Below are 54,078 nucleotides of genomic sequence, written 5' to 3' on the forward strand. Positions count from 1 at the left end.
CCCCGTCGCGGCGGTCGACGAGCACGCCCGGGTAGCCCGCGCGCCGGAGGTTGTCGCGGGCCGCCCACACGACGCGGCGCGCGATGTCGATGGCGTGGACGTGCTCCGCGCCGACGATCTCCGCGAGCACCGCCGCGGTGTAACCGACGCCGGCGCCGACTATCAGAACGTCGTCGCCGGGGTCGGGCGCGAGCGCCTGCACGAGCGCCCCGGCGGTGCTGGGCGCGAGGACGCGCGTCCCGTACGCTTCGAACGACCGGTCGTTGTACGCGCGGTGGTCCGCGTCGACGAACTCGTGGCGAGGGACGGCGCGCATCGCCGTCCCCACGGGGTCGGGGTCGACGACGCCCCGGAGTTCGTGTTCGAGGCTATCGACCATCCCGTCCCGCGCGACCGCGTACTCCATGCCCCCCCGATCGGTGCCGAGGCTCTTGAACGGTCCGACGCGTGCGCGCGTGTCCGCGGCCACCGCGTGCCAACGCGACCGACTACTGCATCCGCACGAACCGGACGCGTTCGAGGTGTTCGCGCTCCGTCCCGTCCTCGCCGACGTCGACGCGGACGAGCTGTTGGGCGAGGTCGCCGACGGGTGCGAGGACGCGGCCGCCGGCGCGCGTCTGCCCGACGAGCGCCTCGGGCACGTCGGGCGCGGCACACGTGAGGTAGACGGCGTCGTAGGGCGCGTTCGCCGACCACCCCTCGCGGCCGTCGCCCTGCCGGACGTGCACGTCGCCGTAGCCAGCGGTGGCGAGGTTCTCGCGGGCGTCCGCGGCGAGGTCGGCGACGTACTCGGCGCTGTAGACGTTCGCGCTCCCGACGAGTTCGGCGGTGACGGCGGCGTGGTAGCCACAGCCCGTCCCGATTTCGAGGACGGTCTCGCCCGGTTCAAGGGCGAGGTGGTCGGCCATCGCGGCGACCATGTGCGGGGCGCTGACCGTCTGGTCGTGGCCGATGGGGAGCGGGCGGTCGGCGTACGCGTCGTCGCGGCGTGCCTCGGGGACGAACGCGTGTCGCGGAACCGCGCGAATCGCCTCGATAACGCGTCTCTCGAAGTCGTACTGCCTGGCGAGTCCGTCGGCGAGTCTATCGCGGGCCTCCTCGTACGCCATAGTGGTGTGCGTTCGCGGTACGCGTGAAAAAGTGGGGGCCGCTCGCGAGCGTAGGGGGACCGCTCGTGGTGTCCGGACCTACCAGGCGGACCAGGCCTTCGAGGACTTGTCGACGCCGTAGACGCGCTTGACGTCCTTGGCGAGGACGGTGTCGCCCTCGTGGCCGAGTTTCTGGAAGTCGTAGCGTTCGATGGCGTCCTCGCGGACGTGGATGCCCTCGACTTCGAACTCCTCCTCGCCGAACTCGTAGGTCTCGCCGATGGTGAACTCCTCGTCGCCGGGGAGCTGGAGGTCGAGGCTCCGGGTGCCGTCGCCCTCGCCGTCGCGCGGGTGGACGGTGACGGGGACGGAGACGTTGTCGACGGCGCGGGTCCAGAAGGTCTCGACCTCGCCGGCGGTGGTGCGCGTGACGCGCTCCTCGGGGCCGACCTCGATGTCGGTGACCCGGACCTGCATGATGACCTCGTCGGTCTCGAGGATGAACTCCTCGCCGGACTCGACGCTCTCGTCGGCGGGCATCTCGACGGACGCCGTGAAGGATTCGCCCTCCTGGGAGACGACGACGGTCGGTTCGACGGTGTCCTCGCTTTCGAGGGGGGCCTTGTGGGTGTGGCCGCATTCGGTGCAGCGGACCGTCGCGGTCCCCCCGCCGGTGGTGAGGACCTCGTGGACCGTCTCCTGGTCGGGAGAACAGGAGGGGCACGCGACGGGCGCGCGCTCGGCGTGTTCGCTCATAGGCGCTCTAAGCGGTCCGAGGCGTAAAAACCCGCGGAGAGGGGTATCGGCGTGTGGTGGTGTGACTGTGTCGTACAGTCTTGTCGCGCATAAAATATTGGCGAACAAGTATATCCGTGGTGAGAGCATTGTAAAAGGGAATGCGCCGAGCTACATCGTCGGGGTCGTGGGCGACAGCGGTGGCGATGGTCGTGTTGCTCGTCGGCTCGCTCGCGGCCGTGGGTGTGGGTGGTGTCGCTGCCGCGAGCGGGAGCGGCGACGCGACGGGGGCGATACAGTTCGGATACGTGAGCGCGAGCGACGGCCACGTCACCCTCGTCACCGCGGACGGGTCACGAATCGACACCGGCGTCTCGGCCGCGGTCGTCGGGAAGGGCGGTGACCTCGACGGCGACGGATACGTCGAGATACCGTACGTCACCGGCCAGCAGACGCTCGGCGTCGTCGACCGGACCGGCGAGCGCGTCCAGTTGGCCGACGCCGCGGAGGAGACGAAGACGACGATGGCCGTCGGCGACCTCGACGGCGACGGGACACCCGCGCTCTACTACGCGCGGGACTCCTCAACGGCCGGGAGCGAACTCCGCCGGGCGTACGACAACGGAACGACGGAGGTCGTCGTCTCGAAGGACACGACCGCGAACGCCGCGCTCGGCGTCGCGGACGTCACCGGCGACGGCGTCCCGGAGGTGGTCTTCGTCGGCTCCTCGGGCGGACTGCGCTACTACAACGAGACGGCGAGTGACGTCGTCACGTTCTACACGAGCGGCATCGGCTCGAACGGCGGGCTCGGCGTCGGCGCGCCCCGCGACTTCGACGGGGACGGCGTCGCGCGCGTTCCCATCGTCGACGGGAGCAACAACGCGGTGCTCGTCGAACCCGTCGGGACCGACGCGAACGTGACGACCGTCGTCTCCGGCGGCGTCGACAAGAACCCGGTCGCGGGCGTCGACTGGACGAGCGACGACGGCATCGAGTACCTCTACGTCGACGGGGACGCCGTGAAGTGGGCGACGCTCGACGGGACGGGCGGCACCGTGACGGACGCGAACGGGAACGCCATCTCGACGACGAGCAACGCCGGCGTGGCGTGGATGGAGACGCCGCTCGACGTCTCGAACGTCACGCTGACGAGCACGAACGAGTCGGGGCCGCTCGCGTTCTCCTTCGAGGCGAGCGAGGAGCTCCGGTCCGTCGACGCGACCGTCACGGGGCCGAACGGGAGCGAGCGCGCGTTCACCCTCGACGACTTCGACGCGAACGCGAGCGGCGGAACGTGGACGTACGACGCGACGTACGCACCCGAGGCGGACGGGAACTACACCGCGACGGTGTCGTCCGCGACGGCGACCGACGGCGGCACGTGGACGGCGGGCGAGAGCGACGACGCGACCATCACCGAACCGTTCGACGTGCGCGACCTGAACGCCACGGCCGAACCCGACCAGCGTCTCGCCATCAGCTTCGACGCCACGGAAACGCTCGGGAGCGTCGCGGTGGACGTCTCCGGTCCGTCGAACGCCACGCTCGACCGCTCGAACTTCTCGACGGACGACGGCGCTGCACCCTACACGTACACGGGTGGGTACGACGCCGAGACCGGCGGGAACTACACCGTCACGCTGACGCAGGCCACCTCGACGGACGGACGGGTCGACGACGACTCGCTCGACGCGAACGCCACGCTGCCGACCTTCGAGGTGTTCAACGCCACTCTGAACGCGACCGGCGACGGCGGCCTCCGCGCGGCGTTCGACGCGACGCAACCCGTCTCGTCGGCCTCGCTTACCCTCGACGGCCCGACGACGAACGCGACGCTCGACTTCGCGGACTTCACGCGCGTCGGCGACGACCCGGCGCGCTACGCGGCGACGGTGAACGAGAGCCGGGACGGGAACTACACGTTCACCGTCTCGGCCGCGACCTCGGAGGGCAGTATCGGGTGGCGCGGCGACGCGTCCGCGAACGCCACCGTCGACGCGCGTCGGCCGCTAGTCGTCAACGCCACGCTCGCCGACGCGACGGACGCGAACGGCGTGGTGAACGCGACGGGTCGCGTGCGCGTGACGGCGAACGTCTCGGGCGACGTCGCGGGCGTCCGGGCCGACCTCGGGGCGTTCGACGCCGGCACGGTCGCGCTCGATTCGGTCGGTGACGACACGTACCGCGCGACGGCCGAGGTCGGGAACGCCACCGCGGTGGCGGACGGGAACGCGAACGCGACGGTGCACGCTCGCGACGGCCAGGGGAACACGGCGTCGACGCGGACGAACGACGTGACGGTCGACACGACGCCGCCGACGGTGGCGCTCGGGTCGGCGCGGAACGTCACCGTGAACACGACGGTCTCGTTCGCCCCGGAGACGGCGAGCGACGCGGAGACGCGAATCGTCGCGTACGCGTGGACGTTCGGTGACGGCGCGAACGCGAGCGGCGCGTCGGTCTCGCACCGTTACGACGAAACGGGGAACGAGACGGTCGTGCTCGCGGCGACGGACGCCGCCGGCAACGTCGGCACGGCGTCACTGGCCGTTACGGTGAGCGAGAACGAGACGAGTACGACGAACGAGACGAATACGACGAACGAGACGAGTACGACGAACGAGACGACCACCACTACCACTAACGAGACGACCACCACCACCGACGAGACGACCACCACCACCGACGAGACGACCACCACCACCGACGAGACGACCACCACCACCGACGAGACGACCACCACCACCGACGAGACGACCACCACCACGGCTGAGGCGACCACCACCGACGGCGGGGGTGGGGGCGGCGGTGGAGGCGATGGTGGCTACGTCGACGACGACGATGGCGGCTACGTGCCCGACTACATCACGGAGGCGGAGTCGAGCGCGGACGACGACGGGACGACTGCGCGGTCCTCCGACCCGGTCACGACGGACACGACGAGCACGTCGTCGAGGACGAGTACGACGAGCGAGCGGACCGACACGACGACTACCGAGACGAGTACGGCGGCCGAACCGGTCACCGGGACGTCCGGGCGAGCCGACACCGGTGGGTCGAGCGGGGACGCCGGGACGTCCACGCAGGACACGACGACGGGCGGGACGGCGACGACGAGCGCGAGCACGCCGGGACTGACGGTGGTCGTGGCACTCAGTGCGTCGGGCATCGCGGTCCTGCTCGGCTTCGTGGTCGTGTTACGGCGGCGACGCGAGTAACGACACATCGCGAGTCGTCCCCCGGCTCTCGGGGGGATGACGGCTCTCCGAGCCGTCCGACCTCGCCCTGCTCACGCCTCGTTCCGCCCTATTCGCTTTCTGGAAGCCTGACGGCTTCCCCTTGCTCGCGGGTCGTCCCTCCCCGCTCGCTCTCCGAGGTCTACGGCTCTCCGAGCCGTACGACCTCGCCCTGCTCACGCCTCGTTCCGCAGCGTCGGACGGGCGAGTCGCCCGTCCGGTTCGCGGAATCTGCGATTCCGCCCTATTCGCTTTCTGGAAGCCTGACGGCTTCCCCATCCGCGTACACGGTCGGCTCCCGAACGATTCCGTCGAGGTGGAGCGGCGCGTCGGTGTCACCGCCGATACCCGCGTCGTCGCCGATGGCGACGTGGACGGTGCCGGCGGCCTTCTCGTCGAGGAGGACGCTCCCCACCAGTTCGGTGACGGCGACGTTCGTCCCGATACCGAGCTCGGCGAGGTTGTACGCGGCGTCCCCGACCTCGTCGGCCGCGGCCTCGACCTCGGCGCGGACGGCGTCGTCGGAGATGTCGGTGACGTAGCCGTCCGCGACCTCGAACCGGAGGTCGGTGTCGAGGAGCCCGTGGGGCATCATCGTCCCGTCCACGACGTAGGTGCCGTCGGCGCTCTCGGGGGCGACGAACACCTCGCCGGCGGGGAGGTTCGAGAAGTCGCCGGGCTCGTGGACCATCCCGGTGTCCTGTCGCCACTCGCGCGCGCCGGGTTCGAACGTGATGTCGGTGCCGGCCTCGGTGGTCACTCTGATTTCGTCGGCGTCGCGGACCTGCGCGAGGACGTCCGCACAGTGGCGCCGGATGGTCGCGTAGTCCGCGTCAAGGCCGGTCGTGAAGACGTCCGCGGTGATTCCGGGGAGGGTCGCCCCGCGGACGCCGGCGTCGCTCGCCCGCGACCTCGCGCGCGTGTGCGAGAGGCTCTTCGTCGTTGGCGCGAGGAAGGCGTCGGCGTCGCGGAGCGCGGCGGCGACGGGTGCGGGCGGTTCGGCGCCGTGTTGCTCGCCGGGCGGATAGCGCAGAATCGTGACGTCGTCGGTGACGGCGGCGGCGGCGTCGTAGAGCGCCTCGCCGATTCGGCGTCGCTCGTCGTCGGTGACGACGACGACGGTCTCGTCGGTCTCAATCCCCAAGCACTGGACGACGGCGGTGTCGGCGGCGTCGCGGAGCGTCGGCATGGTCGAGTCCTCGCCCGCGCGGGCGTTAGGCCTTGCCCTCGCCGCTGCCCGGATTACTCGACGCGTAGTTAATTTCTCCCACTAATTCCCGAAAGAATTAATCACGCGGGCACCGGATACGGAGATGATGCTTCGAGTCGGCGTCAACGGATACGGGACCATCGGCAAGCGCGTCGCGGACGCGCTCGCGGCACAGCCCGACATGGAGGTCGCGGGGGTCGCAAAGCGGACCCCGAACTTCGAGGCCACGGCCGCACATCGAGCGGGCTACGCCGTCCACGCCGTCAGCGACGCGGCACCGTTCGCCGAGGCGGACGTCCCGGTCGCGGGCGACCTCGACGACCTCGTCGAAGCGAGCGACGTCGTCGTCGACTGCACGCCAGCCGGGGTCGGCGCACGGAACCGCGAGCTCTACGAGGCCCACGACACGCCCGCGCTCTACCAGGGCGGCGAGGACGCCGACGCGACCGACGCGAGCTTCAACGCCCGCGCGAACTACGAGGAAATCGCGCGCGGCGACGCCGAACACGTCCGCGTCGTCTCCTGCAACACGACCGGGCTCTCGCGTGTTCTCACGCCGCTCGAGGAGGCGTACGGCGTCGAGAAGACGCGCGTGACGCTCGTCCGCCGCGGCGGCGACCCGGGTCAATCCGACCGCGGCCCGATCAACGACATCCTCCCCGACCCCGTGACGGTCCCGTCCCACCACGGCCCGGACGTCAACACGGTGTTGCCGGACGTCGACATCGACACGCTGGGCGTCACCGTCCCCGCGACGCTGATGCACCTGCACAGCGTCAACGTCACCCTCGGAAGCGAGGTCGACGCCGACGCGGTGCGCGAGACGCTGGCCGACGAGTCGCGCGTCTTCATGGTCCCGGAGCACGCGCGCGTCGCCGGCCCCGGCCACCTCAAGGAGTTGGCGAAGGACGCGGGACGCCCGCGGGGCGACCTCTGGGAGAACTGCGTGTGGGAGGAGTCGGTCGCCGTGGAGGGACGCGACCTCTACTTCTTCCAGGCGATCCACCAGGAGAGCGACGTCGTCCCGGAGAACGTCGACGCCATCCGGGCGCTCGTCGGCGACGCCGACGCCGCCGAGAGCGTCGTTCGGACGAACCGCGCGCTCGGCGTCGGACGCTTCGACTCCCCGACGAACCACGTCGCGACCACCGGCGGGGCGGCCGCGAGCGCGGACGACTGACCGGACGCCCGGGCGACCCCGCTAATCGAGGTCGGTGAAGGTCACGTCGCCCGTCGCGGTGTCGACCGTGGCGACGTGGTAGCTGTCGTCCCCGGCCGGGAACGGCAGTCCACCGGGGTTCACGCGCTGCGTGTCCCCGACGACGTCGTGACGTCGCTCGTGGGTGTGTCCGCAGAGAACATAATCGTACTTCTCGCAGGCGACGAGCGCGTCCGTGAGCGTCCCGCTCGTCCCGTGATAGACGGCGAACTCCGCCCCGTCGACCGTGAGCGCCGCCGACTCGCCGTGGTACTCGCCGAACGACCGGATCGCGTTCTGGAGGTTCCACTCGCCGTCGTTGTTCCCGCGGACCGCGTGGAAGTCGAACGCGTCGCTCTCGAAGACCGCCGCGGTGAACGGCGCGACGACGTCGCCGCAGTGGATGACCGTCTCACAGCCGACGGCCTCGAAGTGCGCGACGGCCGCCCGGGCGCGTTCGAGGTCGTCGTGCGTGTCGGAGACGACGCCGACGAGCATTACGCACTGCCCCCGTCGCGTTCGTTCGCCGCCTCCACGAGCACGTCGACGGCGGGAAGCGAGTCGCCCGTGAGCGCGCGGATGTACGCCCCGCCAGCGATGGAGACGTGCGAGAAGTCGTCCTCCGAGAGGCCGTACATCTCGATGGCGCGGGAGGTGTCGCCGCCGCCGACGACGCTGAAGCAGTCCGTCTCCGCGATGGCTTCGAGGACCCCCACGGTACCCACACTGAAGCGCTCGTCCTCGAACAGCCCGAGCGCGCCCTTCACGAAGACGGCCTCGGAGTCCCGGACGACGGCGTCGTACGCCTCGACGGTGTCGCTCCCGACGTCGAGGAAACCCTGCGTCTTCTCCTCGACGTCCTCGACGTCGATTTCGGCGCGCTCGCCGTCGTCGTCCTCGTAGGCGAGGTCGAGCGCGAGCGTGATCGCGTCGCCGCGTTCGTCGAGTACGGAGCGAATCGTGTCCGCGTTGGCCTCCCACTGGTCGTCGAAGAGGTCCATCCCCGCGACATCCTCGCCGACGGGGTAGCCCGCGGCGCGGAGGAAGAGTTCGCCCGCGATGCCGCCGAGGAGGAACTGATCGACTTTCTCGTCGAGGGCCTCCATCACGCTGATGACGTCGGTGGCCTTCGTGCCGCCGACGACCATCGTCACCTGCCCGTCGAACGTCCGGGAGGCGATGGCCGTGTTCGCCTCGTACTCGGACTCCATGACGCGGCCCGCGTACGCGGGGAGGACGAGCGGGAAGCCGACGAGCGAGGCGTGCTCGCGGTGCGCCGCGGAGTAGGCGTCGTTCACGTAGGCGTCGACGTGCTCGGCGAGCGTCCGGACGAACTCGCATCTCGACTTCACCCCGGGGTCTTCCTCCGGGAGTTCGTCCTCGCACATCCGGACGTTCTCCAGCAGGAGTATCTCGCCGTCGTCGAGGGCCTCGATGGCCTCGACGGCCTCCGGGCCGTACGTGTCGGGGACGAAGCGGACGTCGCGGCCGACGTGTTCGGCGAGGATGTCCGCGTGCTGGCGCAGCGAGACGAAGTCGTCGTCGCCGGGGCGTCCCTGGTGGGCCATGCAGACGACGCGGTCGCCACGCTCCGCGAGTTCGCGCACGGTCTCGGCGTGGCGCTCGAAACGGCGGTTGTCCTGCACGGTGCCGTCCTCAACGGGGGAGTTGAGGTCGAGGCGGACCAGCACACGCTGGCCGGGGTCGAGGTCGTCGATGGTGTCGAAGCTCATGGTCGGATGAATCGAGTGGGGGGTACTTAGCGGTGGGCGAAAAGCGGCGTCGACGAGGTCGCGCCGTTCGCTCGTCCAGTCGCGCGTGGCGCGACTCGCTCGCGGCGTCACCGCTCGCGTTATCGTTGCCCTCCGGGCAACGTTGCTCACGGCATTCGCGCCGTTCGCCCGTCCAGTCGCGCGTGGCGCGACTAATACTGCGTGATGTACGCCGAAACGTCGAGCAGGCGGTTCGAGAAGCCGTACTCGTTGTCGTACCAGGTGAGAATCTTCACGAGGTCGCCGTTCTCGCCGACGACGTTCGTGGAGTTCAGGTCGACGGTGGAGCTGAAGGGGAGGCCGAGGATGTCGCTGGAGACGACCTCGTCGTCCGTGTAGCCGAGGACGCCGGCGAGCGGGCCGGAGTCGGCGGCGTCGCGGAACGCGGCGTTGATCTCCTCGGCGGTGACGTCGTCCTCGTCGAGGTCGACGACGAGTTCCGTGATGGAGCCGTCCGGGACCGGGACCCGAATGGCCATCCCGTCGAGTTTGCCCTCGAGTTGCGGGAGGATTTTCGTGGCGGCCTGGGCGGCCCCGGTGGAGGTCGGGACGATGTTCTCGGCGGCGGCGCGCCCGCGTCGGGTCTTCGACTGCGGGCCGTCGATGAGCGACTGCGAGCCCGTGTAGGCGTGGACGGTCGTGAGCGTCCCCGTCTCGATGCCGAACTCCTCGTCGAGGACCTTCGCGACGGGCGTGACGGAGTTCGTCGTACAGGAGGCGTTCGAGACGACGTCCTCGCCGTCGTACTCGTCGTGGTTGACGCCGTAGACGAGCTGTTTCACGGGTTCCTCACCCTTCGGGGGCGCGGAGATGACGACCTTCTCGGCACCGGCGTCGAGATGCTGGGCGGCCTGCCCGCGCGTGCGGAAGATTCCCGTGCATTCGAGGGCGACGTCGACGTCCTCCTCGCCCCACGGGAGGTCGGTGGGGTCCTGGACGTTGAGGATCTGGACGCTGGAGTCGCCGACGACGAGTTCGTCGCCGTCGCGCTCGACGCCGTCGAGGCGGCCCATCACGGTGTCGTACTGCGCGAGATAGGCCATGTCCTCGAAGTCCATGACGTCGTTGATGCCGACGAGGTCGATGCGCGGGTCCTCCAGGGCGGCGCGAAAGACGTTGCGCCCGATCCGGCCGAACCCGTTCAGGCCGACGCGAACGACCTCGCCCGTTTCCTCGGCGTCGAGGGAGAGTTCACTCATACGCGAGTAATAACAATCAAACAGCTTAAAACCCGCCGGAAGAAGTCGGCACAGAGCCACGAAACCATGATAGTTCGTCACACGAAAGGGGCGTCACCCGCGGGGCCCCGAAACCTTTTGGCCGGGTACGGCTTACGAGAGCGCATGCGACGCGACGACCGGGACGACCCCTTCGACGACTTCTTCAGCGAGATCGAGCGGATGATGGACGACGTGATGCACGGCGACCAGGGCGGTTACGACGACGCCGGGTTCGGCAGCGACACCCACCTCGACGTCCAGGAGACCGACGAGGAAGTCCGCATCATCGGGGACTTCCCCGGCATCGAGAAGGAGGACCTCTCGCTCAAGTGCGACGGGCGCACGCTCACGATCAGCGCGGCGACGGAGACCCGCGAGTACGACGAGCGCCTCGAACTCCCCTGCCGCGTCGACGAGCGCTCCGGGAGCGCGAGCTACAACAACGGCGTCCTCGAAGTCACCTTCGACCGCGCCGAGGAGTCCGCGAACATCGGCTTCGAGTAGTCACAGTCCCGTCACGGCCGCCGCGAGGCGGTCGTAGAACCCCTCGTCGTACTTCTCGCTGTCGTCGATGGTCGGACGAGCGTTCGTCTCGTTCACCACCGCGCCGTCCGCCGTGACGAGCACGTCCACCCCGAGGAACGGCACGTCGAGCGCCGCCGCCGTCCGCTCCGCGAGCGCCGCAACCTCGGGGTCGGGGTCGACGCCGACCGCCTCCGCGCCGCGATGAACGTTGTGCTTCCAGCGCCCCGCCGCGACGTCGGCCTCGGGAAGGCGGCGCTCGACCGCCCCGACGACTTCGCCCTCCAGCACCATCACGCGGTAGTCGCGCGCGTCCGGGAGGTACTCCTGGACGAGGTAGGAGCGATCCGCGGTCGCGCGGTAGTCGTGGACGAGGTCGAGGTAGTCACAGATACCGAGGAAGGAGTCGAGGTCCGCGGCCTTCGCCACGCCGATTCCGCGCGTCGTCGAGTTCGGCTTCACCACGACGGGCGAGGGGAGGCGCTCGTAGGCGGCGACGAGCGCGTCCGTGTCCGCGGGGTTCGAGACGAGCACCGAGTCGGGCGTCGGGACCCCCGCGTCTTCGAGCGTGGCGAGCACGCCCGCCTTGTTGCGCGACGTGAGGACGGCCTCGCGGTCGTTGAGCCACGGGACGTCGAGCCACGCGTCGAGCACCCCGCCCTCCATGATGCGTCCGGGGAAGACGAAGCCGGCGTCGAAGCGCGAGCCATCGACCGGGGGCTCCGTGAGCGAGTACGACCCGTGGGAGGCGGCGACGGCCTCGACCGCGATGCCGCGCTCCGCGAGCGGGTCGCGGACGCGCTCGAACGTCTCGGCCTCGTTGGCGAACGCGAGCCGGAACATGCCCCACCTTCGGATGGGGGCGAGTAAAAGGACTCGTTAGCCGTCCGCGTCAGTCGGCCTTCGTCAGGAGGTCCTGCCCGCGCTCGACCTCGATCTTGCACGGCGGCGTGATCTTGTTGTACGCGCGGCGGAAGGCCTCCTTCACGGCGTCGGCCTGCTCGACCGTACACCACGCGGTGAAGAGGCGCTCGTTCGGGTAGATGCGGGTCGCCGTCCCGACCGGGACGCCGAAGGCCTGGCGCATCCCGTCGGAGACGCGGTCCGCACCCGCGCCGGTCGCCTGCTTGTTCTCGCGGAGGACCTGGTGGGGGAACTTGCGGAGGATCATCTTGTAGTTACCCTCGCCGAGTTCCTTGATGAGGTGGCGGTTCGCGGAGAGGCGGGAGGCCTCGAGCGAGCCGTGGCGGAGCTGACACTCCTCCTCGGGCTTGAGGCTGATCTGGACCTCGTAGTCCTCGGGGCCGGACTGCAGGTCGCCCATCTTGAACTGGGCGATCTTCGAGCCGGGGATACCCGTGATGTACTCGCGTCGGGTGTAGGACGGCTTGTCAATCGTCCGGTACATTGAGGCGGGGTTGTCGGCCATGGTTACTACCCGATGCTGACGGCTAGGGCGGGGTTAAAGCCTTCGAACTGGTGGAGAGAAGCGCTAGCGACTCTCCGCCGAACGAGCGAGCGGTGACCGACGGGGAGCCGCGAGCGGGGCGTTCCCGGCGACGAGCGGAGGGAGGCGGCGGGAACGAGATATGCGAACGCGGAGCGGCCGGTAGGGGCGATGCGTGAGCGCTGGTGTCTCGCGCGACGCCGCGACGACGGCAATCTTCTTCCCGCCGGGCGTCGTTCTCCCCGACGACCCACATGGCTCCCGCAGACGACGGCGTCGACGAGCGCCACCTCCCCGTCGGCGAGACGGCCGACGGCGATTCGCTCCGGCTCCCGACCGAAGAGGTCCTGACCGGCCGCGCGTTCATCACCGGCAAGAGCGGGAGCGGTAAGAGCAACTCCGTCTCGGTCGTCATCGAGGAGCTCCTCGAACGCCAGTATCCCGTCCTCGTCGTCGACACGGACGGCGAGTACTACGGGCTCAAAGAGGAGTACGAACTCCTGCACGCGGGCGCGGACGACGGCTGCGACATTCAGGTGAGCCCGGAGCACGCAGAGCGCCTCGCCACCATCGCCCTAGAGGAGAACGTCCCGGTAATCCTCGACGTCTCGGGGTTCCTCGACGAGGACGCGGCGGACGAACTCGTCTTCGAGACGGCGAAACACCTCTTCGCCAAGGAGAAGAAACTGAAGAAGCCCTTCCTCCTCGTCGTCGAGGAGGTCCACGAGTACATCCCGGAGGGCGCGGGGATGGGCGAAACCGGACGAATGCTCATCAAGGTCGGCAAGCGCGGGCGCAAACACGGCCTCGGCGTCGTCGGCATCAGCCAGCGGCCCGCGGACGTGAAGAAGGACTTCATCACGCAGGCGAACTGGCTCGTCTGGCACCGCCTCACCTGGGAGAACGACACGAAGGTCGTCGGGCGAATCGTCGGCAGCGAGTACGAGACCGCGGTCCCCGAGCTCGACGCCGGCGAGGCGTTCGTGCAGGCCGACTGGACGGACGAGGCGGTGACGCGCGTCCAGTTCAAGCGCAAGCGGACGTTCGACGCGGGCGCGACCCCCGGCCTCGACGACTTCGAGCGCCCCGAGCTGAAGTCGGTGAGCGACACGCTCGTCGAGGACCTCGCGGACATCCGGGACGCCGAGGAGCAACGCCAGGACCGAATCGCCGAACTCGAACGTCGCGTGGAGAACCGCGAGGAGCGCATCGCCGAGCTGGAGACCGAGCTGGAACGCGCGCGCGACGTCTCGGCGGCCGCGCGCAAACTCGCGAACGCGGTGGCACACGGCGACCCCGAGCGGGACCGCAGCGGCGCGCGGAACGCGGCGGGAGAGACGAACGCCGCCGGGACGGCCGCACAGGCGACGCTCGACGCGGACGCGAGTTCGAACGACGAGGGCGACGCGAGTGCGACACCCGACGACGTCGCGGCCCTCCGTAACCGCGTCGCGGAGCTCGAAGCGCGGCTCGCGGCGGTCGGGGACGAGGGAGTCGCGGACGGCGATGAGGCGAGCGAGAGCGACGGGAGCGCGGTGGGCGTGACCGACGACACGAGCGGCGACGCCGTCGGTGATGCCGGGCCGAGCGCGGCCGACGGTACCGATACCGACGCCGAATCGGACGCGGTACCCGACTTCGAGGCACAGCTGGCCGAGTTGGGGAGGGACGACGGAGGTGACGCGGACGAGACGGCGACGGGGGCGGCGCGCGAGGACGACGCGGAGCGCATCGAGCCGACGGAGCGTATCGGGGACGTCCTCGACCGGCTCCAGCAGTCGTCGGAGCGCGAGCGCGCGTCGCGCGAGCACGAACGCGAGCGCGAGCGCGCCGCGGGCGTGACGGCCGGGACGAGTGCGTCCGCGAGGCCCGCGAAGGGCGAGCGCGACGAGCGCGATACCGACGACGCATCGGGTGATACAGCAGCGCTCCTCGACGCGCCCGCGGTCCGGACGCGACTCGACGCGGCGCGGCGGGCCTCGCAGTGTAACGAGCCGACTGCCGAGGCGGCCTACGAGCGGTTGGCCGACAGGCCCCGGTCGGCGCGGGCGCTCGTCGACGCGACGGGTGCGTCCATGGAGGCGGTCCACTCGCTTCTCGTCGAGCTCCGCGGACGCGACCTCGTCGTGCGTGACCGCGAGCGGCGGTACGCGTTCCACGAGCCGGCGCTCCGCGGTCTCGTCGACGACCCGCGGGCGGAACGCGGCGAACTCGGCGAGCAGTGGCGTGTCGAGTGACGACGCCGTCGCTCGCCGAGTGAAAAACCGAGCGCGACGGGTCGGGTGACGCGTCGCTCTCGTTGGAAGATAAGGGACCGGAGTCGCTCACACCGCAACCGTCAGCGCTTCCGGGAGTCGAGAACCGTTACCGCAATGCCGCCGTTACGGCGGCCTTCTTCAACGAGTTACAGACGGGTGAGGTTCGTCGCGCGGGGGCCCTTCTCGGCCTCCTCGATGTCGAACTCGACCTCCTGACCTTCTTCCAGGTCGGGGCCGCCGACGTCTTCCATGTGGAAGAAGACGTCCTCGTCCGCGTCGTCAGTCTCGATGAATCCGTAACCGCCCGTGTCGTTGAAGAAGTCAACTACGCCTTTCGCCATTGCCTTTGTACGAAGTAGCTCCCCACTGATAACCCTTGCGGGAGTGTAGTGGGAGATGGTACCGTGGGGTTCGCGGCACGCGAACGAAACGAATCGATGTCGAGGAACCGGCGACCCGGGGACCGGCCGGGGCCCGGAGTCGGTGGAAACGGCGTGGATGCAATCGCTTTTACACGGCCGGGTACGAACGGTGGGCAATGTCACCAGACGGGAGTCGTCGTTCGGCCCGGAGAGCGTTCACCACGGTCGTTGTGCGGGGGCTCGGCTGATGTTCGGAACCGGCGTGCCGCTCGGCGGCCTCCTCATGCTCGTCCTCCTCGGCTTCCTCATCGCGACGACGGTCAACACGTTCGCGATGGAAGCCGCGGTGTTGTTCGTTCCCGCGTTCCTCTTCGTCTTCCCCCTCCTCGTCCCGGGCTTCCCGGCGCTCGCGGCGAACGCCGCCGTCGGACTCGCGCTGTTCGTCGAGCTCTTCGGCTACACCTCCTCCGTCACCGCCTACTGGTACCGCCACCAGATCGATTTCAACGTCGCCAAGAAGCTGCTCGTCATCACCGTCCCCATCGCTATCGTCGCGCGCGCGGCGTCCTACTACGTCCCCTCGGACGTCCTGATGGTCGGCTTCGGCCTCCTGCTCGTCGCCCTCGCGGTCGTCCTCTACGAGGCCCACGAGCACGGCCCGTCCATCGTCGACACCGTCGCGGAGAAACCCGAACTCTCCCTCACCGCCGTCCTCGACGAGGAGTACGAACCGCGGACGCGCGTGCTCGAGGACACGCACGACGCCGCGGAGACGCCGCCGAGCGAGCACATGGGCGGTCCGGCCGAGACCGCCGCCGAGGAACCCACCGGGAACGCCGTCATGGGGAGCGGCGAGGACGAGACCGAGTTCCACCTGGAGATGCCGGACTTCCTCGTCACCGTCCTCGGCGGGACGCTCGCCGGCCTCGTCGGAATCGCCATCGGCGAGCTCACACAGTCGATGCTCGCGCTTCGACGGCGCGTCCCACTCAAGCTCTCGACGGGCACGAGCGCGCTCGTCCTCCACGTCACCATCGTCGCCGCGCTCCTCGCCAACATCGCCCTCCTCCGCTTCGCGCCGTCGATCACGGGCGAGGGGTTCACCGTTCCCTTCGGCGTCGGCATCTTCGTCGCCATCGGCTGCCTCTTCGGCGGACAGGCCGGCGCGTACCTCAACAACCGCCTCTCCGAGAGCACCGTGATGGTGATGCTCATCGCCGTCTACGCGGTCGTCGGCGTACTCGTCGTCGCCCGCACGCTCCTCCTCGGCGGCGCCGCGCACTGAGGCGCGGGGTCGAAAACCGAGGCGGCGCGGTTTTTCAGAAGTCGTAGTAGCGCGCGAGCGCGCCGAACGCCAACACGAGCGCTCCGAGAACGAACGTCCCGGGAATCGGGAGCGCGAACACCACGGCGCCGACCGCGAGGACGAGAGTGGACGTACGCATACACGGTCGTTCGCGTCTCGACGGCATAGGCGTGGTGGCGGCGACGGTGCGCCAGACCGCCTCGTGTCGGTGGGCGTCTTCACTATTCGCGTCGTTCGCAGGAAAATGCCGCCTCCCCGATTTGAACCTCCGGAAGACTCGCCACGCTCGTCTTCCGTGCCCCCGCTCGCTACGCTCGCCGGGAGGGGGACAGCTCGATCTTCAGCTAGAGCTCACGCATCGAACTCACGTCGAAAAGGTATGCCGCCTCCCCGATTTGAACGGGGGACAGCTCGATCTTCAGTCGAGTGCTCTCCCAGTCTGAGCTAAGGCGGCGTGCACGTCATCCGAGGACGAGCGCGGAAAAAAGGGTTACGAAACGCGTGGGGCGTCGCGGCGGTCGGCAAAGCGATGGACCGCTCGCGTCGCTCGTCGGACGACGCCGCCGACGTGGACGCGTGGCTCCGTCGTTCACGCGATATTCGAATCGCCCGCACGAACGCGTTCGCTCCTCGCGTTCGTTCGGCGCAGAACGCATGGGTTCGGGCGGATTCGAACCACCGACCTTCTCCTTGTAAGGGAGACGTCATAACCACTAGACCACGAACCCGCACGTCGTGAGTGGCGGAGGCGCGGCAAAACGGTTTCCCTTCGACCCCCGGTGGCGGAACGCTTAGGCGGCGTCGCGGGCTTCGTCGGGGTATGGGTCGGCGTGCTCGACGAGTGGCGACGGTGCTGGCGGTCCTGCTCGGGGTCGCGCTCGTCGCCGTCGGGGCGTGGGCGTTCGCGGGCTCGACGGACCACGACGGCGCGACGGTGACGGTGACCGACGCGAACGGCTCGACGCTCGGCGTCGTGGACGCGGCGGTGGCGGACTCGGAGGCCGAGCGCTACCGGGGGCTCTCGGGGACGGGGTCGCTGGCGAACGGGTCGGGGATGCTGTTCGTCTACGAGCGCGCGGGGTCGCGGGCGTTCGTGATGCGCGAGATGAACTATCCGCTCGACATCGTCTTCGTCGGGGTGGACGGCCGGATTACGCGGATACACCACGCGGAGCCGGAGGAGCCGCCGTATCGTCGCTACACGGGGCGGGCGAAGTGGGTGCTCGAAGTCCCCGAGGGGTGGACGACGCGCCACGGGGTCACCGTCGGGGACCGGGTGCGCATCGACTACGATGGCGGCGGGGGCGTCGGGAGTTGAAACCCTTTTTCGGGCGCGCCGCGTAGGTCGCACGAATGAGCGAGCAGGAGGCGGACGGCGCGTTCGCGGACGTGCGGGCGACCTCGGGGAACGCGATGTGGCGGCTCTTCTCGGAGTACGGCCGGGAGTTCTGGGGGCAGTTCACGCTCGGCGTCGTGGCGTCTGTCGTCGCGCGCCTCCTCGACCTCGTGCCGCCCGTGATGCTCGGGTACGCAATCGACACGATTTTGCGCGACGACGGGACGTTCCTCGCGTTCCTCCCGGCCTCGATACGCGCGGGGTGGACGACGGGCGAGGAGGTGGCGGTGGCGGCGGGAATCGTCGCGGGGTCGTTCGTCCTCGGTGCGGGGTGTCACTGGGTGCGCAACTGGGGGTGGAACGCGTACAGCCAGCACGTCCAGCACGCGGTGCGGACGGACACCTACGAGAAGATGCAGCGGCTGAACATGGCGTTCTTCGCGGAGAAGCAGACGGGCGAGATGATGTCCGTCCTCTCGAACGACGTGAATAGATTAGAGCGCTTCCTGAACGACGGGCTGAACTCGGCGCTCCGCCTCGCGGTGATGGTCGTCGGCGTCGCGGTCGTCCTCTTCTCCTACAACTGGCGGTTAGCGGCCCTGACGATGCTCCCCGTGCCGATCATCGCGCTCTTCACCTACTGGTTCGTCAGGCGCATCCAGCCGAAGTACGCGGCCGTCCGCTCCTCCGTCGGGCAGTTGAACTCCCGACTGGAGAACAACCTCGGCGGCATCCAGGTCATCAAGACGTCGAGCACCGAGGAGTACGAGGACGAGCGCGTTGAGGAGTCCTCACGGGACTACTTCGACGCGAACTGGGGGGCGGTGACGGTTCGGATCAAGTTCTTCCCGGCGCTGCGCGTCATCTCGGGGCTCGGCTTCGTCCTCACCTTCCTCGTCGGCGCGTACTGGGTGGCGGTCGGCCCGCCCTTCGGGTTCGAGGGGACGCTCTCCGTGGGCGCGTTCGTCGTCTTCATCCAGTTGAGCCAGCAGTTCATCTGGCCGATGGCCCAGTTCGGCCAGATAATCAACATGTACCAGCGGGCGCGCGCGGCGAGCGAGCGCGTCTTCGGGCTGATGGACCAGCCCTCGCGCGTCGCGGAGGACCCCGACGCCGTCGACCTCGTCGTCGACGAGGGCGCGGTCGCGTACGAGGACGTGACGTTCGGCTACGACGACGAGGCGATCATCGAGGACGTCTCCTTCGACGTCGACGGCGGCGACACGCTCGCGCTCGTCGGCCCGACGGGCGCGGGGAAGTCCACGGTCCTCAAACTCCTGATGCGGATGTACGACCCCGACACGGGGACGATTCGGGTCGACGGGCAGGACGTCGGCGACGTGACCCTATCGAGTCTCCGGGAGGCCATCGGCTACGTCTCGCAGGACACCTTCCTCTTCTACGGGACCGTCGCGGAGAACATCCGCTACGGCACCTTCGACGCGGACCACGAGGACGTCGTCGACGCCGCGAAGGCCGCCCAGGCCCACGAGTTCATCGAGAACCTCCCGGAGGGGTACGAGACGAAGGTGGGCGAGCGCGGCGTGAAGCTCTCGGGCGGCCAGCGCCAGCGGATCGACATCGCCCGCGCGGTGCTGAAGGACCCCGAAATCATGATCCTCGACGAGGCGACGAGCGACGTCGACACGGAGACGGAGATGCTCATCCAGCGCTCGCTCGACGAGTTGACGCAGGACCGGACGACGTTCACCATCGCACACCGGCTCTCGACGGTGAAGGACGCGGACACCATCCTCGTGCTGGAGGACGGGCGGGTCGCCGAGCGCGGCACCCACGAGGAGCTACTCGCCGCGGACGGACTCTACGCGAACCTCTGGGGCGTGCAGGCCGGCGAAATCGACGAGCTCCCGGAGGCGTTCGTCGAGCGCGCCCGCGAGCGCGGGGCGCAGCGGGTCGAAGAGGGGAACGCGAACGACGACTGACGAGTCAGGGCGTCCAGCCGCAAACGGTGCACTCGTCGGCCGCCGTCTCGTGGAGGCCGCCGCAGTCGGGACACTGCTTTTTGTTATAGCTTCGGTCCCATCCCTCGACGTCGTGGCCGTTGTGTTCGAGGAACTCGTCCAGAACCGAGTCGGTATCCCGTGCGGTCGACATACACGGTATCGTATGCCACACCACGCCATAATCTTTGTGGTAGTCCGTGTCACGGGAGTGTCGGGTCGCGCCGCTCGACGTGCCGGCTACTCGGTATCGCGCCGTCGTGAAGAAGGTGCGCAGAGGCGGGCTCAGGGGCTCGCGGGCGATGACCGGCCGCGGACCCGCCGTCCTACCCGCTCTCGGGACGGCCTCAGAGGTCGTAGAGCCGGCCGAACTTCGATGTCGCGTAGTCGAGGAAGTGGTCGGCCGTGTACGGTTCGCCGGTGGCTTCCTCGATCAGCTCGGGCGTCGTGTAGCGACAGCCGTGGCGGTGGACGCGCTCGCCGAGCCAGTCCGCGAGCGGGGCGAAGTCGCCGTCGGCGACCGTCGCGTCGAGGTCGTCGATGTCGTCCTCGGCGTGCGCGTAGAGCTGCGCGGCGAGGACGCTCCCGAGCGAGTACGTCGGGAAGTAGCCGAAGTTGCCGTGACTCCAGTGGATGTCCTGCAGACAGCCCTCGCTGTCCGTGTCGGGACGGACGCCGAGGTACTCCTCCATCTTCTCGTTCCACGCCGCGGGCACCTCGGAGACGTCGAGGTCCCCCGAGATGAGGTCGCGTTCGATCTCGAAGCGGAGGACGATGTGCATGTGGTAGGTGAGTTCGTCCGCCTCGACCCGGATGAGGTTGTCCGGGTAGACGCGGTTCGCGGCCTCGTAGAGGTCGCGTGGCGTCGCGTCGAGCGAGGAGAAGCGCTCGCGGAGGTCGCCCGCGAAGCGCCCCCAGAACGCCTCGGAGCGCCCGACGTGGTTCTCCCAGAGACGCGACTGGGACTCGTGGACGGTGAGGTCGCGGGCCTCGCCGAGCGGCGTCCCGTACTCCTCGCGGGGGAGGCCGAGGTTGTAGCGCGCGTGACCGAACTCGTGGACGGTGCTCATCATCGAGTCGAGCGGTTCGTCCTCACCGAAGCGCGTCGTGATGCGCGAGTCGAACTGGTTGCCGACCGTGAAGGGGTGCGTCGAGGTGTCGAGGCGGCCCCGGTCCCAGTCGTAGCCGAGCGCGTCGAGGACGTCGCGCGAGAAGGCCTCCTGCGCGTCGGGGTCGTACGTCCCGTCCGCGAACGGCGCGGCGAGGTCGGCCTCGGAGGCCTGCACGGCGTCGATGAGCGGGACGAGCTCCTCGCGGAGGCGTTCGAGGACGCGTTCGGCCGTTTCGAGGTCGATGTAGGGTTCGTACTCGTCGAAGAGGACGGCGTACGGGTCGCGCTCGTCGTCGATGTGCGCGGCGTACTCGCGCTTGAGGTCGACGAGGGTCTCCAGGTAGGGCGCGAACGTCTCGAAGTCGTCGTTCTCGCGGGCCTCCTCCCACGCCTGGAGGGCCTCGCTCGACGTCTGCGATATCTCCTCGACGAGGTCGCGCGGAACGCGCTCGGCGCGGACGTACTGGCGTTCGACCTCGCGGACGACCGCGCGCTGGTCGTCGGTGAGGTCGGCGTCGGCGAGCGCGTCGAGCGAGTCACCGACGACGTCGTCGGTGAGCAGGTCGTGGCTCAGCCCGGACGCCACGGAGAGCTGTTTCGAGCGCGCGGGATTGCCCCCCTCCGGCATCATCACCTGTTGGTCCCAGGAGAGCGTCCCCTGCACGCCGCCGAGCGCGGTGACGCGTTCGTACTGGTCGAGCAGGTCGAGATACGCCTCGGGGGCGTCCTCGCGGTGGTCCGTCATGGCAAAAGGAGGGACGCGCGGTCACAAGAAGCCACCCGTCGCGGCGGACGGTGTCGCGGTCAGCGACCGAGCGCCGACACCCGAGGCCGCCTCGACGCCGCGCTACGGCCAGCGCGCGGCGATTTCGAGGTAGGCGTCCCGACAGGTGCGGAGCGCGTCGAGGGAGACGCTCTCCGCGTCGGTGTGGGCCTCGCCGGGTTCGGCGGGCCCGCAGACGACGCAGGTCGTCCCGGCGTCCGCGAGCCACCCGGCGTCGGTCGCGTGCGGCTTCACCACCTGCTCGGGGGTCGCGTCCTGCGCGCCCGCGACGGCGTCCAGCGCGGCGTCCGCGAAAGCCGCGTCGTCGCACGCCATCGGGGGGAGGTCCTGCTCGACGTCCCACGAGACGCCCTCGACCTCGGTCGCACGGTCGAGGGCCGCGCGGTCGCCCGGCACGGTCCGCTCGTCTATCGTCACCTCGCAGGCGTCGGGGACGACGTTCCACGCGTCGCCGCCGTCGATTTCGGTGACGACGAGGCTGCCGACGAGGCGGTGGCCGAGCACCTCGGTCGCGGGCGTATCGAGGTCGCGGACGACGTCGACGGCGTCACAGGCCCGATAGACGGCGTTCTCTCCCGTCTCGGGTTCGCTCGCGTGCGCGGCCGTCCCCGACGCGCGGAGCGTGCTCGCGCGCCGGCCCTTGTGCGCGACGGCGACGTCGACGGTACTGGGACCGGAGTAGCCCGTCGACCCCTCGCCGACGACCGCGTAGTCGGGCGCGACGTCGCGCTCGATGGCGTGGCGCGCGCCGACGCCGCCGTCCTCTTCGCCGACGAACGACGCGAAGACCAGTTCACCCGCGGGGTCCGTCTCGCGGAACGCGAGGAGCATCGCGGCGAGCGCGCCCGTCATGTCCGCGGTGCCGCGGCCGTGGAGGCGGCCGTCGCGCTCCTCGATTCGGTAGGTGCCGTCGTCGGCGACCTGCGACTGGGCGGGCGCGACGACATCGTGGTGGCCGACGAGGGCGAGCGATTCGTCGCCGTCTCCGCGTCGGGCGATCACGTTGCCGCCGTTCGGGGCGTCGTCGCGCGTCACCGTGGCGTCGGTGTGCTCGCGGAGCCACGACTCGATGCGGTCGCCGACCGCCGCCTCGTCGTCGTGCGCGGGGGTCGCGACGAGGTCGCGGGTCAGCGATTCGAGTTCGTCCATGCGTCGAGTGACGGGGGCGGGCGGGAAAACTCGGGCGGCGAGCGTCCGGGCGAGGACGGCCGAGGGAGGCGTCCGGTGGGTGCGGGAGAGCGGCGTTCGCACGCCCGTCTGGGACTCTTGAACACCCTTATCCGACGCCGGCGAGTAGACGCGGCCATATGAAGATCGTCCCGGACACGAGCGTGGTCATCGACGGCCGCATCTCCCGACGCGTGGAGAGCGGCGAGTACGCCGGGGCCACCGTCTACGTGCCCGAGGCCGTCATCGGCGAGATCGAAGCCCAGGCGAACAACGGGCGCGAGATCGGATGGGACGGCCTCTCGGAACTCCAGCGACTGGCGGAGCTCGCCGACGCCGGCGACATCGACGTCGAGTACGTCGGCGAGCGCGCGAGCGAAGCGGAGATTCAGCGGGCGTCCGCGGGAGCTATCGACGCGAAGATACGCGACCTCGCCGTCGCACACGACGCGACGTTCGTCACGAGCGACATCGTGCAGGCCGAGGTGGCGAAGGCGAAGGGGCTTGCCGTCGAGTACCTCGAACCGGAGGCCCGCGAGGTCGAGGCGCTCGCCATCGAGAACTACTTCGACGAGTCGACGATGTCCGTTCACCTGAAGGACGGCGTCGTCCCGATGGCGAAACGCGGCGACGTCGGAAACATCACCTACCAGGAGATCGGCGAAACCGAACTCGACACGGAGACCCTGAAGGAGTACGCGAGCGAAATCCGCGACACCGCGAAGCGAAGCGACGACGCCTTCATCGAACTCTCCGAGGAGGGCATGACCATCGCGCAGGTCCGCGACATGCGCATCGCCATCGCGACGCCGCCGTTCTCGGACGGCTTCGAGATCACCGCGGTTCGCCCCATCGTCAAGACGACGATGGCGGACTACGAGCACGAGGAGGACCTCAAGGAACGCCTCCTCGAACGCGACCGCGGCGTCCTCATCGCGGGCGCACCCGGTGCCGGGAAGTCCACGTTCGCGCAGGCCGTCGCCGAGTTCCTCGACGACAACGGCTACGTCGTGAAGACGATGGAGAAGCCACGCGACCTTCAGGTCGAGGAGGAGATCACGCAGTACACCGAACTCGGCGGGTCGATGGAGAAGACCGCGGACTCCCTCCTGATGGTCCGGCCGGACTACACGATATACGACGAGGTCCGCAAGACGGACGACTTCGAGGTCTTCAGCGACATGCGCCTCGCGGGCGTCGGCATGGTCGGCGTCGTCCACGCGACGCGGCCCATCGACGCCCTCCAGCGCCTCGTCGGGCGCGTCGAACTCGGGATGATTCCGCAGATCGTCGACACGGTCGTCTTCATCGAGGACGGGGACGTCGACACCGTCTACAACGTCACGACCGAGGTGAAGGTCCCCGAGGGCCTCATGGAGGAGGACCTCGCGCGGCCCGTCATCCAGGTCACGGACTTCGAGACGGGGACCCCCGCCTACGAGATTTACACGTTCAACCGCCAGGTCGTCACGGTGCCCCTCGACGGCGAGAACGGGGCGAGCGAGTCCGGCGTCGACAAGCTGGCGAAGAACGAGATCGAGCGCGAGATTCGCTCGGCGACGCGCGGGCCCGTCGAGGTCGAACTCCGCAGCGGCAACGAGGCCGTCGCCTACGTTACCGAGGACGACATCAGCCACGTCATCGGGAAGGGCGGCGGGCGCATCCAGGACATCGAGAACCGCCTCGGCGTCACCATCGACGTGCGGACGTTTGAGGACAAACCCGACCACGCGGACGCGCCGAGCGACGGCGGGAGCGAACGCGGCGGTGCGGGCGGCGCGGACGCCAGCGAGGTCGGCGGCGAGGTCGTCACGCCCGAGATTACCGGCCAGCACATCATCATCCCCGTCACGGAGGCGAGCCCGGGCGAGACCGTCGAGGTCCGCGCGGACGGCGAGTACCTCTGCACGGCGACGGTCGGGCGCGGCGGCGAAATCCAGATATCGCGCGGGTCGGCCATCGCCGAGGAGCTAGAGCGCGCCATCGACCGGGAACTGCTGGTCACGGTCGTGCGGGAGTAACGCGGCGCTTCGCGCCGCGAGACGACGAGCGGAGAGCGATAGCGACCCGTGAGTAACGCGGCGCTTCGCGCCGCGGGGAAGCGAACGGCGAAGCCGTGAGTAGCGCGGAACCTCCGGGTCCGCGAGACGGCGAGCGGACCGGGACGTACGGCGCGGCTTCGGCAAGCGAACTCCTTTTGCACCTCGCCCGCGGAGGGCGTGTATGACCGAGACACTCGATAAGCAGGCCGCACACCGGCGCGGCGTCACCGTGACGACGGTGGCGTGTCTCACCGGCGTGGCGGCCGGCCTCGGGGCGCACGTCGTCGCGTCCGGGGCGACCGACCGGCTCGGGGTCGTCCTGTTGGTCGCGGCGGTGGCGCTCAACCTCGGGGTCGTCCGCATCCTCGGCGTGGACGTCGAGGGCTTCTCCGCGAAGGACCACCTCTACACCGCGTTCATGACCTTCTCCCTCTGGTTCGTCACCTGGGGCGTCCTCCTCTCCGCGTAACGATGGCTGAGGACAGTATCGCGGTCGTCGACCTCGATCGGTGTCAGCCCGACCGCTGTAACTACGAGTGCTCGAACTTCTGCCCGCCGAACCGCACGGGCAAGGAGTGCATCACGCAACGCGGGGCGGACGCGGACGTCGGTGGGCCCGACCAGATACAGATTTCCGAGGAAATCTGCCTCGGCGAGACCTGCGGTATCTGCGTCGAGAAGTGTCCCTTCGACGCCATCGAGATAATCAACCTCCCCCAGGAGCTCGGGGACGAACCGACGCACCGCTACGGGGAGAACTCCTTCGCGCTCTACGGTCTCCCGATTCCCGAGAAGGGGAAGGTGACCGGCATCCTCGGGCCGAACGGCATCGGGAAGTCGACGGCCATCAAGGCGCTCGCGGGCGAGATAACGCCGAACCTCGGCAACTTCGACGAGCCGCCGGAGTGGGACGCGGTCATCGACGAGTTCGGCGGCACCGAACTCCAGCCGTTCCTGAAGGGCGTCCGCGACGGCGAAATCGACGTCGCGCGAAAGCCCCAGTACGTCGACCAGATTCCCGACTCCTTCGACGGGAACACGCGCGCGCTCCTCGAATCCGCGGACGAGCGCGGCGTCGTGGACGAACTCGCCGAGCGGCTCTCCATCGAACCCGTCCTCGACAGCGACATCGACACGCTCTCCGGGGGCGAGCTCCAGCGCGTCGCGCTCGCCGCGACGCTCGCCCGCGACGCGGACTTCTACTTCCTCGACGAACTCACGCCCTACCTCGACATCGACCAGCGCGTCACGGCGGCGCGCCTCGTGCGCGAGCTCGCGGACGACGACCGCGCGATGCTCGTCGTCGAGCACGACCTCGCGGTCCTCGACCTGCTCGCGGACAGCGTCCACGTCGCGTACGGTGAGCCCTCCGCGTACGGGGTCATCACGTCCCCGAAATCCACGCGAAACGGCATCAACGAGTACCTGAAGGGGTATCTCGACAACGAGAACATGCGAATCCGCCCGGAGACAATCGAGTTCGAGGAGCACGCCCCGCGCGTCGCCTCGCGCTCCGAGACGCTCGTCGAGTATCCCGCGATGTCGAAGACGTACGGCGACGGCGCGTTCAGCCTCGACGTCGAGGCCGGCGAGATAAATCGCAACGAAGTGCTGGGAATCGTCGGGCCGAACGGCATCGGGAAGTCGACGTTCGCGAAGCTCCTCGCGGGGCGGCTCGAACCCGATGGGGGCGACCTCGACTTGGACCTGGACATCGCGTACAAACCACAGTACGTCGAGGTCGACCAGCACATGCGCGTCGATGCGTTCCTCTCCTCGATCACGGACGACTTCGGCTCCTCGTACTGGGAGACGGAAATCGCGGACCCCCTCCAGCTCGGCCGAATCATGGAGCAGAACCTCACGGACCTCTCCGGTGGGGAGCGCCAGCGCGTCGCCATCGCCGCGACGCTCTCGCGCGACGCCGACCTCTACCTCCTCGACGAGCCGAGCGCGCACCTCGACGTCGAGCAGCGCGTCCTCGCGGCGCGCGCCATCCGGCGCTACGCGGAGAACCACGAGACGAGCGTGATGGTCATCGACCACGACATCTACACCATCGACCTCCTCTCGGACCGGCTCCTCGTCTTCGACGGCGAGCCCGCCGCGCACGGGCACGCGAGCACGCCCCTCGGGATGCGCGACGGCATGAACGAGTTCCTCGCCAACCTCGACATCACGTTCCGCCGCGACGAGAACGTCGGTCGCCCGCGCATCAACAAGCCCGGGAGTCAGAAGGACAAACAACAGAAGCGCGACGGGGAGTACTACTACACGCAGTAGAGTCGCCGAGCGCAGCGAGGAGTTTTTTCGGTGCAGCTTTTCGCCGCGAGCGGTCGCCGACGGCGACCCGAGCAGGAAAAACGTCCGGGGGAACGGCCACTTTGTGACCGGGCGTGGGGCGCGCGGCCCGTCCGCTTTTCGGGACCACGGGAGAACGGCGGGCCATGGAGAGTGCGGATCGCGCGGCACGCATCGAGGCCGTCGCTGACGCGTCGGCGGACGACGACCGATTGGTGACGGTGGCGGTGGCGCACGACGAGTCGCTGGGGTCGATGCTCGAACGCGTCGAGGAGGCCCACGCGAAGGCGGAGTATCTCGACGGACGGGCGAGCGAGCCGCTGCGCGAGGCCTACGAGGCGGCGGCACGGGCACTCCGTGACGTCGGTGAGACCCCCGCGGACGGCCTCGTCGTGTATGCGGGCGTGTTCGACGGTGATTCGGAGACGTTCGTCTTCGCGGACCCGCCGGGGCGCGTCGAGGAGTCGCGCTTCGAGCACGGGAACGCGTTCGTCACGGAGCCCCTGGAGGGGGGAGGAACCGGGACGGCGACGGTCGCGCTCGTCGTCGTGGAGCGCGGCGGGGCGGCGCTCGGTCGACTCGACGAATCGGGCGTGACGGCGCTGGAGACGCTCGACAGCGACGTCCCGGGGAAGACGCGCGCGGGCGGGCAGTCGGCGGACCGATTCCGGCGGCGGCGCGAGGAGCGCAAACGCGAGTTCTTCGCGTCGGTCGGCGAGGCGGCCGGTCGGGTGTTCGACGACCCGGACGCGGTGGCGCTCGGCGGGACGGACGTGACGGTCGCGGCGTTCCGCGAGGGCGAACATCTCCCGGGGCGACTCGCGTCGCGCCTCGCGGGGACGTACGCGGTGTCGCACGCGGACCCGAGCGGTCTCGACGAGCTCGCGTCGAAGGCCCGTGGGGACGTGACGTCACTCGACGCGGAGGTACGGGAGGCCCTCGCGGAGTTCTTCGAGCGCCTGCCGGACGGCGAGGTGGCGTACGGCCGCGAGACGGTGGACGACGCGCTGACGTACGGGGCCGTCGAGCGCCTGCTGGTCGCGGAGACGGTGCCGGCGAGCGAGCGCGAGACGTACGCGAAGCGCGTCGAGGATGAGGGCGGTAAGCTCGTCGTGGTGCCGCGAGACGTGGCGGGCGGCGACCGGTTCGTCGAGGGGTTCGACGGCGTCGGGGCGCTGTTGCGCTTCCCGGTGGAGTGAGCGGACACGACGACTATCGGGGAACGGACGCGCGCGTCGCCGGGTTTCGCGGGGCGCGTCGAGGTGGGCGAGTCAGAACACGTGCCCGGGTGAGGCGCGTTCGGTGATGAACGCGCGGGCCGAGAGGGCGGTCTAAAGGACGAGTCGCTGACAGCTCCCGCAGAGGGTCTCCTCCTTTCGGTCGACCTGAGTGACCTGGGGGGAGAAGCTCATCGCACAGCGGTTGTTGTCGCAGTGTTCGAGGCCGAGCGTGTGGCCGATCTCGTGGACGACCTCCTTGCGGACGCGGTCGGCGAATATGTCGCCCGCGGAGCGCTGGCTGAAGCCGCCGTCGGAGGAGGTCTGGAGGCGGTGGGTGGAGACGACGCAGCCCCGGCCGTCGAGGTAGGCGAGGCCGAAGACGTAGTTGCGCTGGCGGTAGAAGAGGTCGACGGGGGTGACGGCGACGTTCTTCTCGCCACCGCCGGCGCGGCGCGCGACCTCGATGAACGGCTCCGCCCGGTACTGCCGGCGTCCCGAGTCGTAGGCGTCCTCCGGGACGTCCTGCTCCGCGGCGACGGAGACCTCGCAGTCGTAGACCCGGCGGAGACCCGACGACGCCTCCCGTTTCACCGTCGCGGGGACGTCGCCGATGGGGACGATATCGACGCGCATACGAAGGGCTATGCCGCCTCGACGCATAAACATCCCGCCGTGGAACCGACACGCGCGGGCGCGCTCGCGGACGGACTGCTCACCCTCGTAGAGCGCGAGCGCCCCCGGGTCGTCGAGGTCGGAATCGGCCGCGAGACCGCGGTCGCGGCGGCGCTCGCGGAACGCGGGTGTCCCGTCGTCGCCACCGACGTGTACGAGCGCGAGACGCCCGACGGCGTGCGCTTCGCCCGCGACGACGTGACGACCCCGGCTCTCGACGTGTACGCCGAGGCGGCCGTCGTCTACGCCCTGAACTGCCCGCCGGAACTCCACCGGCCGCTCCGGGCGGTCGCGCGCGACGTCGACGCGGCCTGCGCGTTCACGACGCTGGGTGGCGACCCGCCCGCGGTACCCGTCGAGCGCCGAACGGTCGGCCCGGAGACGCTGTACGTCGCGCGCCCGAGGTAGAAACCCCTTTGCCGGGCCGCGACGGAGGACGAGCCATGCAGGTCGACACCGTCGTGCTCGACGTCGACGGGGTGCTCGTGGACGTCGCGGACTCCTATCGGCGCGCCATCGTGGAGTCCGTCGAGCGCGTCCACGGCGACACCATCGCCAAGGCCGACGTGCAGGCCTTCAAGGACGCCGGCGGATTCAACAACGACTGGACGCTCAGCGACGCCGCCGCGCTCTACGTGCTGGCCTCGCGCGAGGGGGTGGCGATGGACGTCGCGGCGTTCACGGACGAGATCGGAAAGCGCGGCGGCGGCCTCGACGCCGCGGAAGCCGTCGTCGAGAGCGCGCTCGGCGACGACGCCCGCGAGCGCGTCTACGACGCGTGGGACCCAGACTATCTGCGAGAAGTCTTTCAGGCACTCTACCTCGGGAGCGAGCGCTACGCGGAGATCGAGGGCGGGACGCCGCCCGTGGAGGCCCCGGGCTTCATCGCGGACGAACCCGTCATCGTCACGCCCGAGACGGTCGAGCGTCTCACGGCGGAGTACTGCGTCTGCGTGCTCACCGGGCGGCCGGAAGCGGAGGCCGAAATCGCCCTGGAGCGCGTCGGCCTCGACGTCCCGGACGAGCGGCGCTTCACGATGGACGACTGGGAGGAGGGCAAACCCCACCCGCGCGCGCTCGTCGCGCTCGCCGACCGATGCGACGCGGACGCGGTCGCGTTCGCGGGCGACACCCTCGACGACGTCGAGACGGCGACGAACGCCGCGGCGGCGGACCCCGAACGCACCTACTACGGTGTCGGCGTCCTCACGGGCGGCCTCACGGGTGCATCCGGTCGCCGGAAGTACGAGGACGCGGGCGCGTCGGTCGTGGTCGACTCCGTGAACGACCTCCCCGACCTCCTGGAGGGGTAGGATGGCACGACCACGCGGTACCGTCACCGGCGGCCTCGTCGTCTCGTTTTGCCTCGCCGCCGCGCTCCTCCCGTCCCCGCCGCTGTTCGTCCTCTACGGCTTCGGGGCGACGATACTGACCGTCCCCGCCGTCCACCTGCTCCGCGAGGAGGCCGCAGACCGGGGCGACGTCCGGCGGCGCTGTCTCGCGGGCCTCGCCGGCGCGTTCGCCACCACGTTCGTCCTCGGTCGCCTCGTCGCCGTCCTCCTGCCGACGGCCGGCGACCCCGCACACCTCCTCCTCGACTGCGGTGCGGTCTTCTGCGGCCTCCTCGCGGGCGGCCTGCTCGTCGCCGGCGGATACGACCGCGTCATCGACTGAGGCAACGCTCACGCAACGCAGAACCCTTATTCGCGCGGCCGTCAACCGTCGAGTATGCGTATCGCGCTACTCGGCGGCACGGGAGACATCGGCGAAGGCCTCGCGCTCCGCTGGGCCTACGACACCGACCACGAGGTCCTCATCGGCTCGCGCGACCCCGAGAAGGCCCGCGCGAAGGCCGAGGAGTACGAGACCGAGCTCGACAGCCGCGGGCTCGAACGCGACGTCAAGGGCTTCGACAACGAGATGGCGGCCGACCGCGCGGACGTCGTCGTCCTCGCCGTCCCCGCCTACCACATCGGCGACGTCGTCGAGGGCGTCGCGGACGTCATCGACGAGGACACCGTCCTCGTCAGCCCCGCCGTCGGGATGAGCCGCGACGACGACGGCATGCACTACAACCCGCCGAGCATCGGGAGCGTCACCGAGCTCGTCCAGCGCCGCGCCCCCGACGACGTGCCGGTCGTCGGCGCGTTCCACAACCTCGCCGCGGACCGCCTCGCCAACCTCGACGTCGAGTTCGACCTCGACACGCTCGCCGTCGGCGACGACGAGGACGCCCGCGACCTCGTCGCGAACCTCGGCGCGGAGATCGAGGGGCTACGCGTCCTCGACGCCGGCCCCGCCGCCAACGCCGCCGAGGCCGAGTCCGTCACGCCCCTCGTCATCAACATCGCCATGAACAACGCCGACATGCACGACGTCGGCGTTCGCTACCTCTAGGCGGTCGCTCGCGGCACGCGGGCCGCTCGCCGGACGCCCACCCAGTCGACGTCACCCGTCGGTCGTTCACGATACCCGTCGCTCCGCAGTTCGCGTCGAAAGAAGCGGAGTGGTCGGGTGCGGACACCGACGCCGGCGACCGGACTACGCGCCGGCTTCCTCGAAGGCGTCTTCGAGCTTCTCGGACTGCGTGACGCCGACGAATCGCTCGACGACGCCGTCGTCGTTCTCGACGACGATGGTGGGAATCGAACGCACCTGATACTCGTTGGCGACGTCCTGGTTCTCGTCGACGTCGACCTTCTCGAAGGTGACGCGGTCGCCCCACTCCTCCTCAAGCTCTTCGAGGATCGGGTCCTGGGTCTTGCACGGGCCACACCAGTCGGCGTAGAAGTCCTTCAGGGTGACAGTCATCGTTCTACCCCGAACTAGACCGGGCCACGCCGATAAGGATTACTCACGGAACGGCGATTGCCGTTACCGGCGTTCGTCCGCAAGGATTAGGGTGGTGGACGCCGAACCGGCCTGTATGAGCAGCGGCCAGAACTCCGGCGGACTGATGTCGAGCGCCGGACTCGTCCGGTACTTCGACTCCGAGGGGCGCAACGCGATCCGAATCAATCCCAAGAGCGTGATGGCGTTCGGGGCCCTCTTCGGCGTCCTCGTCATCATGCTGAACGCGCTGACGGTCTGAGCCGGGAGCCTTTTTCTCTCCGCGACCCAAGCGGTGGTATGACACTCGAAGTCGGCGTCGTCGCCGTGCAGGGCGACGTCTCCGAACACGGCGACGCCGCCCGTCGCGCGGCGGCGAACCACGGCGAGGAGGCGGTCGTCCACGAGGTGCGAAGTGCGGGCGTCGTCCCCGACTGCGACCTGCTGTTGCTCCCCGGCGGCGAGTCGACCGCCATCTCCCGGCTCCTCGAACGCGAGGGCATCGACGAGGAGATCGTCGCCCACGTCGCAGCGGAGAAACCCGTGTTGGCGACCTGCGCGGGGCTGATCGTCGCCTCGCGCGACGCCCGCGACGAGCGCGTGGAGACGCTCGGGCTCGTGGACGCGACGGTCGACCGGAACGCGTTCGGCCGGCAGGTGGACAGCTTCGAGGCCCCGCTGGACGTCACGGGTCTCGACGAACCGTTCCCCGCGGTGTTCATCCGCGCGCCCCTCATCGACGAGGTCGGCGACGGCGTGGACGTGCTGGCGTCGTGGGACGGGAAGCCCGTGGCGGTCCGTGACGGTCCGGTCGTCGGAACGTCGTTCCACCCGGAATTGACGGCGGACGCGCGCATCCACGACCTGGCGTTCTTCGAGAACGCGGAGGCGGCGCTGTGAGCGCCGACGCCGACCCGGGGTCGGACGCGGGCGACGAGCGCCTTGACGCGAGCATCGCGGGCGTGAAGGTCGCGGGGACGGCGGACGGCCCCGCACCGGTCGTGCTCGTCGACGCCGCGGACGAGGCGGACGTCCTCCCCATCTTCATCGCGTTCGAGGAGGCCATGAGCATCGCGCACGGCGTCGACGCCGCGGACGTGGGCCGGCCGCTCACGCACGACCTGCTCCTCGACGTGATCGAGGAGCTCGGCGGGCGGCTCCTCGACGTCGTGATACGCGCGGAGTCCCACGGCACGTACTACGCGGACGTCAACCTGCGGACGCCGCGCGGGGAGACGACGGTGGACGCGCGTCCGAGCGACGCGCTCGCGCTCGCGGCGCGGACGGACGCGCCGATACGGGTCGACGCCGGGGTCTTCGAGGCGGGGCGACGCGAGCGCTCGGCGTTCGACGACCTCCAGGACATCCGGGAGGTGGCGGCGGAATGAGCGACGACCACGACGGGAACGACGGGCACGCCGCGGACGACGCACCCGACGGCGAGGTGCTCGAAGGCCTCTTCGACGTCATCGAGGACCGAAAGGAGACGCTCCCGGAGGGCTCCTACACGGCGTCGCTGTTCACCCACGAGAAGGGCGAGAACCGCGTGCTGGAGAAGGTGGGCGAGGAGTCCACGGAGTTCGTCCTCGCGGCGAAGGACGACGACGGCGCGGAGATGGCGGCGGAGGGCGCGGACCTCGTCTACCACCTGCTCGTCGCGCTCTCGATGCACGACGTCGACGTCGAGGAACTGCTCGACGTCCTCCGCGAGCGCCAGGGGTAGGCGATGGCGGACGGGACGGCCGAAGCGAACGACCGAGCGGAAGCGAAGAGCGCTGACGACGGCGGGGTGGATGGCGGCGACGGCGGGGTGGATGGCGGCGACGGCGGGGTGGATGGCGGCGACGGCGGGGTGGATGACGGCGACGGCGACGGTGGGATGGACGCCGAGACGAACGCCCGGGACGACGGGCCGCCCCCGCACGTTCGGGACGACGCGGCGGACGACGTCGACTACCGCGCGCACCCGGCGGCGTACGAGGTCGGGCGCGGCGAGGAGGGCGTCTTTCGCGTCCAGCCGTACAAGTCCGAGCTCCTGCCGCTGTGGGGGTACGCGGACCGCGAGACGGCGGACCGGGCGGGGGAGGGAATCTACGAGCGCTTCGAGGCGTACCGCGCGGCCGGCGACGTCGTCGGGATGGACATGGCCCGGAAGTACCTCCAGATGGGGTACACGCGGGCGATGCGCTACGCGCGCTACCCCGGCGGACGGAAGTACGTGGACGGGGAGGAGCGCGACCCCGAGCACTGGTCGGACCACGACAAACGCGAGGCCGCGCTGGTCTTCTCGGTCTGGCTCGAATCGGTGCGCAACGACGAGGCCTATCGACGGCTGAAGGCGCGCCACCGCGCGCACGCCTGAGGGTCAGGACGAGGGTGGTCCGTGCGCCTCGGTGACGCCCTGAGGCGGCGATACGTGCGTTTTTACGGCTCGCCCCGCTAGAGCGCCTATGATCTTCGAGGACCTTCCGACGACGCCCACGTCGGAGGAGCTGCTCGACAAGGCGTTCTCGCGAGCGGCGCGGGCGGGCCGGGCGAAGTCGGGCGTCGAGGCCCAAGAGTCGATGTTGCAGACGGCGTCGAACGTGCTGAGCGACAACCTCGGGAACGTCGTGACGGCGTGGCCGGACTTCGACGAGGTCGACCCGTTCTACCGCGAGCTCGCGGACGCCGTCGTCGGCGTGGACGAGGCGCGCACGCACCTCTCCGAGGTGACGTGGGCGTCGCGAAAGACGAAGTCGCTCGGTCGAGAGTACATCGGCCGACTGCCGCGCGAGGACGCTGACGCGGCGAAGAAGCTCCGCAAGCAGGCGTTCGCGCGGATGGGCTCCGTCCTCCGCGAGATCGAGGACGACCTCCAGTTCCTCAACGAGGCCCGCGACGACCTCAAGACGTTCCCGGACATCCGGCCGGACGAACCCGCCATCGTCGTCGCCGGCTACCCGAACGTCGGGAAGTCCTCGTTCGTGAACGCGGTGACGAGCGCGCGCAACGAGACCGCACGATACCCCTTCACGACGAAGGGCGTCCGCGTCGGGCACATCGCTCGCGACCACATCCGCTATCAGCTCGTCGACACGCCGGGCCTGCTCGACCGGCCGGCGGACGAGCGCAACGACATCGAGGAGCAGGCCGTCTCAGCGCTGACGCACCTCGCGGACGCCGTGCTCTTCGTCGTGGACGCCTCCGCGACCTGCGGCTACCCCCTGGACGACCAGCTCGCCCTCCAGTCGGACGTCCGCGCGACGTTCGTCGAGGGGACGGAGAGCGACATCGGCTTCCTCACCGTCTGCAACAAGAGCGACCTCTCGACGGACGTCGAGGCGGACGCCTACATGAGCGTCGAGACCGGAGAAGGCGTCGACGACGTCCTCACCGCGGCCATCGACGCGACGGGCTACGAGCCCGAACTGCCGACGCGGGACTAAACACACCCGCGAAGCGCTTCACCGTCCGGCGGCCGGCGAACACCCACGCACGGACGGCGAGCGGGGAGCGTTACCCGGCGGCGTTCGGGCCGCGGGTCGGCCGCACGAGAGCGGCGTTCGGGCCAGGTTCGGGCGCGGTCGTCGCGTCCACGCCGCCCGCGGCACCGCTCGCGCTCTGTATCTCCACGAACCGGACTTGGACGGCGACGTCGTAGCCGGTCGCGTCGTGTATCTCCTCTCTGAGCGTCGCCGCGAGGGTCGGATACGTCGACCCGTCCGGCCGGCCGACGGTGAGCACCACGCGGTCCGGCACGGTGATCGGCGACGGTGTCCGCGCGTACGTCACCTGCACGTCGACGAGCGAGAGCGCGGCGTACTCGCCGCTCTCGAAGGTGTCCTGCACCTCCATGCGCGTCGTCTCCTCGAACTGCCCGTGCTGGTAGGAGGAGTAGGTGACGCCGCCGAGGAACAGCGAGAGGACGGCGATGGCGACGGCGAGCGCGGCGATGCGCTTGAGGGTGGCGCTGCGGGCCTCGCTGAGCCGGAACCAGTGTTCGGGGCGATAGCCCTGGTACCAGAGGACGGCGAGCGCGGCGAGGTTGATCGAGAGGAAGTTCACGAGGACGAGGACGGTGGAGCCGACGACGGTCGTCGGGAGCCCCCACGCGAGGCCGATGCCGATGACGGCGGTCGGCGGGACGAGCGCCGCGGCGATCATGACGCCGACGAGCGCGGTCGAGACGCCGGAGGAGAGACTGAACGCGCCCGCGACGCCCGCCGCGAGCGCGACGGCGAGCGAGAGGAAGTCGGGGGTGAGGCGTTCGCGTATCTGCCCGATCGAGAGCAGTTCCTGGGGGGAGAGCGGCGGGACGAGGTGAACGGTGCGCGCGAGGAACGCGAAGCCCGCGGCGGCGGCGACGGCGGCGACGAAGCCGACCGCTTGGAGCTTGACGCCGCGGAGGAACATCTCGCGGTCGTCGACGACCGTCCCGACGCTCGTCGCCATCGCGGGGCCGATCAGCGGCGCGATGACCATCGAGCCGACGACGACCGCCGGCGAGTCGAGGAGGAGGCCCGCGGCCGCGACGACCGCCGAGACGACCGTCATCACGAGGAACGGGCCGAGCTTCGGCGCGAGGTCGGTCGCCTTCGCCGTGATCTCCTCGCGGGCGATGCGGTCCTCCGACTCCTCCTCCTCGTAGCGCTCCTGGAGCTCCTCGAACTTCTTCGAGACGACCGTCTCGGCGTCCACGACGACCGTGTAGGCGTCGCGTTCGAGGCCGGCGTCGCGGAGCGCGGAGAGGACGTCCTCGACGGCTTTCGTCGGGAGCGGGAAGTAGACGACACCGGTGTACCCCTGACTCCCCGTCTCGTCCGTGACGACGTAGTCGATCCCGCGCTCCTCTAGCTCCGCGAGGATGGTCTCGCGTTTCCCGGCGGGGACGACGACTTGGACCAGACGCACGCACGGACGTGCACCCGGCCCGAAGAAAAGCGTGTGGGAACCGTTACGCCGCGGTGTAGGTCGCCTGCACCGAGACGGAGACCGAGACCGGCGCGTCGTCGATCACGGTGCGGTCGGCGCTCGCGCCGCCGCTCGCCGCCGTCTCGTACGCGATGGGGCCGTAGCCGCCCCCGACGGAGACGGTCTTCAGACCGGTCACGGACAGGTCGGCGGCGTCCGCGGCCGCGTCGGCCTGCGAGCGCGCGTCACCCATCGCCGCGTGGATGGCCTCCTCGCGGAGGTCCGCGCGCGTCCCCTCGGAGAGCGTGAAGCGCACGCCGTCGACGCGGTTCGCCCCGCCCGCCACCGCGGCGTCGAGGACGTCACCCGCCCGCTCGGGGTCCTGCACGGTAATCGCGAAGGCGTGGACGGCCTCGTAGCCGTTCGTCGTCGTCTCCCCGTCTGGGCCGCGCTCCGTGCGCTCGTGGACGCGGTACGCGGTCGTCTCGACGTCGTCGCTCGCCACGCCCGCGTCGGTCAGCGCCTCGCGGAGCGCGGACGCGTTCTGTGCGACGGCGGCGCGCGCGTCGTCGGCAGAGGCCGCGCTCGCGGTCACCGCGACGGAGACGACGGCCTGGTCGGGGTCGGCGGACGCCGAGCCGGACGCGGAGACGTCGATGGTCGTCGCGTTCGACGCCGCATCGGTCGGTGCGGCCGTCTGGGCGGGCGTAGGTGCGGTCCCGCCGCCCGTCCCGGCGGCGGCGACGCCGGCGGTGACGACGCCGACGGCGGTGAGTAGTGCGAGCAGTGCGAACGTTGCGTTGCGACGCATGAAAGGGGATAGGCGCGCTGGGAACGTCAACACGTCGGAGGGTCAAACGGCGGTTTGTCCCACGCGACGAAAGACACAACCGCCCCGCGCGGCTACGTCACCCATGTTCGAGAACCGACCGGACCGCGATGCGGAGATCGTCCTCCTCGGCCGGTCGAACGTCGGGAAGTCCACGCTGATGCGCGAGATCACCGGTCACGACTTCACCACCGGCGGGAAGCCGGGCGTCACGCGCCAACCCAACCACTACGACTGGGCCCCCGAGTCGTTCGTCGTCACCGACCTCCCCGGCTTCGGCTTCATGTCCGGCGTCGAGGAGGAGCGCCAGGAGTCGATCAAGACCGACATCGTCCGATACGTCGAGGAGCACGCCGACGCCATCCTCGCCGGCGTCATCGTCCTCGACGGGAAGGCCGCCATCGACATCATCGACCGCCACACCACCGAGGAGGAAATCCCGCACACCGTCGAGCTCTATGGTTTCCTCCGCGAGCTCGGCATCCCGCCCGTCCTCGCCGTCAACAAGATGGACAAGGTCGACGACCGCGACGAGCGACTGAACGACATCGCCGACCGCTTCGGCCTCGTCCCGCCCTGGGAGCAGTGGCAGGACACCATCGCGCCCGTCACCGCGAAGAAGGGCGACATCGACGCGCTGAACGACGCGGTCCGCGTCCACCTCGAAGCCGCCAAACGCGACGACCTCAAGAAGTTCTTCTAAACGACCTTTTTGCCGTGCTACGAGAGGCCCGAGGCCTCTCGGCATGACGAAAGACGGCTTCGCCGTCTTTCGGACCACTCGGGTCGCCGCAGACGAGCCGCTCGCGGCAAAAATCTCGGCCTCTGCGAGAGGTCGTAGACCTCTCGCTGCCCCCGCAGAACGCCGCGCGTTCTGCGGACAAAAACTCCCGCGCGCCGCAGGCGCGCGGACCGCGATAGCGGTACTGCACCGCGACGGCCGCCGTACCCGCTCCGCATCGGCCGCCGCGCCCGCTCCGCGGCGGTCATTACTCCGTATCGGCTCCCCCGACGTTCGACGGTCATCACCGCCCCGCGTCGGCCGGTTCCCACCCGGAGTCGCTTCGCGTCGCGCTCCGTCGCGCGCTCGTGTACGTGCGAGGCCCGCGGTGAATCCGCGACACCGTGCCGAACCTACACCGCGTCGTCGAGATGGTCGATGACGAACTCGATGAAGGAGTCCTGGCGGGCGAAGTAGGCGGCGTCGACGGCGACGGAGAGGCCGGTCGTGGCCGAGACGGGGAAGTGCAACTCGACGGCGTCGGCAAAGTACGTGACCGTGCACCGATGGTCGCCGTGGCGTTCGCGGAAGACGTCCTCGATGTAGTCGGCCTCGAGCGACTTGAAGCGCATCTCCTCGACGGCGCGCTCGATGGCGTGCTCGTCGTAGTCGGCGGCGACGTCGTCCCGGACGTACTGGAGGTCGTAGTCGGACGCCGTGTAGACGACGACGGAGCGGAGGTCGTCGCCGACGCGCTCGCACAGGTCGTCGAGGATACCCCGTCCCCTCATACGGGATGCGTGCCAGTCGTACCCACAAAAGCGTTCCGTCGGGCGATTTCGTGTCACACGAGCACCAGGACGGCGAGCGCGGAGGTGAGAAGGCAGGGGAGTGCCACGTCAGGCGACGCGGTTGACGAGAGCTCCGTCGGCGGCGGCGTGCCGGAGGTTCGTCCGGACGAGCCGGGCGACGTCGGTAGGGTACTCCCGGTCGAGGGGCGCGGCGTGGGGCGTGACGAGCACGTCGTCGAGGTCCCAGAGCGGCGAGGACTCCGGGAGGGGTTCGGTCTCGAAGACGTCGAGCGCCGCGCCGGCGAGGGCGTCGGTCTCCAGCGCCGTGACGAGGGCGTCCTCCTCGACGACCGCGCCGCGGGCGACGTTCACGAGGTAGGCGTCGTCGCGCATCGCGGCGAGCGCGTCCGCGTCTATCAGCCCGCGCGTCGACGCCGTGAGCGGGACGGCGACAGCGACGAACCGGGCGTCCGCGACGGCCTCGTGGAGGCGGTCCGGCGTGTAGACGGTGCGTACGTGCGGCGTCCGCGCCGGGGTGCGACGCACGCCGTCGACGTGCATCCCGATGGCGTCCCCGCGCGTGGCGATGCCGCGGCCGAGCGTCCCGAGGCCGACGACCGTGAGGCGCTCGTCCCGGAGCGTGAACGGTGCGTCCCACGCCGGCGTCGTCCACGTCCGCTCGGTCTGGGCGTCGCGGTACTCGTGGAGGCGGCGGGCGAGCGAGAGCATCAGCCCGAGCGTCGTCTCGCCGACGGACGCGCCGTGGATGCCCGTCGAATTCGTCAGGGCCGTGCCGGCGTCGCGGTACGCCTCGACCGGGAAGTCGTCGTAGCCCGCGCGGATGCAGTGTACCCAATCGAGGCCGACGAACGCGTCCGCGTGGCCGAAGGTCACGACGGCGTCGACGGCCGAGACGTCCTCGTCCACCACGGAGACGGCCGCGTCGACGTCTTGGAGCTGTTCCACGAACGCGGCGGGCGGGCAGACCGCCCCGACGGACTCGTGCACGCCGAGACGAGCGATGTCCATGCGACTAGCTACCGAGAAATCGACGTTCAATCTTGCGGAAGGGCGACTCGGGAGAAAGGCCTCGTCACAAGGGGCTCGGAGGGGGTAACTCCTCGTCACCGTCGCCCGCGTGGACCGTGGGCCCGCGCGTCTAAACGCCTTTCGAGGCGCGCGGCCGCTGTCGGACCGAAAGCGCACGCGAGTTCATCCGCGATGGCGGGCGAAGGGCTCGCCGTGCGCCACACATAGGCCGGGCGGGGTGCGCGAAACCCGACGGACGACCCGCCCGGACGGCCGCGTCCGTCGTGCCCGCCACCGGCCACGCTACTGCCAGTCGCGGAGCGCCGCGAGGTCGGCCGCAGCGCTCTCGACACCCGCCTCGTCGAGGACGCCGTCCTCCGTGACGACGCCCGTGACGAGCGACGCGGGTGTGACGTCGAAGAGGGGGTTCACGACGTCGAGGGACGCGTCGCCGTCGTAAAGCTCGGCCGACGGTGCGTCCTCGACGTCGGGATCGTCGGGGTCCGTCTCGGGGGCAATCTTGTCCGTCGCGCAGACCGCGTAGACGGGGACGTCCGCCTCTGCGGCGGCGAGCGCCGCGGCGCGCGTCCCGACCTTGTTCACGACGCTCCCGTCGCGCAACACGGTGTCCGCGCCCACGAGCACCGCGTCGACGGCCGCGACGAGCGACGCGACCGCGGCGTCCGTCGTGAGCGCCACGTCGAGGCCCGCGTCGGCGAGCCGTTCGGCCGTATCGACGCCCTCGCGGCCGGTCCGTGACTCCGCGACGACGACGCGCTCGGGGGTCGCGCCGACGACCGCGTCGAAGGCCGTACCGGAGCGCGAGAGCGTCAGGAGCGACGCGCCCGCGAACTCGGCGGCGGCGGCCGCGGCGGCCTCGTCGTCGGCGGCGAGCGCCGCGTCGAGCACCGCGGTCGCGCTCGCCAGAATCCCGTCGGCGTCGGCCGTGTCCGCCTCGGCGACGACGCGGTGCACGCGGTTGGCGACGGCCGCCATGCTCTCCCTCGCGGCGAGCAGGTCGCGCGCCGTCCCGAGAAGGGCGTCGTAGTCGGCTCCGGCCGCGGCGTCGTCCCGCAGGACCTCACAGGCCCGGAGCGAGATGTACGCGGAGCCGTGGGTCCCGTCGTCGCGCACGCTCTCGACGGTCGGCCGGACGCGGTCGTAGGACGTCCAGAGCCGTGGCACCGTCTCGCGCTCGCGGATCGCCGTCGGCGACACCCACTCGTAGGTGGTCGTCTCGTAGTTCGGCGTCACGTCGCGCGTGTCGCAGTCGAAGAGATAGGGGTGGACGACCCAGCGGGTCCCGCGCTCGTCGTCGGTGACGGGGAACGGGTCGCCCGCGCGGGCGAGCGTCGTGTCCGTCTCGGGGTCGATGCCGGTCTCCTCCCGGACCTCGACGCGCGCCTGCGCGTCCGGGTCGCCCTCGGCGTGGCCGGCGACGGCGCCCCACCGGCCCGCGTAGGAGCCGACGTCGTCGCTCCGCCGAAAGAGCAGGACGTCGGTGCCGTTGCGCAGGAAGACGGTGACGACGTGTGTCTCCTCCATGCGTGCCGGTCGGGTCGGCTCCCCGTTAGCTTCGGGGGCCGCGGCGGCGTCGGTATCGGTGTCCGTGTCGGGGGATCGGCGGCCCTTTAGCGACGCCGACGGAACTGCGGATATGGAAGCGTTCGCAGTTCCGGGACTCCCCGAGTTCGAGGCGGGCGACGACGTCGCGGCGGCAATCGAGTCCGCGTCCGACCTCCGCGACGGCGACGTCGTCTGCGTCGCCAGCACGATCATCTCCAAGGTCGAGGGGCGAACGGCCACCCTCGACGACTACCCGGCGGGGCCCCGAGCACGCGAGATTGCGGCGCGCTTCGAGGAGCAGACCGGCGAGGAGCGCGACCCGCGTTTCGCCCAAGCAGTACTTGAGGAGTCGACGGACCTCGTGATGGACGAACCGTTCCTCCTGACGGAGACGCGCTTCGGACACGTGGGCGTGAACGCCGGAATCGACCGCTCGAACACGGGCGGGGCCGAACTCCTCCTCCTCCCGGAACACCCGAGCGAGTCGGCACGCCGCATCCACGAGAGCCTCGCGGCCGACGTCGCGGTGGTCGTCACGGACACCTCGGGGCGGCCGTTCCGCCACGGCCAGACCGGCGTCGCCATCGGCTGGGCGGGGATACCGGCGTCGCGCGACTGGCGCGGCGAGACCGACCGCGACGGCCACGAACTCGAAGTGACGGTCGAGTCGGTCGTGGACGAACTCGCGGCGACGGCGAACCTCGTCTCCGGCGAGGGCGACGACGGGACGCCGGTGGTCGTCGTCCGCGACTGGGCGTTCGGCGACCACGAGGGGAGCGAGAACCTCTATCGGGACGTCGAGAGCGACTTCGTCCGGCAGGCGCTCCGCGAGTGGCATTACGACGGGTAGAACGGAGGGGCGGACGTGAGTTAGCGCGGCTGACCGTCGACGTATCCGGTGTCCGCGCCACCGACGAGGTCGGCGAGCGCACCGCCACCCAAGTAGACGGAGACGACGCCGAGGACGACGAAGAGCGCGACGCTGCACAAGACGAGGAGCGCGGGGACGATGCCGAACGCGCCGAGCAGGATGTCGACGAAGACGATGGGGTTCGCCATACGCGCGTCGACGGCGGCCGGCCCCTTAGCTCCCGGTGGTTCCGCGCGCCCGCCGCGAGCGACGCCGGGTCGGCCGGGCCGAAGGCGATGCCCGAGCCCCATACGGGTGGGTCGGGGTTCGGGGTGAGGGATTATCCGCTCGCTTCCCGTACGGGGTGGTGTGAGCGAACCAGACGTCGGCGTCGTCTGTCGGGTGGCACTCGACACGGGAGTGTGCGAGGCGTGTGGGGCGGGCGCGAACGTGCGCTGGCGAACCGAACGGGGGTGGTACTGTGCGGACTGCACGGACTGGTGAGGGCGCGACGGCGCGGCGCGCGGGACCCGACGACGCACGAGTGAGCCGCGGCGCGGCGAGTGGCGTCGGTGGTGGTCGGCCGTGACGGAGGGGTCGACGCGGGCGGCGGACGCGGAGCGCGGCGTCGAGCCGCTCCCGGTGGCGGAGGCGCGTGCGCTCGTCGAGCGCGTCACGGAGAACGTCGGGGAGGTCGTCGTCGGAAAGGCGGACGTCGTCGAGGACGCGCTCGTCGCGCTCCTCGCGCGCGGTCACCTCCTCTTAGAGGACGTCCCGGGCGTCGGCAAGACGGTGCTCGCGCGGTCGCTCGCCGGCTCCATCGACGGGACGTTCTCCCGCCTCCAGTTCACGCCCGACCTACTCCCGAGCGACGTCACCGGGACGAACGTCTTCGACGAGGCGGCGGGCGGGTTCGACTTCCATCCGGGTCCGGTGTTCGGGAACGTCGTCCTTGGCGACGAGATCAACCGCGCGCCGCCGAAGACCCAGAGCGCGCTCCTGGAGGCGATGGCGGAGGGACAGGTGACGGTGGACGGCGAGACGCACGCGCTCCCCGACCCCTTCTTCGTCGTCGCGACGCAGAACGCCGTGGAACGCGACCGCGTCTACGACCTCCCCGCGGCCGAGGTGGACCGCTTCACGAAGAAGTGCACGCTCGGCTACCCGGACGTCGAGGAGGAGGTCGAAGTGCTCGGACGCGTCGTCGGCCATCACCCCGTGGCGGACGTCGAACCCGTCACGGACGTCGCGGCGCTCCGGCGGGCGCGCGAGACGACGGCACGCGTCGAGACCGCGGAGCCGGTGCGTCGCTACGTCGCACGCCTCGTCGCGGAGACGCGAGAGCGCGCCGCGCTCGGCGTCAGCCCGCGCGGCGGCGTCGCGCTCCTCCGGTGTGCGCAGGCACGCGCCGTGCTCGACGGGCGCGACTACGTCGTCCCGGACGACGTGAAGCGAGAGGCGCGAAGCGTCCTCGCGCACCGGGTGCGCGCCGACGCGGGGGGCGACCTCGGCGGAGAGGACGCGACGCGCGTCGTCTCGCGCGCGCTCGACGCCGTCGACCCCGAAGCGCCGTGATGCGACCGACCGGCCGCGGCGTCGCCGTCGTCGCGGTCGCCCTCGCGGGGTTCGTCAGCGCGCGGGCGTTCGGGACGCGCTCGCTGAACGCCGTCGTCGTCCCCGCTGTCTGCGTGTTCCTGCTCGCCGCGCTCGTCGTCGCACGCGCCGACGCACCGCGCGTCGTCCGCGACCCGCCCGCGGACGGCTTCCCCGGCGACGACCGGCGCGTCTCGCTCGCCGTGAGGGGCGACGGTGCGCTCGTCACCGTCCGGGACGCGCTCGGGACGGGGCTCGACGGCGACGGCGTGGTCAGGAGCGTCGCGGACGGCCGCGAGGGAGGCTACGACGTCACGCTCCGCGAGCGCGGCCGCCACGCCGTCGGTCCCGCGACGGTCGTCGTGAGCGACCCGTTCGGCCTGTGGCGGCGGTCGTTCGCGGCGGAGGGCCGGGACGAGGTCGTCGTCTACCCGAGCGTCGTCCCGCTCGGTACCCCGCCGCGCGCGCTCGCCGGGGCGGTCGGGACCGCCGGCGGGCGCAGCGAGTTCGCCGGCGTCCGCGAGTACGTCCGCGGCGACCCGCTGCGCGACGTGAACTGGAAGGCGTCGGCGAAGCGCCCGGACGAGTACCTCGTCACGACCTACGCGGGCGACGGCTCGGACGCACGCGTCGTCGTCGCCGTCGACGTCCGCGAGGGCGGGGACCCCGACCGGGCCGCGGTCGCCGCGGCAAGCGTCGTCGTCGCCTGTCTCGACGCCGGCGTCGCCGTCGGCCTCCGCACGCCGAACGGCACGCTCGCACCCGCGAGCGACGCGGGGACGCGACGGCGCGCTCTCGAACTGCTCGCCGACCTCGGGCGGGCGGAGTCGGGGAGTGACGCCGAAGGCGCGCGCGTCGTCGTCTGCGCCGGGGCGGATGGCGTGACGGTCAGCGTCGACGGCGAGACGCGCCCGGCGGCCGAACTCCTCGGGGAGGGGAGGGCGTGACGCGACGCGTACCCGTGCTCGGGCGGGTGACCCCCGCCCGGCTCGCCGCGCTCGCTTGCGTCGCCGTCCTCTCGGCGTCGTCGCTCGCCGTGCTCTACCACGTCGTCGACGTCGTCGGCGACCTGACCCTGTTCTGGGCGGTGTTCCTCGGCTCGCTGGCCCTCGCCGCGCTCGCGCAGGCCGTCCGACCGCGGTACGCGCTCGCCGTCGGCGTCGTCCTCCTCGGCGCGGGTCTGTCGGCGTACGTCGCCACCGCACCCGAGAGCTACGCGCGCTCGCTCAGCGTCGCGCGGGTCGCCGACGACGCCGTCACGCTCCTCACCGGCTACTCCGTGCTCCGGATGGTGAACGTGCTCGTCTGGGCGCTGGCGATGATTCCCGCGCCCGCGTTCCTCACGTGGTACTTCGCGCTCCGGGACCGCTACGCGCCCGCGGTCGGCGTCGCCGGCCTCGCGCTCGGGTTCTTCGTGCTCACGGGCGACAGCACGGGCACCGCGACGCTCGTCGGCGCACTCGCCGCCGCGGGCGCGGTCGGCCTCGGGACCCTCGATTCCCACGGCGCGACCCGCCGACAGCTCGAAACGGTCGGTCTCGTCCTCGCGCTCGTCGCCGTCGCGCCGGTCGCCGTGTCGGTCGCGCCGGGCGGCAGCGGGGCGACGTTTAGCGGCGTGGACACCGCGCCGACGACGAGCCTGACGAGCGCCGAGGAGCGAATCGGTCTCGGTGGGGCGCTCGACCTCTCGCCGGCCGTCCAGTTCGTCGTCCGCGCCGACCGGCCGGGCTACTGGCGCGTCGGCACGTACGACCGCTATACGGGGAACGGCTGGGTCCGCACCGGCGACGGCGGGTCGCTCGCACGACCCGAGGGGGCGAGCGAGCGCGTCACCCAGCGCGTCACCGCGAAACGGCCGCTCTCGGCGATGCCGGCGGTCGCCGAGCCCGTCGCCGTGGATGACGTCGACTACCGCGTGACGAGCGGCGGGACGCCGGTCCCCGAGAACGCGTTGACCGCGAACGAGAGCTACCGCGTCGTCAGCGAGCGATTGCGCGGCGGCCAGCGCGCGCTCTACGCCGCCGGGACGGACTACCCGGACGGAATCGAGCGCCGATACCTCCAAGTGCCGGACACGACCGGCGACGAGGTGGACGCGCTCGCCGCGAACGTGACGGCGAACGCCTCAACGCCCTACGGGACGGCCCGCGCCATCGAGCGCTGGCTGGAGCGCACCAAGACCTACTCGCTCGACGCGCCCGCGGCGAACGACCACCTCGTCCGGACGTTCCTCCTCGATACGGGGACCGGCTACTGCGTCCACTACGCGAGCGCGATGGTCGTCATGCTCCGCGCGGAGGGCGTCCCGGCGCGCTTCGTCACCGGCTACACGCCGGGCGAGCGGACCGGCCTCGGGACGTGGACCGTCCGCGGCGTCGACTCGCACGCCTGGGTCGAGGTCTACGCCCCCGACACCGGTTGGGTCCGCTTCGACCCGACGCCCACGGGCGCGCGCATCGACGCCGAGCAGGCCGCACTCGAAGACGCAACCGGGGGCGACGGCGGGGCGGACGACACGAACGAGGCGGCGACCACCTCGACCTCGACGTCGACGACGCCGACCACCACGACACCCACGGAGACGACGACCACCACGTCGACCACCGCGAACGCGACGTCGTCGGCGACGGGAACGAGGATGGACGGGGCGAGCGGGCCGACGCTCCCCGACCCCCGGACCCTCCTGCTCTGGGTCGCCGTCGCGCTCGGGGTCGGTGCCGTCGCCCGCCGGCTCGGGCTCCTCGAACGCGGCTATCGGGCGCTCTGGGTCCGCTGGCTCCCCGAGGGCGACCCCGAGGCGGTCGTCGCGGGCGCGCACGAGCGGATGCTGTACGTGCTCGCCCGCCGCCACCGGCCGCGCGAGACGGGCGAGACCGTCCGCGAGTATCTCGACGCGGTCGACGCGCCGACGCCCGCACGACGCCTCGCGTCCCTCCACGAACGCGCGCGCTACCGAGGCGACGTCGGGAGCGACGACGCCGCCGACGCCCGCCGGGCGCTCCGCGAACTACGCGGCGGAAACGCCCGCCCGTAGCCCGTTCGTGGCGTCTGGCGACAGTATTTTGTAGCCCGACACCCAACCGCTAACCGTAATGTCGGACGTATGCTCGACGTGCGGATTGCCCGATGAACTCTGCGTCTGCGAGGACGTCGCCAAGGAGTCCCAGCAGATCACAATCCGCATCGACGAGCGCCGCTACGGGAAGGAAGTCACCGTCGTCGAGGGACTCGACCCGAAGGACGTCGACCTCGACAGTCTCTCCTCGGACCTCAAGTCCAAGTTCGCGTGCGGTGGCACGGTCGAGGACGGCGAAATCGAACTCCAGGGGAACCACTCGGGCCGCATCGAGGACTTCCTCCGCAACAAGGGCTTCAACGTCGCCTGACGACCGTTTGCTGCGGGCGGCGAGCCGCCCCGGCAAAATCTCGGCTAAAAGCGCGGCGCACTCCCGTCGCGGCCTTCGGGGCCGCGATGGTCGCGCTCGCGCCTCGCGCCCGACGATGCGAGCGGGTATCGGGGCCGTGTTAGCTCCGCCCCGCGTTCATCCCGTCCTCAGGTTTTCACGCGTGTAGCGGTGACTCCGAAGAGGGCGGGCGAAGACGACGTGATCGCTCAGAAGGGCGCTTCGGGGCCTTCGTCGGGCCCTCGACGTCCGGCGTCGGCCGTTTCGAGGTCGCCGTCCCACGCGACGAGGCCGCCCGCCATGCTCTGCACGGTGGCGTCGGCGTCGACGCCCTCGTAGGAGGCGATGAGGTTCGCGGCCTGCACGCTCGACTGGCCGTGCGGGCAGACGGTGACGACGTGCTCCGCGCCCGCGAAGCGCTCGACGTCGCGGGTGAGCGCCGCGAACGGGACGTTCTCGCTTCCGGGGATGTGGCCCTGCGCGTACGCGCCTTCCGGGCGGATGTCGACGATGCGGACGTCCGCGTCGTCCTCCACGAGCGCTTCGACCTCCTCGGGCGGTATCTCGCCGTCCATACGTCCGAGGGTGGCCGCCCGCGCGCATAAGCGCCGCGGTCAGCGCGGGTCAGTCCAGATAGCCGTCCGCCCGCGCGAGGAGAATCCCCTCTATCGTGGCGTCGTTCGACGGGTGCTCGCGGGCGCGAGCGAGCGCGTCGGCCGCGGGGACGCGCGTCACCGTGAGGAACTCGTTGTCGTCGAGGTCGCGTTCGGTCTCCGTGAGCCCCTCCGCGACGGCGATTCCCCGCTCGTGTCGGAGGATGCCCGTGCTGCACGCGAACGATTCGAGGAGGGTCATCTCGTCGGCGACGTATCCCGTCTCCTCGCGGAGTTCGCGGCGCGCGGCGGCCTCGTAGCTCTCGCCGTCCTCGACGATGCCCGCGACGAGTTCGAGGCAGTGCTCGCTGATGACCGGGCGATACTGCTCGACGAAGACGACGTCGTCGCCGTCGATAGCGAGGACGACGACGGCGTCCGGGAGGTCCGCCCAGTAGTAGTCCTTCTCGGTGCCGTCGGGTTGCGCGACGCGGTCGTAGCCGCCGGTGTACCAGCCGGTCTCGTACTCGCTCGCGCGCTCGACGACGGGCCACGGGTCGGCCGTCCAGTCCATACCCCCGCGAGGGCGGGACGGTACAAAGCCATGCGGCATCCGGGGGTACGTTTATGCGCGCGGCCATCGACCTCCGCGTATGGACGCCGACGTCACGGCGAGCACGGGGCGCTACCTCAGCGCGGTGTTGCTCGTGAGCGCGCGCGGTGACGGTCCCGCTCGCACCGGCGAGGTCGCCGAGACACTCGACGTGAGTCCGGCCAGCGTCACCGAACGCCTCGACGCCCTCGCGGAGCGCGACCTCGTCGCGCGCGAGAAGTACGCGGGCGCGACGCTCACCGACGCCGGGGAGGCGGTGACGCGCGAGTGGATGTGGCGGCACTGTCTCGCCGAGAACCTCGTCGGGAGCGACGCGGAGGGCACGGACGCCGACACGGCCGGCTTCGGGAACGCCCTCAGCGAGGAGGCCGCGACCGCCCTCGAGGCCTTCATCGACCACCCGTGTAGCGAGTCGTGTCGCGCGCCCGACGCCGAGTTCGACGCCTGCAGTACCGACGTCAAACAGGCCTAGACGACGTCGCTGTAGAAGCGGCCGTGGACGATCCGCCGGAGCGTGGCGACGGCCGCGTCCGGCTCGTTCTGGTACGTCGCCGCGACGACCGTGTCCGCGAACGGGACGACGTGCCAGACGGCGTGCTCGACGTTGTCGCTCCCGTTCAGCCGGACGTCGAGGTCGGGGTGCTCATCGCGGAACGCCTCGAACTCCGCTTTCGTACCCACGGAGACGACGAGGAGCGACGCGAACAGCGCGTCGCGCGCCGTCTCGACGACGTCGCTCGTGACGCGCTCGCGGTACTCCTCACGGTCGAACTCCATCGCCTTCGCCGTCTCGCGGCTCACCGTCTGGGCCGCGGTCCCGAGTTCGCGGTACTGCTCGCTCGCCTCCGCCTCGGTCTCCGGCGCCAGAAATCCGCGTTCCTCCATACGCGTGAGAGGGCGTACGGCCCCTACTCGGTTTCGTCTTCGGACGTCGTCGCCCCGCTGTCGTCCTCCGCCCCGTCACCGTCGCGTTGCATCTCCCGCGTCATCTCCGCGGCCTCCTCGAGGATTCGCTGCGCCTCGGCGTCGAGTGCGCCGGCGCCCGAACCCGCACCCGCGCCGCCACCGCGAGCGCCGCTGCCCCCGCCGTGGTCGTGCCCGTGCTCGCCGGCAGGGTGCGTGTCGACCTCGAACTCGACCGTCTCGGCGTGCTCGGTGACGCGCGGTGCGAGCTCCTCGGTGCCGCCCGTCTCCCACCCGGGCGCGTGCTCGTCGAGCCACGACTCGTGGGCGTCGTCGCCCGTCACCGCGGCGAACGCGAGGTGGTCGGCGAGGTGCTCGGCGTTGGGGACGTGCTCGTCGCAGACTGGACAGGCGTAGCCCATGCTGGGGGGAAGGGGACGCGCGGCAAAAGTCGTGGCGTCCTCAGAGGCGCGCGACCATCACGAACGCGTCCTCGCCATCGGAGTAGTAGCGCGGGAGCGTGCGGAGGTACTCGAAGTCGAAGTCCCGGTAGAGCGAAATCGCGGCGTCGTTCGACCGCCGGACTTCGAGCTTGGCGCTCTGGACGCCCTGGGTTCGGAGCACGGACAACCCGCGGGAGACGAGGGTGTGGCCGAGTCCCGACCCCCGCGCATCCGGGTGGACCGCGATGTCCTTCACGTGGCCGAGCGGACGACCGTGGTTCGGAATCGTGTCCGCGACGACGTAGCCCGCGACGCCGTCGAGTGAGTCCTCGGCGACGAGGAATCCCGGGTTCCCGAGGTGGCGCTCGAACGCCGAGAACGGCCACGGCTGCTCGAAGGACGCCTTCTCGATTCGGAAGACGTCGAGGAGGTCCTCCCGGCGCGCCTGGCGGACACCGTCGTGCTCGACGCGATTGGCGGCCGTCGTCACACCACGAACTACCGGACGAGAGAATATGTAACCTGTGGCCCGACGGTCGCGTCGCTCGGCGGTGTTGAACGCTGGCGGTACCGGACGCTGGCGGCGCTCGGGGGCCGCGAAAAGAACGGAGAAGGTGGGTGACGTGCGTTCGTCTTAGTCGTCCGCGGGCGTCGCACCGCTGTCGCCCTCACCGTACTGCTGCTTCGTGAGGGAGAGTTTGCCGCCGGCGGCGAGGATACGGCGCTCGCGCTCGGAGGCGTCGAGTTGCGCCTCGGCCTCCCAGTCGTCGTTCACGCGGACCGTGAACGTCTCCTGGCCGGACTTGACGCCTTCCTCGACGTCGTCGACGATTTCGACGTCGTCGCCCTGCTCGATTTTCGCGTAGGTGTCCTCGTCGATGGTGAGCGGGACGAGGCCGAAGTTGAACAGGTTCGCCTTGTGGATGCGGGCGAAGGACTGCGCGAGGACGCCCTCGATGCCGAGGTACATCGGGCAGAGGGCGGCGTGCTCACGCGAGGAGCCCTGACCGTAGTTCTCGCCGGCGACCAGGAAGCCACCATCGGACTGCTTCGCGCGCTCCGCGAACGTGTCGTCGACGCGCGAGAGCGTGAACTCGGAGAGCTTCGGGACGTTGGAGCGGAACTTCAGGATGTCCGACGTCGCCGGGATGATGTGGTCCGTGGTGATGTTGTCCTCCATCTTCAGGAGGGCTTCACCCTCGAGGTGCGCGTCGAGCGGGTCCTTCAGCGGGACGTCGCCGATGTTCGGGCCCTTGATGAGCTCGTCGTCGATGGCCTCGTCGGGGCTGATGATGTCCGGGTCGTCCTGGCCCATGCCGGGGCTGTAGGAGTCGCCCATCTCGAGGCCGGGCGCTTCGAGGTCGCCGAGCTCGTCGGCGAGGTCGCGCGGGTCGACGATTTCGCCCTTGATCGCCGCGGCCGCGGCGACCTCCGGCGAGCAGAGGTAGACGGAGTCGTCCTCGATACCGGAGCGACCCTCGAAGTTGCGGTTGAACGTCCGCAGGCTGACGGAGTCGCTCGCGGGCACGTGACCGATGCCGATACAGGCACCGCAGGTCGCCTCGCTGAAGTTGACACCGGCGGCCATCATCTCGGCCGTCCAGCCCTCGCGGGCGAGCATCTCGGAGGCCTGCTTGGAGCCGGGCGCGACGATGAGCTCGGTGTGTTTTGCGACCTCGCGGCCCTCGACCATCTTCGCGGCCGGGAGGATGTCCTCGTAGGCACCGTTCGTACAGGAGCCGACCATGACCTGCTCGACGTCCTCGCCCGCGACCTCGCGGACCGGAACGACGTTGTCGGGCATGGAGGGCTGCGCGATGAGCGGCTCAAGGTCGGAGAGGTCGATGGTGACCGTGTCCGCGTACTCCGCGTCCTCGTCGGCCGAAAGCTCGACGTACTCGTCCTCGCGGCCGATGCGGCTGAGCCAGTCCTTCGTCTTCTCGTCCGTCTCGAAGATGGAGGACGTCGCACCCAGCTCGGTGCCGAGGTTCGTGATCGTCGTGCGCTCGGGGATGGTGAGCGACTCGGCGCCCTCGCCCGTGTACTCGAAGATTTTGCCGACGCCGCCCTTCACGGAGAGCCGGCGCAGCATTTCGAGCGCGATGTCCTTCGCGGTCGCCCACTCGGGGAGCTCGCCCTCGAGCTGGACGTTGACGACTTCCGGCACCTCGACGTAGTACGCGCCACCGCCCATGGCGACGGCGATGTCGAGGCCACCCGCACCGATGGCGAGTTCGCCGAGGCCGCCGGGCGTCGGCGTGTGGCTGTCGGACCCGAGGAGGGTCTTGCCGGGCGCGGCGAAGTTCTCCTTGTGGACCTGGTGGCAGATGCCGTTCCCGGGCCGGGAGAAGTACGCCCCATAGGTGCCCGCGGCCGACCGGAGGAAGCGGTGGTCGTCCGTGTTCTTGAAGTCGAACTGGTAGGTCTGGTGGTCACAGTACTGCGCGGCGAGCTCGGTCTGGACTTCGTCGAGTTCGAGCGCCTCGAACTGGAGCCAGACCATCGTCCCCGTGGTGTCCTGCGTGAGGACCTGGTCGATCTCGATCCCGATCTCCTCGCCGGTCTCGAGTTCCCCTTCGACGAGGTGGTCGTCGAGGATTTTCTCCGTCAGCGTTTGTCCCATAGCACCGGGAAGTCGGGAGCCGACGACTATAAATCCCGCGTGTTTACCCATCCCGCGAACGCCCGCGAAAACCGCCGCTCGCCGGCGATTCGACCGCGTACGACGAACTCGGAGAACACCGACTATCGGTTGCGAGACGCGTTCTTCGTGGTATTTCGTGACAGAGGGCGAACGTCGAAATCGACAGACAGTTACCCCGCCTCTCGACAGAGAACGACATGTTCGAGAGTGGCGCGTACGTCGCCGACGCACTCGGCGGCGTCGCGGACGAACAGGTCCAACCGAACGGCGTCGACCTCACCCTCGCGCGCGTCAAGCGACAGCGCGAACCCGGACGCATCACGACCGACGGCAAGACCGTCGGCGCACGCGAGGCCGTCGAGACGGTCGAGCGTGACGGCCGCGAGCTCTACGCCCTCGACCCCGGCTACTACGTCGCCGGCTACGCCGAGACCGTCCGCGTCCCCGAGGGACACGTCGGCTACGTCTACCCCCGCTCCAGCCTGATGCGCAACTCCTGCATGCTCCACACCGCCGTCTGGGACGCCGGCTACGAGGGGAAGGGCGAAGGCCTCCTCGAAGTCGGCCACCCCATCGAGCTCGAACGCGGCGCGCGCTTCGCCCAGTTCGTCCTCGCCGACGCCGACCACGAGGGAGAGTACGACGGCAGCTATCAGGGCGAAGGCGTCGAGTGACGGTGAGAACGGAACGAACGACGCGAACGTGAGAACGGGCGCGAAGGGATTTGAACCCTCGGCATCTTGGTCCGGAACCAAGTGCTCTGTCCACTGAGCTACGCGCCCTCACCACCCGATAGTCGGAGCGAGGGTAAAACGGTTGTGAAGCAGGTGGGTGCGGCGACGCGGACGTTCAAACGGGAGGACGCGCCGATCCCGAGACGTGACGTAACACCGAGCACGGACCGGAAAGCGAAACCGGCGGCGAACCGGTCCGTGTGCGCCCGCGCCGCCTGCACGCCACACGCGTAGCGGCCGCACGATCACTCCGTTCGAGCGATGGCGTGCCTCGCGGGTCGTTCCTCCCCGCTCGGCTACTGTCGCTCTCACTCCCTCGCTAGCGCTCAGTCGTTCCGAGCGACTTCGTGCCGCCCGAAGCCGTACCGGAGCCGGTTGGCGAGTCGCCGCGAGAACTTCGCGTCGGTCCGCGAGTCGAAGCGCTCGCCGAGCGCCGCGTAGATGAGCGGAATCGCCACCTCCTGTTCGAGCGACTCCTGCACCGTCCACGTCCCCGTCGAGCCGCCCGCGACGTGGTCGGCGACGGTGCCGAGGTCGCTCCCCTCCTCGCGGAAGGCCTCCTCGCAGAGTTCGAGGAGCCACGAGCGGATGACCGCGCCGTTGTTCCACGTGCGCGCGACGGCTTCGAGGTCGAGGTCGTAGCGCCCCTCGTGGAGGAGCTCGAAGCCCTCGCCGTACGCCTGCATGAGCGC

59 protein-coding genes and 3 tRNA genes (2 of these 62 cut by a window edge) are annotated in these 54,078 nt (G+C 70.2%); 30 read left to right on the forward strand and 32 right to left on the reverse strand.

What is annotated here, in order from left to right:
• The 3 genes from IEX84_RS10210 to IEX84_RS10220 form a co-directional block, all read right to left on the reverse strand.
• Positions 1–406, reverse strand: the 5' portion of a protein-coding gene (locus IEX84_RS10210) for a protein-L-isoaspartate O-methyltransferase family protein (RefSeq protein WP_188872468.1). Its footprint begins 326 nt before the window's first position; 406 of the gene's 732 nt are visible here — the first part of the coding sequence; it begins with the start codon at positions 404–406; its stop codon lies beyond the left edge, outside the window.
• An 82-nt stretch (positions 407–488) separates the two neighbouring features.
• Positions 489–1,109 carry a protein-L-isoaspartate(D-aspartate) O-methyltransferase gene (locus IEX84_RS10215; RefSeq protein WP_188872469.1) on the reverse strand — a complete coding sequence of 207 codons (621 nt, stop codon included), beginning with the start codon at positions 1,107–1,109 and terminating at the stop codon, positions 489–491.
• 78 nt (positions 1,110–1,187) lie between these two features.
• Positions 1,188–1,844 (reverse strand): HVO_0476 family zinc finger protein, encoded by a 657-nt coding sequence (locus IEX84_RS10220; protein WP_188872470.1) that lies wholly within the window; start codon positions 1,842–1,844, stop codon positions 1,188–1,190.
• A 140-nt stretch (positions 1,845–1,984) separates the two neighbouring features.
• Between IEX84_RS10220 and IEX84_RS10225 the strand changes: the two genes are divergently transcribed.
• Positions 1,985–5,044 carry a PKD domain-containing protein gene (locus IEX84_RS10225; protein WP_188872471.1) on the forward strand — a complete coding sequence of 1,020 codons (3,060 nt, stop codon included), beginning with the start codon at positions 1,985–1,987 and terminating at the stop codon, positions 5,042–5,044.
• A gap of 262 nt (positions 5,045–5,306) precedes the next feature.
• Here the strand turns inward: IEX84_RS10225 and IEX84_RS10230 are convergent, their stop codons facing one another.
• Positions 5,307–6,251 (reverse strand): aminopeptidase, encoded by a 945-nt coding sequence (locus IEX84_RS10230; protein ID WP_188872472.1) that lies wholly within the window; start codon positions 6,249–6,251, stop codon positions 5,307–5,309.
• A 127-nt stretch (positions 6,252–6,378) separates the two neighbouring features.
• On the opposite strand from IEX84_RS10230, the gene IEX84_RS10235 reads away from it, so the two are divergent.
• On the forward strand, positions 6,379–7,452 hold the full coding sequence (locus IEX84_RS10235; protein WP_188872579.1) for a type II glyceraldehyde-3-phosphate dehydrogenase: 1,074 nt from the start codon (positions 6,379–6,381) through the stop codon (positions 7,450–7,452).
• A 21-nt stretch (positions 7,453–7,473) separates the two neighbouring features.
• Here IEX84_RS10235 and IEX84_RS10240 read toward each other — a convergent pair whose 3' ends face one another.
• The 3 genes from IEX84_RS10240 to gap all read right to left on the reverse strand — a co-directional run bounded on the left by IEX84_RS10240 (position 7,474) and on the right by gap (position 10,441).
• Positions 7,474–7,968, reverse strand: a complete 495-nt coding sequence (locus IEX84_RS10240) for a metallophosphoesterase (RefSeq protein ID WP_188872473.1) — start codon at positions 7,966–7,968, stop codon at positions 7,474–7,476.
• Positions 7,968–9,203, reverse strand: coding sequence for a phosphoglycerate kinase (locus IEX84_RS10245; protein WP_188872474.1), 1,236 nt, complete (start codon positions 9,201–9,203; stop codon positions 7,968–7,970). The genes IEX84_RS10240 and IEX84_RS10245 overlap by 1 nt, the downstream gene beginning before the upstream one ends.
• Before the next feature lie 191 nt (positions 9,204–9,394).
• Positions 9,395–10,441, reverse strand: coding sequence for a type I glyceraldehyde-3-phosphate dehydrogenase (gene gap / locus IEX84_RS10250; RefSeq protein WP_188872475.1), 1,047 nt, complete (start codon positions 10,439–10,441; stop codon positions 9,395–9,397).
• A gap of 144 nt (positions 10,442–10,585) precedes the next feature.
• Between gap and IEX84_RS10255 the strand changes: the two genes are divergently transcribed.
• Positions 10,586–10,966, forward strand: coding sequence for an Hsp20/alpha crystallin family protein (locus IEX84_RS10255; protein ID WP_188872476.1), 381 nt, complete (start codon positions 10,586–10,588; stop codon positions 10,964–10,966).
• Here the strand turns inward: IEX84_RS10255 and IEX84_RS10260 are convergent, their stop codons facing one another.
• A complete protein-coding gene (locus IEX84_RS10260) occupies positions 10,967–11,827 on the reverse strand; it encodes an ATP-grasp domain-containing protein (protein WP_188872477.1) in 861 nt (286 codons plus the stop codon). It lies immediately after the preceding gene.
• A 49-nt stretch (positions 11,828–11,876) separates the two neighbouring features.
• The gene (locus IEX84_RS10265) at positions 11,877–12,413 is read right to left on the reverse strand and encodes a 50S ribosomal protein L16 (RefSeq protein WP_188872478.1); all 537 of its coding nucleotides are present in this window, start codon (positions 12,411–12,413) and stop codon (positions 11,877–11,879) included.
• 272 nt (positions 12,414–12,685) lie between these two features.
• On the opposite strand from IEX84_RS10265, the gene IEX84_RS10270 reads away from it, so the two are divergent.
• Positions 12,686–14,668, forward strand: coding sequence for an ATP-binding protein (locus IEX84_RS10270; RefSeq protein WP_188872479.1), 1,983 nt, complete (start codon positions 12,686–12,688; stop codon positions 14,666–14,668).
• A 167-nt stretch (positions 14,669–14,835) separates the two neighbouring features.
• Here the strand turns inward: IEX84_RS10270 and IEX84_RS10275 are convergent, their stop codons facing one another.
• Complete coding sequence (locus IEX84_RS10275) at positions 14,836–15,030, reverse strand: cold-shock protein (RefSeq protein WP_021780643.1); 195 nt, start codon at positions 15,028–15,030, stop codon at positions 14,836–14,838.
• Between the two features lie 268 nt (positions 15,031–15,298).
• Here IEX84_RS10275 and IEX84_RS10280 point away from each other — a divergent pair, with 268 nt between their 5' ends.
• On the forward strand, positions 15,299–16,336 hold the full coding sequence (locus IEX84_RS10280) for a sulfite exporter TauE/SafE family protein (RefSeq protein WP_188872480.1): 1,038 nt from the start codon (positions 15,299–15,301) through the stop codon (positions 16,334–16,336).
• A gap of 34 nt (positions 16,337–16,370) precedes the next feature.
• Here IEX84_RS10280 and IEX84_RS14735 read toward each other — a convergent pair whose 3' ends face one another.
• The 3 genes from IEX84_RS14735 to IEX84_RS10290 form a co-directional block, all read right to left on the reverse strand.
• A complete protein-coding gene (locus IEX84_RS14735) occupies positions 16,371–16,496 on the reverse strand; it encodes a hypothetical protein (RefSeq protein ID WP_268237651.1) in 126 nt (41 codons plus the stop codon).
• A gap of 241 nt (positions 16,497–16,737) precedes the next feature.
• Positions 16,738–16,811: transfer RNA gene (locus tag IEX84_RS10285), tRNA-Phe, on the reverse strand.
• 201 nt (positions 16,812–17,012) lie between these two features.
• Positions 17,013–17,085: transfer RNA gene (locus tag IEX84_RS10290), tRNA-Val, on the reverse strand.
• Between the two features lie 92 nt (positions 17,086–17,177).
• Between IEX84_RS10290 and IEX84_RS10295 the strand changes: the two genes are divergently transcribed.
• Both IEX84_RS10295 and IEX84_RS10300 read left to right on the forward strand, forming a co-directional pair.
• Entirely contained in the window at positions 17,178–17,675 is a 498-nt protein-coding gene (locus IEX84_RS10295; protein ID WP_188872481.1) for a DUF192 domain-containing protein, read from the forward strand.
• 35 nt (positions 17,676–17,710) lie between these two features.
• Positions 17,711–19,636 carry an ABC transporter ATP-binding protein gene (locus IEX84_RS10300; protein WP_188872482.1) on the forward strand — a complete coding sequence of 642 codons (1,926 nt, stop codon included), beginning with the start codon at positions 17,711–17,713 and terminating at the stop codon, positions 19,634–19,636.
• A gap of 4 nt (positions 19,637–19,640) precedes the next feature.
• On the opposite strand, the gene IEX84_RS10305 is transcribed toward IEX84_RS10300, so the two are convergent.
• From IEX84_RS10305 to IEX84_RS10315, 3 genes are all read right to left on the reverse strand, one after another.
• Positions 19,641–19,808 (reverse strand): HVO_0416 family zinc finger protein, encoded by a 168-nt coding sequence (locus tag IEX84_RS10305; RefSeq protein ID WP_188872483.1) that lies wholly within the window; start codon positions 19,806–19,808, stop codon positions 19,641–19,643.
• Positions 19,809–20,001: 193 nt separating this feature from the next.
• Positions 20,002–21,510 (reverse strand): carboxypeptidase M32, encoded by a 1,509-nt coding sequence (locus tag IEX84_RS10310; protein WP_188872484.1) that lies wholly within the window; start codon positions 21,508–21,510, stop codon positions 20,002–20,004.
• 102 nt (positions 21,511–21,612) lie between these two features.
• Positions 21,613–22,698, reverse strand: a complete 1,086-nt coding sequence (locus tag IEX84_RS10315) for a M20 family metallopeptidase (RefSeq protein ID WP_188872485.1) — start codon at positions 22,696–22,698, stop codon at positions 21,613–21,615.
• Between the two features lie 158 nt (positions 22,699–22,856).
• On the opposite strand from IEX84_RS10315, the gene IEX84_RS10320 reads away from it, so the two are divergent.
• From IEX84_RS10320 to IEX84_RS10335, 4 genes are all read left to right on the forward strand, one after another.
• Positions 22,857–24,737 carry a PINc/VapC family ATPase gene (locus IEX84_RS10320; protein ID WP_188872486.1) on the forward strand — a complete coding sequence of 627 codons (1,881 nt, stop codon included), beginning with the start codon at positions 22,857–22,859 and terminating at the stop codon, positions 24,735–24,737.
• Positions 24,738–24,939: 202 nt separating this feature from the next.
• Positions 24,940–25,227, forward strand: coding sequence for an EMC6-like membrane protein (locus tag IEX84_RS10325; RefSeq protein ID WP_188872487.1), 288 nt, complete (start codon positions 24,940–24,942; stop codon positions 25,225–25,227).
• 2 nt (positions 25,228–25,229) lie between these two features.
• On the forward strand, positions 25,230–27,041 hold the full coding sequence (locus tag IEX84_RS10330) for a ribosome biogenesis/translation initiation ATPase RLI (RefSeq protein WP_188872488.1): 1,812 nt from the start codon (positions 25,230–25,232) through the stop codon (positions 27,039–27,041).
• A gap of 164 nt (positions 27,042–27,205) precedes the next feature.
• Positions 27,206–28,258, forward strand: a complete 1,053-nt coding sequence (locus tag IEX84_RS10335) for a Vms1/Ankzf1 family peptidyl-tRNA hydrolase (RefSeq protein ID WP_188872489.1) — start codon at positions 27,206–27,208, stop codon at positions 28,256–28,258.
• 132 nt (positions 28,259–28,390) lie between these two features.
• On the opposite strand, the gene IEX84_RS10340 is transcribed toward IEX84_RS10335, so the two are convergent.
• Positions 28,391–28,912 carry an archaemetzincin family Zn-dependent metalloprotease gene (locus IEX84_RS10340; protein WP_188872490.1) on the reverse strand — a complete coding sequence of 174 codons (522 nt, stop codon included), beginning with the start codon at positions 28,910–28,912 and terminating at the stop codon, positions 28,391–28,393.
• 39 nt (positions 28,913–28,951) lie between these two features.
• Here IEX84_RS10340 and IEX84_RS10345 point away from each other — a divergent pair, with 39 nt between their 5' ends.
• The 4 genes from IEX84_RS10345 to npdG are packed head-to-tail and all read left to right on the forward strand — an operon-like array spanning position 28,952 to position 31,348.
• Positions 28,952–29,359: a UPF0146 family protein gene (locus IEX84_RS10345; RefSeq protein WP_407647606.1), complete on the forward strand. Its 408-nt coding sequence runs from the start codon at positions 28,952–28,954 to the stop codon at positions 29,357–29,359.
• Between the two features lie 35 nt (positions 29,360–29,394).
• Positions 29,395–30,264 (forward strand): TIGR01548 family HAD-type hydrolase, encoded by an 870-nt coding sequence (locus IEX84_RS10350; protein ID WP_188872491.1) that lies wholly within the window; start codon positions 29,395–29,397, stop codon positions 30,262–30,264.
• 1 nt (position 30,265) lies between these two features.
• On the forward strand, positions 30,266–30,625 hold the full coding sequence (locus IEX84_RS10355; RefSeq protein WP_188872492.1) for a hypothetical protein: 360 nt from the start codon (positions 30,266–30,268) through the stop codon (positions 30,623–30,625).
• Positions 30,626–30,679: 54 nt separating this feature from the next.
• Entirely contained in the window at positions 30,680–31,348 is a 669-nt protein-coding gene (gene npdG / locus IEX84_RS10360; protein WP_188872493.1) for an NADPH-dependent F420 reductase, read from the forward strand.
• Positions 31,349–31,492: 144 nt separating this feature from the next.
• On the opposite strand, the gene trxA is transcribed toward npdG, so the two are convergent.
• Positions 31,493–31,762, reverse strand: coding sequence for a thioredoxin (gene trxA / locus IEX84_RS10365; RefSeq protein ID WP_188872494.1), 270 nt, complete (start codon positions 31,760–31,762; stop codon positions 31,493–31,495).
• A gap of 115 nt (positions 31,763–31,877) precedes the next feature.
• Here trxA and IEX84_RS10370 point away from each other — a divergent pair, with 115 nt between their 5' ends.
• From IEX84_RS10370 to IEX84_RS10395, 6 genes are all read left to right on the forward strand, one after another.
• Complete coding sequence (locus IEX84_RS10370) at positions 31,878–32,042, forward strand: preprotein translocase subunit Sec61beta (protein ID WP_188872495.1); 165 nt, start codon at positions 31,878–31,880, stop codon at positions 32,040–32,042.
• Between the two features lie 38 nt (positions 32,043–32,080).
• A complete protein-coding gene (pdxT, locus tag IEX84_RS10375; RefSeq protein WP_188872496.1) occupies positions 32,081–32,680 on the forward strand; it encodes a pyridoxal 5'-phosphate synthase glutaminase subunit PdxT in 600 nt (199 codons plus the stop codon).
• On the forward strand, positions 32,677–33,168 hold the full coding sequence (locus IEX84_RS10380) for a bifunctional nuclease family protein (protein WP_188872497.1): 492 nt from the start codon (positions 32,677–32,679) through the stop codon (positions 33,166–33,168). Before pdxT ends, IEX84_RS10380 begins: the two co-directional genes overlap by 4 nt.
• Entirely contained in the window at positions 33,165–33,503 is a 339-nt protein-coding gene (hisE, locus tag IEX84_RS10385; RefSeq protein ID WP_188872498.1) for a phosphoribosyl-ATP diphosphatase, read from the forward strand. Before IEX84_RS10380 ends, hisE begins: the two co-directional genes overlap by 4 nt.
• Before the next feature lie 156 nt (positions 33,504–33,659).
• The gene (locus tag IEX84_RS10390; protein ID WP_188872581.1) at positions 33,660–34,142 is read left to right on the forward strand and encodes a DUF4385 family protein; all 483 of its coding nucleotides are present in this window, start codon (positions 33,660–33,662) and stop codon (positions 34,140–34,142) included.
• Between the two features lie 88 nt (positions 34,143–34,230).
• Positions 34,231–35,208, forward strand: a complete 978-nt coding sequence (locus tag IEX84_RS10395; RefSeq protein WP_188872499.1) for an NOG1 family protein — start codon at positions 34,231–34,233, stop codon at positions 35,206–35,208.
• A gap of 70 nt (positions 35,209–35,278) precedes the next feature.
• Here the strand turns inward: IEX84_RS10395 and IEX84_RS10400 are convergent, their stop codons facing one another.
• On the reverse strand, positions 35,279–36,673 hold the full coding sequence (locus tag IEX84_RS10400; RefSeq protein ID WP_188872500.1) for a TIGR00341 family protein: 1,395 nt from the start codon (positions 36,671–36,673) through the stop codon (positions 35,279–35,281).
• A 43-nt stretch (positions 36,674–36,716) separates the two neighbouring features.
• Positions 36,717–37,484, reverse strand: coding sequence for an SIMPL domain-containing protein (locus IEX84_RS10405; protein ID WP_188872501.1), 768 nt, complete (start codon positions 37,482–37,484; stop codon positions 36,717–36,719).
• Positions 37,485–37,587: 103 nt separating this feature from the next.
• Here IEX84_RS10405 and engB point away from each other — a divergent pair, with 103 nt between their 5' ends.
• Complete coding sequence (gene engB, locus IEX84_RS10410) at positions 37,588–38,205, forward strand: GTP-binding protein EngB (protein WP_188872502.1); 618 nt, start codon at positions 37,588–37,590, stop codon at positions 38,203–38,205.
• 431 nt (positions 38,206–38,636) lie between these two features.
• Here the strand turns inward: engB and IEX84_RS10415 are convergent, their stop codons facing one another.
• The 3 genes from IEX84_RS10415 to IEX84_RS10425 all read right to left on the reverse strand — a co-directional run bounded on the left by IEX84_RS10415 (position 38,637) and on the right by IEX84_RS10425 (position 41,588).
• Positions 38,637–39,014 (reverse strand): hypothetical protein, encoded by a 378-nt coding sequence (locus tag IEX84_RS10415; protein ID WP_188872503.1) that lies wholly within the window; start codon positions 39,012–39,014, stop codon positions 38,637–38,639.
• 108 nt (positions 39,015–39,122) lie between these two features.
• Entirely contained in the window at positions 39,123–40,043 is a 921-nt protein-coding gene (gene ddh, locus IEX84_RS10420) for a D-2-hydroxyacid dehydrogenase (protein ID WP_188872504.1), read from the reverse strand.
• A 303-nt stretch (positions 40,044–40,346) separates the two neighbouring features.
• Entirely contained in the window at positions 40,347–41,588 is a 1,242-nt protein-coding gene (locus tag IEX84_RS10425) for an NUDIX domain-containing protein (RefSeq protein WP_188872505.1), read from the reverse strand.
• A gap of 112 nt (positions 41,589–41,700) precedes the next feature.
• Here IEX84_RS10425 and IEX84_RS10430 point away from each other — a divergent pair, with 112 nt between their 5' ends.
• Complete coding sequence (locus tag IEX84_RS10430; protein ID WP_188872506.1) at positions 41,701–42,459, forward strand: coenzyme F420-0:L-glutamate ligase; 759 nt, start codon at positions 41,701–41,703, stop codon at positions 42,457–42,459.
• Positions 42,460–42,479: 20 nt separating this feature from the next.
• On the opposite strand, the gene IEX84_RS10435 is transcribed toward IEX84_RS10430, so the two are convergent.
• Positions 42,480–42,668, reverse strand: coding sequence for a hypothetical protein (locus IEX84_RS10435; protein WP_188872507.1), 189 nt, complete (start codon positions 42,666–42,668; stop codon positions 42,480–42,482).
• Between the two features lie 160 nt (positions 42,669–42,828).
• Here IEX84_RS10435 and IEX84_RS14740 point away from each other — a divergent pair, with 160 nt between their 5' ends.
• The 5 genes from IEX84_RS14740 to yciH all read left to right on the forward strand — a co-directional run bounded on the left by IEX84_RS14740 (position 42,829) and on the right by yciH (position 47,438).
• A complete protein-coding gene (locus tag IEX84_RS14740) occupies positions 42,829–42,963 on the forward strand; it encodes a hypothetical protein (RefSeq protein ID WP_268237652.1) in 135 nt (44 codons plus the stop codon).
• An 81-nt stretch (positions 42,964–43,044) separates the two neighbouring features.
• Positions 43,045–44,034, forward strand: a complete 990-nt coding sequence (locus IEX84_RS10440; protein WP_188872508.1) for an AAA family ATPase — start codon at positions 43,045–43,047, stop codon at positions 44,032–44,034.
• Positions 44,034–44,999: a DUF58 domain-containing protein gene (locus IEX84_RS10445; protein WP_188872509.1), complete on the forward strand. Its 966-nt coding sequence runs from the start codon at positions 44,034–44,036 to the stop codon at positions 44,997–44,999. Before IEX84_RS10440 ends, IEX84_RS10445 begins: the two co-directional genes overlap by 1 nt.
• A complete protein-coding gene (locus tag IEX84_RS10450) occupies positions 44,996–47,086 on the forward strand; it encodes a transglutaminase domain-containing protein (protein WP_188872510.1) in 2,091 nt (696 codons plus the stop codon). The genes IEX84_RS10445 and IEX84_RS10450 overlap by 4 nt, the downstream gene beginning before the upstream one ends.
• A gap of 58 nt (positions 47,087–47,144) precedes the next feature.
• Positions 47,145–47,438 (forward strand): stress response translation initiation inhibitor YciH, encoded by a 294-nt coding sequence (gene yciH, locus IEX84_RS10455; protein WP_188872511.1) that lies wholly within the window; start codon positions 47,145–47,147, stop codon positions 47,436–47,438.
• Positions 47,439–47,665: 227 nt separating this feature from the next.
• Here the strand turns inward: yciH and IEX84_RS10460 are convergent, their stop codons facing one another.
• Both IEX84_RS10460 and IEX84_RS10465 read right to left on the reverse strand, forming a co-directional pair.
• The gene (locus IEX84_RS10460) at positions 47,666–48,031 is read right to left on the reverse strand and encodes a rhodanese-like domain-containing protein (protein ID WP_188872512.1); all 366 of its coding nucleotides are present in this window, start codon (positions 48,029–48,031) and stop codon (positions 47,666–47,668) included.
• Positions 48,032–48,080: 49 nt separating this feature from the next.
• On the reverse strand, positions 48,081–48,623 hold the full coding sequence (locus IEX84_RS10465; RefSeq protein WP_188872513.1) for an NUDIX hydrolase: 543 nt from the start codon (positions 48,621–48,623) through the stop codon (positions 48,081–48,083).
• A gap of 79 nt (positions 48,624–48,702) precedes the next feature.
• Between IEX84_RS10465 and IEX84_RS10470 the strand changes: the two genes are divergently transcribed.
• Positions 48,703–49,134 (forward strand): metal-dependent transcriptional regulator, encoded by a 432-nt coding sequence (locus IEX84_RS10470; protein WP_188872514.1) that lies wholly within the window; start codon positions 48,703–48,705, stop codon positions 49,132–49,134.
• Here IEX84_RS10470 and IEX84_RS10475 read toward each other — a convergent pair.
• From IEX84_RS10475 to IEX84_RS10490, 4 genes are all read right to left on the reverse strand, one after another.
• Positions 49,131–49,547 carry a DUF5809 family protein gene (locus IEX84_RS10475; protein ID WP_188872515.1) on the reverse strand — a complete coding sequence of 139 codons (417 nt, stop codon included), beginning with the start codon at positions 49,545–49,547 and terminating at the stop codon, positions 49,131–49,133. The genes IEX84_RS10470 and IEX84_RS10475 overlap by 4 nt on opposite strands.
• Positions 49,548–49,570: 23 nt before the next feature.
• Entirely contained in the window at positions 49,571–49,987 is a 417-nt protein-coding gene (locus tag IEX84_RS10480) for a DUF5810 domain-containing protein (RefSeq protein ID WP_188872516.1), read from the reverse strand.
• A gap of 40 nt (positions 49,988–50,027) precedes the next feature.
• Positions 50,028–50,498 carry a ribosomal protein S18-alanine N-acetyltransferase gene (gene rimI / locus IEX84_RS10485; protein ID WP_188872517.1) on the reverse strand — a complete coding sequence of 157 codons (471 nt, stop codon included), beginning with the start codon at positions 50,496–50,498 and terminating at the stop codon, positions 50,028–50,030.
• A gap of 144 nt (positions 50,499–50,642) precedes the next feature.
• Complete coding sequence (locus IEX84_RS10490; protein WP_188872518.1) at positions 50,643–52,631, reverse strand: aconitate hydratase; 1,989 nt, start codon at positions 52,629–52,631, stop codon at positions 50,643–50,645.
• A gap of 179 nt (positions 52,632–52,810) precedes the next feature.
• Here IEX84_RS10490 and IEX84_RS10495 point away from each other — a divergent pair, with 179 nt between their 5' ends.
• On the forward strand, positions 52,811–53,326 hold the full coding sequence (locus IEX84_RS10495; RefSeq protein ID WP_268237655.1) for a deoxyuridine 5'-triphosphate nucleotidohydrolase: 516 nt from the start codon (positions 52,811–52,813) through the stop codon (positions 53,324–53,326).
• A 35-nt stretch (positions 53,327–53,361) separates the two neighbouring features.
• On the opposite strand, the gene IEX84_RS10500 is transcribed toward IEX84_RS10495, so the two are convergent.
• Both IEX84_RS10500 and gnd read right to left on the reverse strand, forming a co-directional pair.
• A tRNA-Arg gene (locus IEX84_RS10500) sits at positions 53,362–53,434 on the reverse strand.
• Between the two features lie 278 nt (positions 53,435–53,712).
• Positions 53,713–54,078 carry the 3' end of a phosphogluconate dehydrogenase (NAD(+)-dependent, decarboxylating) gene (gene gnd / locus IEX84_RS10505; RefSeq protein WP_188872520.1) on the reverse strand. It continues 531 nt past the right edge of the window, so the window shows 366 of its 897 coding nt (coding positions 532–897); its start codon lies beyond the right edge, outside the window; its stop codon occupies positions 53,713–53,715.

This window comes from Halarchaeum rubridurum, assembly GCF_014647115.1.
In the GTDB taxonomy this organism is placed as follows: Archaea; Halobacteriota; Halobacteria; order Halobacteriales; family Halobacteriaceae; genus Halarchaeum; species Halarchaeum rubridurum.

Coding starts and splice junctions, on each gene's coding strand:
- IEX84_RS10215 (WP_188872469.1), bottom strand. CDS start 1,109: ATGGCGTACGAGGAGGCCCGCGATAGACTCGCCGACGGACTCGCCAGG.
- IEX84_RS10220 (WP_188872470.1), bottom strand. CDS start 1,844: ATGAGCGAACACGCCGAGCGCGCGCCCGTCGCGTGCCCCTCCTGTTCT.
- IEX84_RS10225 (WP_188872471.1), top strand. CDS start 1,985: ATGCGCCGAGCTACATCGTCGGGGTCGTGGGCGACAGCGGTGGCGATG.
- IEX84_RS10230 (WP_188872472.1), bottom strand. CDS start 6,251: ATGCCGACGCTCCGCGACGCCGCCGACACCGCCGTCGTCCAGTGCTTG.
- IEX84_RS10235 (WP_188872579.1), top strand. CDS start 6,379: ATGCTTCGAGTCGGCGTCAACGGATACGGGACCATCGGCAAGCGCGTC.
- IEX84_RS10240 (WP_188872473.1), bottom strand. CDS start 7,968: ATGCTCGTCGGCGTCGTCTCCGACACGCACGACGACCTCGAACGCGCC.
- IEX84_RS10245 (WP_188872474.1), bottom strand. CDS start 9,203: ATGAGCTTCGACACCATCGACGACCTCGACCCCGGCCAGCGTGTGCTG.
- gap (WP_188872475.1), bottom strand. CDS start 10,441: ATGAGTGAACTCTCCCTCGACGCCGAGGAAACGGGCGAGGTCGTTCGC.
- IEX84_RS10255 (WP_188872476.1), top strand. CDS start 10,586: ATGCGACGCGACGACCGGGACGACCCCTTCGACGACTTCTTCAGCGAG.
- IEX84_RS10260 (WP_188872477.1), bottom strand. CDS start 11,827: ATGTTCCGGCTCGCGTTCGCCAACGAGGCCGAGACGTTCGAGCGCGTC.
- IEX84_RS10265 (WP_188872478.1), bottom strand. CDS start 12,413: ATGGCCGACAACCCCGCCTCAATGTACCGGACGATTGACAAGCCGTCC.
- IEX84_RS10270 (WP_188872479.1), top strand. CDS start 12,686: ATGGCTCCCGCAGACGACGGCGTCGACGAGCGCCACCTCCCCGTCGGC.
- IEX84_RS10275 (WP_021780643.1), bottom strand. CDS start 15,030: ATGGCGAAAGGCGTAGTTGACTTCTTCAACGACACGGGCGGTTACGGA.
- IEX84_RS10280 (WP_188872480.1), top strand. CDS start 15,299: ATGTTCGGAACCGGCGTGCCGCTCGGCGGCCTCCTCATGCTCGTCCTC.
- IEX84_RS14735 (WP_268237651.1), bottom strand. CDS start 16,496: ATGCGTACGTCCACTCTCGTCCTCGCGGTCGGCGCCGTGGTGTTCGCG.
- IEX84_RS10295 (WP_188872481.1), top strand. CDS start 17,178: ATGGGTCGGCGTGCTCGACGAGTGGCGACGGTGCTGGCGGTCCTGCTC.
- IEX84_RS10300 (WP_188872482.1), top strand. CDS start 17,711: ATGAGCGAGCAGGAGGCGGACGGCGCGTTCGCGGACGTGCGGGCGACC.
- IEX84_RS10305 (WP_188872483.1), bottom strand. CDS start 19,808: ATGTCGACCGCACGGGATACCGACTCGGTTCTGGACGAGTTCCTCGAA.
- IEX84_RS10310 (WP_188872484.1), bottom strand. CDS start 21,510: ATGACGGACCACCGCGAGGACGCCCCCGAGGCGTATCTCGACCTGCTC.
- IEX84_RS10315 (WP_188872485.1), bottom strand. CDS start 22,698: ATGGACGAACTCGAATCGCTGACCCGCGACCTCGTCGCGACCCCCGCG.
- IEX84_RS10320 (WP_188872486.1), top strand. CDS start 22,857: ATGAAGATCGTCCCGGACACGAGCGTGGTCATCGACGGCCGCATCTCC.
- IEX84_RS10325 (WP_188872487.1), top strand. CDS start 24,940: ATGACCGAGACACTCGATAAGCAGGCCGCACACCGGCGCGGCGTCACC.
- IEX84_RS10330 (WP_188872488.1), top strand. CDS start 25,230: ATGGCTGAGGACAGTATCGCGGTCGTCGACCTCGATCGGTGTCAGCCC.
- IEX84_RS10335 (WP_188872489.1), top strand. CDS start 27,206: ATGGAGAGTGCGGATCGCGCGGCACGCATCGAGGCCGTCGCTGACGCG.
- IEX84_RS10340 (WP_188872490.1), bottom strand. CDS start 28,912: ATGCGCGTCGATATCGTCCCCATCGGCGACGTCCCCGCGACGGTGAAA.
- IEX84_RS10350 (WP_188872491.1), top strand. CDS start 29,395: ATGCAGGTCGACACCGTCGTGCTCGACGTCGACGGGGTGCTCGTGGAC.
- IEX84_RS10355 (WP_188872492.1), top strand. CDS start 30,266: ATGGCACGACCACGCGGTACCGTCACCGGCGGCCTCGTCGTCTCGTTT.
- npdG (WP_188872493.1), top strand. CDS start 30,680: ATGCGTATCGCGCTACTCGGCGGCACGGGAGACATCGGCGAAGGCCTC.
- trxA (WP_188872494.1), bottom strand. CDS start 31,762: ATGACTGTCACCCTGAAGGACTTCTACGCCGACTGGTGTGGCCCGTGC.
- IEX84_RS10370 (WP_188872495.1), top strand. CDS start 31,878: ATGAGCAGCGGCCAGAACTCCGGCGGACTGATGTCGAGCGCCGGACTC.
- pdxT (WP_188872496.1), top strand. CDS start 32,081: ATGACACTCGAAGTCGGCGTCGTCGCCGTGCAGGGCGACGTCTCCGAA.
- hisE (WP_188872498.1), top strand. CDS start 33,165: ATGAGCGACGACCACGACGGGAACGACGGGCACGCCGCGGACGACGCA.
- IEX84_RS10390 (WP_188872581.1), top strand. CDS start 33,660: ATGGACGCCGAGACGAACGCCCGGGACGACGGGCCGCCCCCGCACGTT.
- IEX84_RS10395 (WP_188872499.1), top strand. CDS start 34,231: ATGATCTTCGAGGACCTTCCGACGACGCCCACGTCGGAGGAGCTGCTC.
- IEX84_RS10405 (WP_188872501.1), bottom strand. CDS start 37,484: ATGCGTCGCAACGCAACGTTCGCACTGCTCGCACTACTCACCGCCGTC.
- engB (WP_188872502.1), top strand. CDS start 37,588: ATGTTCGAGAACCGACCGGACCGCGATGCGGAGATCGTCCTCCTCGGC.
- IEX84_RS10415 (WP_188872503.1), bottom strand. CDS start 39,014: ATGAGGGGACGGGGTATCCTCGACGACCTGTGCGAGCGCGTCGGCGAC.
- ddh (WP_188872504.1), bottom strand. CDS start 40,043: ATGGACATCGCTCGTCTCGGCGTGCACGAGTCCGTCGGGGCGGTCTGC.
- IEX84_RS10425 (WP_188872505.1), bottom strand. CDS start 41,588: ATGGAGGAGACACACGTCGTCACCGTCTTCCTGCGCAACGGCACCGAC.
- IEX84_RS10430 (WP_188872506.1), top strand. CDS start 41,701: ATGGAAGCGTTCGCAGTTCCGGGACTCCCCGAGTTCGAGGCGGGCGAC.
- IEX84_RS10435 (WP_188872507.1), bottom strand. CDS start 42,668: ATGGCGAACCCCATCGTCTTCGTCGACATCCTGCTCGGCGCGTTCGGC.
- IEX84_RS10445 (WP_188872509.1), top strand. CDS start 44,034: ATGCGACCGACCGGCCGCGGCGTCGCCGTCGTCGCGGTCGCCCTCGCG.
- yciH (WP_188872511.1), top strand. CDS start 47,145: ATGTCGGACGTATGCTCGACGTGCGGATTGCCCGATGAACTCTGCGTC.
- IEX84_RS10460 (WP_188872512.1), bottom strand. CDS start 48,031: ATGGACGGCGAGATACCGCCCGAGGAGGTCGAAGCGCTCGTGGAGGAC.
- IEX84_RS10465 (WP_188872513.1), bottom strand. CDS start 48,623: ATGGACTGGACGGCCGACCCGTGGCCCGTCGTCGAGCGCGCGAGCGAG.
- IEX84_RS10470 (WP_188872514.1), top strand. CDS start 48,703: ATGGACGCCGACGTCACGGCGAGCACGGGGCGCTACCTCAGCGCGGTG.
- IEX84_RS10475 (WP_188872515.1), bottom strand. CDS start 49,547: ATGGAGGAACGCGGATTTCTGGCGCCGGAGACCGAGGCGGAGGCGAGC.
- IEX84_RS10480 (WP_188872516.1), bottom strand. CDS start 49,987: ATGGGCTACGCCTGTCCAGTCTGCGACGAGCACGTCCCCAACGCCGAG.
- IEX84_RS10490 (WP_188872518.1), bottom strand. CDS start 52,631: ATGGGACAAACGCTGACGGAGAAAATCCTCGACGACCACCTCGTCGAA.